Source organism: Streptomyces sp. NPDC048671, assembly GCF_055587045.1.
Genome location: NZ_JBVJHB010000009.1, coordinates 1 through 57,028, shown reverse-complemented (window position 1 = coordinate 57,028; position 57,028 = coordinate 1). Strand labels below are relative to the sequence as shown.

The 57,028-nt window shown below is 72.2% G+C and carries 51 protein-coding genes (1 of these 51 cut by a window edge); 11 read left to right on the top strand and 40 right to left on the bottom strand.

Annotation, left to right across the window (positions count from 1 at the left end):
* The 8 genes from ACZ6S6_RS19170 to ACZ6S6_RS19135 form a co-directional block, all read right to left on the bottom strand.
* Window positions 1-476, bottom strand: partial view of a hypothetical protein gene (locus ACZ6S6_RS19170; protein WP_469706321.1) — the 5' portion only. Its footprint begins 4 nt before the window's first position; the window shows 476 of its 480 coding nt (coding positions 1-476); the start codon lies at window positions 474-476; its stop codon lies off the left edge, out of view.
* A gap of 229 nt (window positions 477-705) precedes the next feature.
* Window positions 706-1,605, bottom strand: coding sequence for a S1 family peptidase (locus ACZ6S6_RS19165; RefSeq protein WP_469706320.1), 900 nt, complete (start codon window positions 1,603-1,605; stop codon window positions 706-708).
* 254 nt (window positions 1,606-1,859) lie between these two features.
* A complete protein-coding gene (locus ACZ6S6_RS19160; RefSeq protein ID WP_362966531.1) occupies window positions 1,860-2,660 on the bottom strand; it encodes a DUF1684 domain-containing protein in 801 nt (266 codons plus the stop codon).
* A gap of 4 nt (window positions 2,661-2,664) precedes the next feature.
* The gene (locus ACZ6S6_RS19155; RefSeq protein WP_469706319.1) at window positions 2,665-3,966 is read right to left on the bottom strand and encodes an NtaA/DmoA family FMN-dependent monooxygenase; all 1,302 of its coding nucleotides are present in this window, start codon (window positions 3,964-3,966) and stop codon (window positions 2,665-2,667) included.
* Window positions 3,963-5,042 (bottom strand): LLM class flavin-dependent oxidoreductase, encoded by a 1,080-nt coding sequence (locus tag ACZ6S6_RS19150; protein WP_469706318.1) that lies wholly within the window; start codon window positions 5,040-5,042, stop codon window positions 3,963-3,965. The genes ACZ6S6_RS19155 and ACZ6S6_RS19150 overlap by 4 nt, the downstream gene beginning before the upstream one ends.
* A 60-nt stretch (window positions 5,043-5,102) precedes the next feature.
* Window positions 5,103-5,855: an amino acid ABC transporter ATP-binding protein gene (locus tag ACZ6S6_RS19145; protein ID WP_469706510.1), complete on the bottom strand. Its 753-nt coding sequence runs from the start codon at window positions 5,853-5,855 to the stop codon at window positions 5,103-5,105.
* 172 nt (window positions 5,856-6,027) lie between these two features.
* Entirely contained in the window at window positions 6,028-7,881 is a 1,854-nt protein-coding gene (locus tag ACZ6S6_RS19140) for an FAD/NAD(P)-binding protein (RefSeq protein ID WP_469706317.1), read from the bottom strand.
* A complete protein-coding gene (locus ACZ6S6_RS19135; RefSeq protein WP_362966539.1) occupies window positions 7,878-8,744 on the bottom strand; it encodes an amino acid ABC transporter permease in 867 nt (288 codons plus the stop codon). Before ACZ6S6_RS19135 ends, ACZ6S6_RS19140 begins: the two co-directional genes overlap by 4 nt.
* 532 nt (window positions 8,745-9,276) lie before the next feature.
* Here ACZ6S6_RS19135 and ACZ6S6_RS19130 point away from each other — a divergent pair.
* Entirely contained in the window at window positions 9,277-10,218 is a 942-nt protein-coding gene (locus ACZ6S6_RS19130; protein ID WP_469706316.1) for an ABC transporter substrate-binding protein, read from the top strand.
* Window positions 10,219-10,225: 7 nt separating this feature from the next.
* On the opposite strand, the gene ACZ6S6_RS19125 is transcribed toward ACZ6S6_RS19130, so the two are convergent.
* The gene (locus ACZ6S6_RS19125; RefSeq protein WP_469706509.1) at window positions 10,226-11,479 is read right to left on the bottom strand and encodes a DUF5685 family protein; all 1,254 of its coding nucleotides are present in this window, start codon (window positions 11,477-11,479) and stop codon (window positions 10,226-10,228) included.
* Window positions 11,480-11,786: 307 nt separating this feature from the next.
* Between ACZ6S6_RS19125 and ACZ6S6_RS19120 the strand changes: the two genes are divergently transcribed.
* Window positions 11,787-12,230 (top strand): cell division protein SepF, encoded by a 444-nt coding sequence (locus ACZ6S6_RS19120; protein ID WP_469706315.1) that lies wholly within the window; start codon window positions 11,787-11,789, stop codon window positions 12,228-12,230.
* Window positions 12,231-12,268: 38 nt separating this feature from the next.
* On the opposite strand, the gene ACZ6S6_RS19115 is transcribed toward ACZ6S6_RS19120, so the two are convergent.
* On the bottom strand, window positions 12,269-13,480 hold the full coding sequence (locus ACZ6S6_RS19115) for an acyl-CoA dehydrogenase family protein (RefSeq protein ID WP_362966545.1): 1,212 nt from the start codon (window positions 13,478-13,480) through the stop codon (window positions 12,269-12,271).
* A 97-nt stretch (window positions 13,481-13,577) separates the two neighbouring features.
* A complete protein-coding gene (locus tag ACZ6S6_RS19110; RefSeq protein WP_469706314.1) occupies window positions 13,578-15,305 on the bottom strand; it encodes an MFS transporter in 1,728 nt (575 codons plus the stop codon).
* A 553-nt stretch (window positions 15,306-15,858) separates the two neighbouring features.
* On the opposite strand from ACZ6S6_RS19110, the gene ACZ6S6_RS19105 reads away from it, so the two are divergent.
* Window positions 15,859-16,947, top strand: a complete 1,089-nt coding sequence (locus tag ACZ6S6_RS19105; protein WP_469706313.1) for a phosphatase PAP2 family protein — start codon at window positions 15,859-15,861, stop codon at window positions 16,945-16,947.
* Between the two features lie 152 nt (window positions 16,948-17,099).
* Here the strand turns inward: ACZ6S6_RS19105 and ACZ6S6_RS19100 are convergent, their stop codons facing one another.
* A complete protein-coding gene (locus tag ACZ6S6_RS19100; protein WP_362965589.1) occupies window positions 17,100-17,315 on the bottom strand; it encodes an I78 family peptidase inhibitor in 216 nt (71 codons plus the stop codon).
* 661 nt (window positions 17,316-17,976) lie between these two features.
* Here ACZ6S6_RS19100 and ACZ6S6_RS19095 point away from each other — a divergent pair.
* Both ACZ6S6_RS19095 and ACZ6S6_RS19090 read left to right on the top strand, forming a co-directional pair.
* On the top strand, window positions 17,977-18,759 hold the full coding sequence (locus ACZ6S6_RS19095; RefSeq protein ID WP_362965587.1) for a hypothetical protein: 783 nt from the start codon (window positions 17,977-17,979) through the stop codon (window positions 18,757-18,759).
* A 137-nt stretch (window positions 18,760-18,896) separates the two neighbouring features.
* Window positions 18,897-19,241 carry a hypothetical protein gene (locus ACZ6S6_RS19090; RefSeq protein WP_469706312.1) on the top strand — a complete coding sequence of 115 codons (345 nt, stop codon included), beginning with the start codon at window positions 18,897-18,899 and terminating at the stop codon, window positions 19,239-19,241.
* A gap of 166 nt (window positions 19,242-19,407) precedes the next feature.
* Here ACZ6S6_RS19090 and der read toward each other — a convergent pair whose 3' ends face one another.
* From der to aroH, 5 genes are all read right to left on the bottom strand, one after another.
* Window positions 19,408-20,877, bottom strand: a complete 1,470-nt coding sequence (gene der, locus ACZ6S6_RS19085; RefSeq protein ID WP_362965583.1) for a ribosome biogenesis GTPase Der — start codon at window positions 20,875-20,877, stop codon at window positions 19,408-19,410.
* Between the two features lie 64 nt (window positions 20,878-20,941).
* A complete protein-coding gene (locus ACZ6S6_RS19080; protein ID WP_362965581.1) occupies window positions 20,942-21,604 on the bottom strand; it encodes a lysophospholipid acyltransferase family protein in 663 nt (220 codons plus the stop codon).
* Complete coding sequence (cmk, locus tag ACZ6S6_RS19075) at window positions 21,601-22,317, bottom strand: (d)CMP kinase (protein WP_362965579.1); 717 nt, start codon at window positions 22,315-22,317, stop codon at window positions 21,601-21,603. Before cmk ends, ACZ6S6_RS19080 begins: the two co-directional genes overlap by 4 nt.
* Before the next feature lie 201 nt (window positions 22,318-22,518).
* Window positions 22,519-23,604, bottom strand: coding sequence for a prephenate dehydrogenase (locus tag ACZ6S6_RS19070; protein WP_362965577.1), 1,086 nt, complete (start codon window positions 23,602-23,604; stop codon window positions 22,519-22,521).
* Window positions 23,601-23,963, bottom strand: a complete 363-nt coding sequence (gene aroH, locus ACZ6S6_RS19065) for a chorismate mutase (protein WP_362965575.1) — start codon at window positions 23,961-23,963, stop codon at window positions 23,601-23,603. The genes ACZ6S6_RS19070 and aroH overlap by 4 nt, the downstream gene beginning before the upstream one ends.
* 149 nt (window positions 23,964-24,112) lie before the next feature.
* Between aroH and ACZ6S6_RS19060 the strand changes: the two genes are divergently transcribed.
* Window positions 24,113-24,835 (top strand): nucleotidyltransferase domain-containing protein, encoded by a 723-nt coding sequence (locus tag ACZ6S6_RS19060; RefSeq protein WP_362965573.1) that lies wholly within the window; start codon window positions 24,113-24,115, stop codon window positions 24,833-24,835.
* Between the two features lie 66 nt (window positions 24,836-24,901).
* Here the strand turns inward: ACZ6S6_RS19060 and ACZ6S6_RS19055 are convergent, their stop codons facing one another.
* The 12 genes from ACZ6S6_RS19055 to ACZ6S6_RS19000 form a co-directional block, all read right to left on the bottom strand.
* The gene (locus ACZ6S6_RS19055; protein ID WP_362965571.1) at window positions 24,902-25,924 is read right to left on the bottom strand and encodes an ADP-ribosylglycohydrolase family protein; all 1,023 of its coding nucleotides are present in this window, start codon (window positions 25,922-25,924) and stop codon (window positions 24,902-24,904) included.
* Window positions 25,921-26,655, bottom strand: coding sequence for an NUDIX hydrolase (locus tag ACZ6S6_RS19050; protein ID WP_362965569.1), 735 nt, complete (start codon window positions 26,653-26,655; stop codon window positions 25,921-25,923). The genes ACZ6S6_RS19055 and ACZ6S6_RS19050 overlap by 4 nt, the downstream gene beginning before the upstream one ends.
* Complete coding sequence (locus tag ACZ6S6_RS19045) at window positions 26,652-27,731, bottom strand: AAA family ATPase (protein ID WP_469706311.1); 1,080 nt, start codon at window positions 27,729-27,731, stop codon at window positions 26,652-26,654. The genes ACZ6S6_RS19050 and ACZ6S6_RS19045 overlap by 4 nt, the downstream gene beginning before the upstream one ends.
* A gap of 134 nt (window positions 27,732-27,865) precedes the next feature.
* Entirely contained in the window at window positions 27,866-29,101 is a 1,236-nt protein-coding gene (locus tag ACZ6S6_RS19040) for a pseudouridine synthase (RefSeq protein WP_469706310.1), read from the bottom strand.
* Complete coding sequence (gene scpB / locus ACZ6S6_RS19035; RefSeq protein ID WP_469706309.1) at window positions 29,101-29,748, bottom strand: SMC-Scp complex subunit ScpB; 648 nt, start codon at window positions 29,746-29,748, stop codon at window positions 29,101-29,103. Before scpB ends, ACZ6S6_RS19040 begins: the two co-directional genes overlap by 1 nt.
* Entirely contained in the window at window positions 29,745-30,812 is a 1,068-nt protein-coding gene (locus tag ACZ6S6_RS19030; protein ID WP_469706308.1) for a segregation and condensation protein A, read from the bottom strand. The genes scpB and ACZ6S6_RS19030 overlap by 4 nt, the downstream gene beginning before the upstream one ends.
* A 77-nt stretch (window positions 30,813-30,889) precedes the next feature.
* Complete coding sequence (locus ACZ6S6_RS19025; protein WP_362965601.1) at window positions 30,890-31,489, bottom strand: hypothetical protein; 600 nt, start codon at window positions 31,487-31,489, stop codon at window positions 30,890-30,892.
* On the bottom strand, window positions 31,486-32,604 hold the full coding sequence (locus tag ACZ6S6_RS19020; RefSeq protein ID WP_362965559.1) for a ParA family protein: 1,119 nt from the start codon (window positions 32,602-32,604) through the stop codon (window positions 31,486-31,488). The genes ACZ6S6_RS19025 and ACZ6S6_RS19020 overlap by 4 nt, the downstream gene beginning before the upstream one ends.
* A gap of 400 nt (window positions 32,605-33,004) precedes the next feature.
* Window positions 33,005-34,120 (bottom strand): alanine dehydrogenase, encoded by a 1,116-nt coding sequence (gene ald, locus ACZ6S6_RS19015; protein ID WP_469706508.1) that lies wholly within the window; start codon window positions 34,118-34,120, stop codon window positions 33,005-33,007.
* A gap of 143 nt (window positions 34,121-34,263) precedes the next feature.
* Window positions 34,264-36,327: a tetratricopeptide repeat protein gene (locus tag ACZ6S6_RS19010; RefSeq protein WP_469706307.1), complete on the bottom strand. Its 2,064-nt coding sequence runs from the start codon at window positions 36,325-36,327 to the stop codon at window positions 34,264-34,266.
* A gap of 235 nt (window positions 36,328-36,562) precedes the next feature.
* On the bottom strand, window positions 36,563-37,189 hold the full coding sequence (locus tag ACZ6S6_RS19005; protein WP_469706306.1) for an NUDIX domain-containing protein: 627 nt from the start codon (window positions 37,187-37,189) through the stop codon (window positions 36,563-36,565).
* A gap of 88 nt (window positions 37,190-37,277) precedes the next feature.
* Window positions 37,278-38,951, bottom strand: a complete 1,674-nt coding sequence (locus ACZ6S6_RS19000; protein ID WP_362965554.1) for a CTP synthase — start codon at window positions 38,949-38,951, stop codon at window positions 37,278-37,280.
* A 408-nt stretch (window positions 38,952-39,359) separates the two neighbouring features.
* Here ACZ6S6_RS19000 and ACZ6S6_RS18995 point away from each other — a divergent pair, with 408 nt between their 5' ends.
* Window positions 39,360-41,162, top strand: a complete 1,803-nt coding sequence (locus tag ACZ6S6_RS18995) for a glycoside hydrolase family 15 protein (RefSeq protein ID WP_362965598.1) — start codon at window positions 39,360-39,362, stop codon at window positions 41,160-41,162.
* Window positions 41,163-41,261: 99 nt separating this feature from the next.
* On the opposite strand, the gene ACZ6S6_RS18990 is transcribed toward ACZ6S6_RS18995, so the two are convergent.
* Window positions 41,262-42,119 carry a sulfurtransferase gene (locus ACZ6S6_RS18990; protein WP_469706305.1) on the bottom strand — a complete coding sequence of 286 codons (858 nt, stop codon included), beginning with the start codon at window positions 42,117-42,119 and terminating at the stop codon, window positions 41,262-41,264.
* A gap of 239 nt (window positions 42,120-42,358) precedes the next feature.
* Between ACZ6S6_RS18990 and ACZ6S6_RS18985 the strand changes: the two genes are divergently transcribed.
* Complete coding sequence (locus ACZ6S6_RS18985) at window positions 42,359-43,984, top strand: PucR family transcriptional regulator (RefSeq protein WP_362965550.1); 1,626 nt, start codon at window positions 42,359-42,361, stop codon at window positions 43,982-43,984.
* An 18-nt stretch (window positions 43,985-44,002) separates the two neighbouring features.
* On the opposite strand, the gene ACZ6S6_RS18980 is transcribed toward ACZ6S6_RS18985, so the two are convergent.
* From ACZ6S6_RS18980 to ACZ6S6_RS18960, 5 genes are all read right to left on the bottom strand, one after another.
* Window positions 44,003-45,100, bottom strand: coding sequence for a glycosyltransferase family 4 protein (locus tag ACZ6S6_RS18980; protein WP_469706304.1), 1,098 nt, complete (start codon window positions 45,098-45,100; stop codon window positions 44,003-44,005).
* A gap of 235 nt (window positions 45,101-45,335) precedes the next feature.
* Complete coding sequence (gene recN, locus ACZ6S6_RS18975; RefSeq protein ID WP_469706303.1) at window positions 45,336-47,081, bottom strand: DNA repair protein RecN; 1,746 nt, start codon at window positions 47,079-47,081, stop codon at window positions 45,336-45,338.
* Window positions 47,082-47,177: 96 nt separating this feature from the next.
* Window positions 47,178-48,083 carry an NAD kinase gene (locus ACZ6S6_RS18970; protein WP_362965543.1) on the bottom strand — a complete coding sequence of 302 codons (906 nt, stop codon included), beginning with the start codon at window positions 48,081-48,083 and terminating at the stop codon, window positions 47,178-47,180.
* Window positions 48,080-48,895 carry a TlyA family RNA methyltransferase gene (locus ACZ6S6_RS18965; protein ID WP_362965541.1) on the bottom strand — a complete coding sequence of 272 codons (816 nt, stop codon included), beginning with the start codon at window positions 48,893-48,895 and terminating at the stop codon, window positions 48,080-48,082. Before ACZ6S6_RS18965 ends, ACZ6S6_RS18970 begins: the two co-directional genes overlap by 4 nt.
* 7 nt (window positions 48,896-48,902) lie before the next feature.
* On the bottom strand, window positions 48,903-49,268 hold the full coding sequence (locus ACZ6S6_RS18960) for a hypothetical protein (protein WP_362965539.1): 366 nt from the start codon (window positions 49,266-49,268) through the stop codon (window positions 48,903-48,905).
* A 43-nt stretch (window positions 49,269-49,311) separates the two neighbouring features.
* Here ACZ6S6_RS18960 and ACZ6S6_RS18955 point away from each other — a divergent pair, with 43 nt between their 5' ends.
* Window positions 49,312-49,659, top strand: coding sequence for an SCP2 sterol-binding domain-containing protein (locus ACZ6S6_RS18955; RefSeq protein ID WP_362965537.1), 348 nt, complete (start codon window positions 49,312-49,314; stop codon window positions 49,657-49,659).
* A gap of 83 nt (window positions 49,660-49,742) precedes the next feature.
* Here the strand turns inward: ACZ6S6_RS18955 and ACZ6S6_RS18950 are convergent, their stop codons facing one another.
* From ACZ6S6_RS18950 to ACZ6S6_RS18940, 3 genes are all read right to left on the bottom strand, one after another.
* Window positions 49,743-50,543: an ABC transporter ATP-binding protein gene (locus tag ACZ6S6_RS18950; protein WP_362965595.1), complete on the bottom strand. Its 801-nt coding sequence runs from the start codon at window positions 50,541-50,543 to the stop codon at window positions 49,743-49,745.
* A gap of 176 nt (window positions 50,544-50,719) precedes the next feature.
* Window positions 50,720-51,811 (bottom strand): FecCD family ABC transporter permease, encoded by a 1,092-nt coding sequence (locus tag ACZ6S6_RS18945; protein WP_469706302.1) that lies wholly within the window; start codon window positions 51,809-51,811, stop codon window positions 50,720-50,722.
* On the bottom strand, window positions 51,808-52,767 hold the full coding sequence (locus ACZ6S6_RS18940; protein ID WP_469706301.1) for a FecCD family ABC transporter permease: 960 nt from the start codon (window positions 52,765-52,767) through the stop codon (window positions 51,808-51,810). The genes ACZ6S6_RS18945 and ACZ6S6_RS18940 overlap by 4 nt, the downstream gene beginning before the upstream one ends.
* A 336-nt stretch (window positions 52,768-53,103) precedes the next feature.
* Between ACZ6S6_RS18940 and ACZ6S6_RS18935 the strand changes: the two genes are divergently transcribed.
* Window positions 53,104-53,244 carry a hypothetical protein gene (locus tag ACZ6S6_RS18935; protein ID WP_362965533.1) on the top strand — a complete coding sequence of 47 codons (141 nt, stop codon included), beginning with the start codon at window positions 53,104-53,106 and terminating at the stop codon, window positions 53,242-53,244.
* Window positions 53,245-53,300: 56 nt separating this feature from the next.
* Here ACZ6S6_RS18935 and ACZ6S6_RS18930 read toward each other — a convergent pair whose 3' ends face one another.
* The gene (locus ACZ6S6_RS18930; RefSeq protein ID WP_469706300.1) at window positions 53,301-54,329 is read right to left on the bottom strand and encodes an HAD-IIA family hydrolase; all 1,029 of its coding nucleotides are present in this window, start codon (window positions 54,327-54,329) and stop codon (window positions 53,301-53,303) included.
* A gap of 72 nt (window positions 54,330-54,401) precedes the next feature.
* On the opposite strand from ACZ6S6_RS18930, the gene ACZ6S6_RS18925 reads away from it, so the two are divergent.
* A complete protein-coding gene (locus ACZ6S6_RS18925; protein WP_469706299.1) occupies window positions 54,402-55,679 on the top strand; it encodes a DUF1015 family protein in 1,278 nt (425 codons plus the stop codon).
* Between the two features lie 65 nt (window positions 55,680-55,744).
* On the opposite strand, the gene ACZ6S6_RS18920 is transcribed toward ACZ6S6_RS18925, so the two are convergent.
* Window positions 55,745-56,530 (bottom strand): tetratricopeptide repeat protein, encoded by a 786-nt coding sequence (locus ACZ6S6_RS18920; RefSeq protein ID WP_469706506.1) that lies wholly within the window; start codon window positions 56,528-56,530, stop codon window positions 55,745-55,747.
* Window positions 56,531-57,028 lie beyond the last annotated feature (498 nt).

Genomic DNA, 57,028 nt, shown 5'->3' with positions numbered 1-57,028 from the left:
GCGCGCACGACCCCGTCCCGCCAGATCACCGTGACCGGGCGGCCGAGCCCGCGGGCGTAGGTCACGATGTCGCCCGTGCCGCCGAGACCGCGGGCGGGCAGTCCGTCCCAGACGGCGAGCAGGCGGTCGCAGTGGTCGGCGATATAGGCACCGGCCGCGTAGTACGCCTCGTCGGTGGAGTGCGCGTAGTCCAGCCGTACCTCCCGTGCGGCGCGGGCCTTGAGGCTGCGGTAGCGGGCCAGTTCGGCGCCGTCTGCGAAGCAGGCCTCGTAGTCGCGGCTGGGGATGACCGCGGTCAGTTCGGCACCGTGGGCGAGCGCGAGGTCGGCGAAGATCTGGTCCGCCCCCACGGCCAGGCTGGACAGCGCCTCCACCGAGCCGTCGAACCCGCAGAGCGCCGCACGCATCGCGGCCAGCACATGGGCGTGCACCTCCTGCGGGATGCTGCGGTGGCCGGTCACTCCGATGCGATTCACGGACCTGGGTCCCCCTGGGGTCTCTGCCGGGGGTTCCCGGAGGGCATCCCTCCAGGAGGCACAGTGTCCGCCCCCGTTGTTCCTGCGCGACCGTCCTGTGCCGCATCCTCTCAAAAGCCGCGGGGTCAGCGGGAGCCCCCGCCCGGAATTCGGGCGGGGGCTCGGCGTGTTCGACTTGCCCTTTCGAGGCAGGGGCCGGTCCCGGGGGACGGGACCGGCCGCCCGGGTGTCAGTAGAGGCTGACGCCGTACGCGCTGAGCGCTTCGGGGACCGGCTGGAAGAACGTCGTACCACCGGAGGAGCAGTTGCCACTGCCGCCCGAGGTGAGGCCGACCGCCTTGGAGCCGGAGTAGAGCGGACCGCCGGAGTCGCCGGGCTCCGCGCACACGTTGGTCTGGATCATGCCGTAGACGACGTCGCCGCCGCCGTAGTTGACCGTGGCGTTGAGCGCGGAGACGGTGCCGCTGTGGATGCCGGTGGTGGAGCCCCGGCGGGTGACGGACATCCCGACCGTGGCATTGGCGGCGCCGGTGATGTCGACGCTGCCCACGGTGCCCTCGTGGCTGACCGCGGCGTTGTCGTAGCGCACCAGACCGTAGTCATTGCCCGGGAAGCTGGAGCCGACCGTCGGGCCGATGTAGGTCGTGTTCGAGGAGTTGGTGTACCAGGGCGGGTTGCCGTCGGTGCAGTGGCCGGCGGTCAGGAAGTAGTACGTGCTGCCGCTGCGGACGTTGAATCCGAGTGAGCAGCGCCAGCCGGGTGCGTAAATGGCGTCACCGCCGGAGAGCAGCTTGCTGAACCTTCCGGCGGTGTGCTCGATGCGCAGCGCGCCCGCGTTGGCGCCCGCGGAGTCCTTGATCTGCTGGATCTCCGCCGCCGAGACCGTGCTGTCGACCGTGACCGTGACCTTCTTGTTCACGGGGTCGACGGTCCAGGCGGTGCCGGCCACGTCGGCGCCGAGGACGGCGTCGCTGGCGGCGGAGAGCTGGTTCGCGCTGTACGTTCCGGTGGAGCTGGCCTGTGCGCTGGGGACGGCGAGCGCGGCGACCGCTACGAGACCTGCGGCAATGGCGATAGCCCTGCTGCGTCTCGCGGTGCCGCTGAGGGGGGTGGTGCGCTTGATCCTCACTTGACAATCCTCCCGAGGGGGGTTGGGGGTCCGCCCGTGGGGTGGCCGGACCCGTGAGGCGCAGTCAGCCGCACGGCAGGCTGTCCGGATTGCGGACCTGCCGTGCTCCTGACAAGCGCTGCTCGGGAGTATTCAAGGCGTCAACTTCTAGCGCAAGAGGGCCTCTTGGCCTGAGCTTCGCGTCGCGCCCATGCGTCCGGCCCCGGCGGACAACGCGCACCGGGGCCGGACGTCGCTGGAACGGAGGCGGTGATTCAGCCGTCGACCCGGTTGCGCTCCCCCGCCTCGACGGCGACGGAGAGGGAGTTGCCGGGCGGCGGGAAGGGGCAGATGAAGTGGTCCGCGAAGGCGCAGGGCGGCAGCAGCGCACGGTTGAGGTCGACCGTCACCGAGCCGTCTGCGGCCGGGGCGGCGGGGCGCAGGAAGCGGAAACGGTAGCTACTGTTCCCGCTGGTGGCGTCGGCGAAGACCGCCCAGAGCGAGCCGTCGTGCTCCACGGCGACCTGGAGCGTGTGCTCAACCCCGTCCAGCTCGAAGGCGATCTCCCCGCCGAGCCCGAGTCCGCGCTCGACCCCGTCGGCGTTCTCGACCCGGACGGTGCGCGAGGTGTCGTACGGGCGGAAGGTGCCGGGCAGCGCCCAGCGCGGGTCGTACGGCGTCGCCTCGATCGCGCGGAAGGCCCGCCGCGCCGCGGATTCCGGGTCGAAATCCCTTACCGCCCAGAGCCCTTCACGGCTCAGTACGAACAGCCGCCGCTCGCCGTGGGCGACCCGGGACCCGCCGATCGGACCGCGGTCGGCGCCGAGCCGGACCTGTCCGGTGAACGGCTTCCCGTCGACGGTCAGCCCGTCCTCGGGGCCGGCGGTGAGCTCCAGTTCGTCGCCGTCCTCCCGCCACTGCCCCGGAACGGCCGGAATTCGGCCTTCCGGGTAGTCGGAGAGCCAGTGGGTGCCGGTGAGGGAGAGAGGTCCGTAGGGCGCCGAGACCGTGGCGGTGCGCTCCTCGTGCCAGTGGTCCCAGTCCCGCGCTGCCTGCTGCTGTGCATCCGTGCTCATGGGCTCAACCTTTCCATACGGGCTCCGCGAGCCCGAGGTGCGACCGGAGGGTGGAACCGGTGTACGCGGAGCGGAAGACCCCGCGCTCCTGGAGGAGCGGGACGACCTCGTCGACGAAGTCGTCGAGTCCGCCCGGGGTGAGATGCGGTACGAGGACGAAGCCGTCGGCGGCTCCGGTGGCGACGAATTCGGCCAGCTCCGCCGCGACGGTCCGCGCGCTGCCGACGAACAGCTGCCGGCCGGTCGCCTCGATGACCGTCTGCCGGATGGAGAGCCCCTTCTCCCGGGACAGCGACCGCCAGCGGGCCGCGACCGCGAGGGGGTCGCCGGTCCGGACCCGGCCCTGGACCAGCGCCGAATCGGGAACCGGGTCGCTCTCGGGCAGCGGCCCGTCCGGATCGTACGAGGAGAGGTCCCGGCCCCAGACCTGCTCCAGGGCCAGCATCGCGTTCTGCGGGGAGATCTGCTGAAGGCGGATCCCGGCCGCCTTCTCCCGCGCCTCGGCGTCGCTGTCGCCGAGCACGAAGCCGACGCCTGGCATGATCTTCAGCTCGTCGGGCTCCCGGCCGTACTTCGCCAGCCGTGCCTTGACGTCCGCGCAGAAGGCGCGGCCCGCCTCCAGGGTGCCGTGCCGGGTGAAGATGATGTCGGCGGCGGACGCGGCGAACTCGCGGCCCTCCGGGGAGTCGCCGGCCTGGATGACGACGGGATGGCCCTGCGGGGGGCGCGGGACGGTGAACTCGCCCTCGACGCAGAAGTGCTCGCCGCGGTGGGCGAAGCGGCGCGGGGTGCCGTCGGGGGTCCAGGAGTCCCACAGCTCGCGGGCGGTGGCGACGCATTCGGCGGCCCGGGTGTATCTGTCGGCCCGGTCGAGGTAGCCGCCGCGGCGGAAGTTCTCACCGGTGAAGGCGTCGGAGGAGGTGACGACGTTCCACGCGGCCCGGCCGGCGCTGAGGTGGTCGAGGGTGGCGAGCCTGCGGGCCAGCTCGAAGGGCTCGTTGAAGGTGGCGTTGACGGTCGCGGCGAGACCGAGCCGGTCGGTGACCGCGGCCAGCGCGCCCAGCACGGTGAGGGAGTCGGGGCGGCCGACCACGTCCAGGTCATGGATCAGCCCGTTGTGCTCACGCAGACGCAGCCCCTCGGCGAGGAAGAAGAAGTCGAACAGGCCGCGTTCGGCCGTGCGCGCGAGATGCTCGAAGGAGGAGAAGTCGATCTGGCTGCGGGACCGGGGGTCCGCCCAGACGGTGGTGTTGCTCACCCCCGGGAAGTGGGCGGCGAGATGCAGCTGTTTCGGGGCGGTCGTCATGCCCGTTCTCCTTGGAGGACACGGCCCGGCGCGTACCGGTTGGCCGGGCGGGCCAGCCCCAGGTGCTCACGGAGGGTTCCGCCGGGGTGGAAGGTGCGGAAGAGGCTGCGGTGCTGGAGCAGGGCCACCGTGCCGTTGACGATCCGTTCGAGATCGCGTCCGGGGGTGATCGGCGTGAGGTGGAAGCCGTCCACGGCCCCGGCGCGGTGCCACTGGGTGATCAGATCCGCGAGGTCGACCGGGCCGCCCCGGTAGTACGTGCCCTGCGCGGCGAGCGGCGGTCCGCTCCCCAGTCCGGGTTCCGGGACGGATTCGGCGTCGCCGAGGTCGACGGTGAGCGCGGCGAGCACCCGGAGGGTGTCGGGGTCGCGCCCGTGGGCCGCGGCGCGGCGGCGCACATCGGCGCTGATCCCGGCGGTCCGCTCGGCTGTGGTGGCCCGTACGAGCACGACGTCGGCGTGGCGGGCGGCGGTCTCCCTGGCCGGGTCCGCCGTGCCGTCGACGACGGTGACCGGGCGGCCCTGCGGGGGCCGGGGCACGATGGCCGGTCCGCGGACGCCGAAGGTGGACCCCTCGAAGTCGACGTGGTGCAGCTTGTCGCGGTCGATGAAGCGCCCGGTGGCGAGGTCCCGGATCTCGGCGTCGTCCTCCCAGCTGTCCCAGAGCCGCGCCCCGACGTCCGCCACCTCGCCGGCCTCGCGCCACAGCTCGGCGGCGGGTGCGGCCGGGCGGCGGCCGAACAGCCGGGCCTCGGCCCCGGTCGTCGACACGTCCACCTGCCAGCCCGCCCGGCCGCGGCTCACCCAGTCCAGGGTGGCCACGGTCGACGACACGTGGAACGGCTCGGTGTGCGTGGTGGTGACCGTCGGCACGAGCCCGATCCGGCGGGTGGCCGGCGCCACCCGGGACAGCACGGAGAGCGCGTCGGGTCCCGGCCGGGCGAACGAGTCGCCGAGGGTGACGAAGTCGAGGGCGCCGCGCTCGGCGAGCCGGGCCAGAGCGGTGTAGTGCCCCGGGTCGTAGCGGGGCGGGCCACCGATCTCGGCGGCCAGGTGGAGGGGGCGGATCGGAGGCATGGCGGGCCCTTTCGGCACGGTTCGAAGGCGGTAGCGGGCACAGGACCTTGGGGTTCCCGGTCACAGGACCTTGGAGAGGAAGGCGCGGGTGCGCTCGTGCCGGGGGCGGTCGAGTACGTCGGCGGGCGGGCCCTGTTCGACGATCCGTCCCTCGTCCATGAAGACGACGGTGTCGGCGGCCTCACGGGCGAACCCGATCTCATGGGTGACGACGATCATGGTGGTGCCCCGGCCCGCCAGGTCCTTGATGACATCGAGGACCTCACCGACCAGTTCGGGGTCGAGCGCGGAGGTGGGTTCGTCGAAGAGCAGCAGCTTCGGTTCGAGGGCGAGCGCCCGAGCGATGGCGACGCGCTGCTGCTGGCCGCCGGAGAGCTGCCGGGGGTACGCCCGCGCCTTGTCGGCGAGGCCGACCCGGCCGAGGAGTTCGTGCGCGGTGGCGGTGGCCTGCGCCCTGGGGCGGCCGAGCGCGGCGACCGGGGCCTCGGTGATGTTCTCCAGGACGGTGAGGTGGGGGAAGAGGTGGAAGTTCTGGAAGACGAAGCCGATCCGGGTGCGGCGGCGCAGGACCTCGCGCTCGGGGAGTTCGTGGAGCTTGTCGCCCTTCCTGCGGTAGCCGACGAAGTCACCGCCGACGGTGATCGAGCCGCGGTCCGGCTTCTCCAGGTGGTTGACGGTGCGCAGCAGGGTGGACTTCCCGGAGCCGGAGGGGCCGAGGATCACGGTCACTTCGCCGGGTCGCACGGACAGGTCGATCCCGCGCAGTACGTGGAGGGAGCCGAAGCTCTTGTGCACGCCGCGGATCCGCACCATGGCGTCGGCGGGAGCCGGGGCGCGGTCGGATGCCGGTTCGCTCTTGGGTGGACGGCTGGTCGTTGTCATGGGGGTTTCCTCGGGCGGTTCGGAGCGGAGGTACGCGGACCGGTCAGCCATCGGCTCGGCCATGGGCTCAGCCATGGGCTCAGCCATCGGCTCAGCCATCGGCTCAGCCATCGGCTCGGCCATCGCTGCCGGCGAGGCCGCGCAGGAAGGTGAGGGCGGCGCGGGCGGTGGCGTCGTTCTGCCGGAAGGCCGGGCCGCCGGTGCGCGGCCGGGTGAAGGCGCCGCCGGCTCGGGCCGCGGTGTGCGGGCCGAGCGCGAAGCGGCGTGGGTGCGGGAGCCCTTCGCGGTCCAGGATCCGGCCGTCGCCGGGGTCGACCGCGAGCAGTCCGGTGGCGGTGGCGGCGGCCCCGTCCTCGTGCAGTGTCCGGAGCAGGGTGCTGCGGGTGCGTTCCGGCGAGGGGTCGGGCAGCCGGGCCTCGACCAGGGCGCGGGCCTCGACCCGTTCCCCGGGAACGGTGGCGCTGCCGGCCCGGAAGACGCCGTGGCGCTCGTCGGCCTCGACCGTCGTCCCGGCGCCGAGGAAGCGGACGACGCCGGCCCGGGAGAGCGCGAGCAACTGCCGCAGCCGGGGGCCGGGCGGGCCGGAGGCGAGGTAGTTGAAGAAGCCGTGCCACCAGCTCCCGATGTCGCCGAAGCGGATCAACTGGCCGTAGGCGGAGAGCAGTCCGAGGAAGACGGCGAGATCCTCGCTGTGCCCGGGGTCGTGCCGGCGGTCGAGGTCGGCGGCGATGTAGTGGCGCGTCGCCTCCTGGAGGGCGTCGTACGAGGAGTGGCGCACCCCGTCCAGCGGGTGGTCGAGCGCCACGATGTCGAGCCGGTCGGCGGGGTCGGGGACGGCCGCGGCGATCAGGGCCCGCAGATCGTCGCTGCCCGGCTCGGCGGCCGCGTACTTCTCCTCGAAGGCGGTCCGGTCCGCGGTGGTGCGCTCGGGGTGGGCGGTGAAGAGCCGGTGGTAGTGGGCATACCCGAGCTCTTTGTCGACATGTGGCCATATGTCGCGGCGGAAGTCGAGCGGCTCCGTCCGGCTGAGCAGCTCCTCCGTACGGTCGGGGCCGAGGAACCGCGGCAGCGCCGGCCGCTCGCCCTGCCAGCCGTATCCGATCTTGGAGTGGTACGGGACCCCGCGCCGCGATCCGACGTGCAGGACGGGCTCCCGGCCCGAGGGCACGTAGTCCCCGTTCTCGTACCGTCCGCCGCGGCCCTCGGTGAGCAGCACCATCAGGTCGATGAAGGCGAGCCCGAAGCCCCGCACTATGACGGGTTCGCCCGCGCGCAGGGCGCTCAGATCGCTGTCGGCGGTGAAGTCGGGCGGCAGATGGACGAGTCCGTGCCGGTCGGCGAAGGCGGACAGCTTCCGCTGCTCGGCGTCCGGTTCGGCGTCCAGGTGGCCGATGGTGAGGACCACGAGGTCGGCGACGAGCGGTTCGGCGCGGCCCTCCAGCCGGACGTGCTGAGGGCCGTCGGGCGGACCGGTGACGCGCAGGGCCCGGCCGCGGTGTTCGTGGACGGTGACCGAGGGCGGGAGGGCGGCCAGGGACTGCTCGTACACCCAGCGCAGATAGGCGCCCTGCAGCCGCCGGCTCGGGAAGTCCTGCCCCCTCAACGCCTCGATCTCGGCGCGCAGTCCCGGCTCGGCCGCGTAGCCGGGCGGCTCGGTCCGGCCCTCGCGCACGTCCGCCGCCCAGGCGTCGAGAGCGGGCCCCGGCCGTACGGGCCCCTCCTGGCGGACGGTGTCGTCGGTGAACATGGTGACGTCCTCGGCCATGGAGTTCATCCACAGCAGCGGCGACTGGTCGTGGCGCCAGATCCGTCCCGCGCCGGGCGGGTACGGGTCGACGAGGTGCAGGTCGAGCGGCCGGTGGCCGTACAGACCGGCGGCGTTGGCGGCGATGCGCTCGACCAGGCCGGTGCCGCGCGGTCCGGCGCCGATGACGGCCAGCGACGGCCGGCGGCTCACCGGGCGTCCGCGGTGCCGCGGGCGTAGTGCCGTTCGACGTAGTGCTGGCCGATGCCGAGCAGCGAGGTCACCACGACGTACCAGAGGGTGGCGACCAGCAGCAGCGGGATGACCTGGTAGGTGCGGTGGTACACGAGCTGGACCGAGTACAGCAGGTCCTGAACGGCGATGATGCTGACGATCGAGGTGCCCTTGAGGGTGCCGATCAGCATGTTCCCGGCGGGCGGCACGATCGAGCGCATCGCCTGGGGCAGCACGATCCGGTACAGCCGCCGCCACGGGCGGAGGCCCAGGGACTGGGCGGCCTCCAGCTGTCCGCGTTCCACCGAGAGGATGCCGCCGCGTACGACCTCCGCCGCGTACGCGGCCTCGTGGAGCGTCAGTCCGATGACGGCGACCGTGACGGGGCCGAGGAGATTCACCGTGCGGACGCCGAGTATCTCCGGGTACAGAGCGCCGATGTTGAACCAGAACAGCAGCTGGACCAGGATCGGGGTGGACCTGAATAGCCATACGTACCCCCAGCCCACGGCCTGGAGAACGCGGTTGGCGGAGAGCCTCAGGACGGCGAGCAGCGTCCCGAGCGCGAAGCCGAGCACCATGACGAGCGCGGTGAGCCAGAGGGTGAGCCAGAGGCCGCGCAGCACCGCGGTGGTCAGGAAGTAGTCGCCGACGACGTCCCACTGGAAGGCGTCGTTGCGGATGACGGAGTTCAGCGCGAGGGCCAGCAGGGCCAGTACGGCGACGGCCGCGGCCCACTGGCCGGTCCGGCGTACCGGGACGATACGCAGCCGGTCGGCGTCGTCGTCCTTGAGGGGCGGGGCCGGGAAAACCGGCGGGAGGGTATCTGTCCGGTCGGACATACGAGGGCTCCGTGGATGCGGCGATCGAACACGGGGCGTGCCCTCGGCACGGAACACGACAGCTTGGAACGCGACAGCTGGGAGAACGAGGCGGACCGGCCCCTCAGCGCGGTCCACTGCCTCCGAGGTAAGCGCTGTTCGCAACGGGATGTCAAGCCTGTCCACACTGTGAGCCGTACACGGGGGGCCAGTTGACGGACCACCGGATGCCTGTTCCACTTGGGCCATGCATTCGCAGAAGTGGCTGGTCAAGCGCTCCCACATCGACTTCGGTCGCGTGTGGTCCTGTTCCTGTTGAGCTGACCCCCTGCGTTTCCCGCTTTTCTCGCGCTTTTTCTGCGCTCTTCCTCGCGCCCGCTGACCGGCGCGGAAGCCTCTCTCCCCGCGTGCCCTCACGTACGCGACAGCGCTTCACCCTCCCCTCGCACTGAGTCCCGCGACGTCGCAGCACGTCTTCCTCCGCCCCGGCCGTGGGCTGCCTCGCGCTGCCCGCGCCCGTCCACGGCCGCCGAAAACTGGAGAACCTTCTCTGATGCCCCGTACCCGGCACACCGCTGCCTTCGCGCTGATCACCGCGGCCATGCTGGCTCTCACCGCGTGCGGTTCCGGCGATCCGGCGGCCGCCCCCTCCGGTGCGGCCGGTCCCGCCGCCAGGAACGCGATCCCCACGGACGACGTCGTGTCGGGGGTGAAGCGGGACGAGGCCGCGGCCGGCCTGCTGCCGGCCTCCGTCCGCTCCTCCGGGACCCTGAACATCGCCTCCAGCGTCGGCACCCCGCCCGGTGCCACCTACCTGGAGGACGGCAAGACCCTGGCCGGTACCGACATCGACGTCGCGGACGCCGTGGCCAGGGTGCTCGGCCTGAGGCCGAAGCGGGAGGTCGCCGCGTTCGAGGCGATCCTGCCCGCGCTCGGCAGTGGGAAGTACGACGTGGGCACCGGAAACTTCGGGGTCACCGACGAGCGCCGCCGGACCATCGACTTCGTCACCTACCTCAATGACGGGCAGGGCTTCGCGGTCCGCGACGACAGCGAGTTGAAGAAGGTCACCGATCTGAGCCAGCTCTGCGGTCTGACGGTGGGCACCGCCGCGGGCACCACGTTCGAGGTGACCCTGGAGGAGAACAGGCACCGGTGCGCCGAGGCCGGCGAGAAGCCGTACGACGTGAAGACGTACTCCGACCTGGCCGCCGTCTGGAGCGCGCTCCAGCAGGGGCGGACCGACGTGGTGATGTCGACCATCAACGGACTGCGGTACGCCGTGAAGCAGCAGGAGGGCGTGCGCTTCCTCAACGAGTTCAAGCGTCTCGACGTCGGCTTCGCGTTCAAGAAGGGCACCCCGCTGGCGCCCGCCTTCCAGGCCGCGGTCAGCAGCCTCAAGGCGGACGGCACCTACGACCGGATCCTGGAGAAGTGGGGCATCAGCGAATCGGCGATCGGGACCTCGCGGATCTCACCGCCCGAGATCAGGTGACGCGGACTCAGCAGCCGCAGTCGCACCCGCAGTCGCAACAGTCACAGCCATCACAGCAATCGCCACAGTTGCTACAGCAGTCGCAGCCATCGCAGCAGTCACCGCAGTCGCACTGACTGCACAGCCCCTCGCGGCGCTGGCGGCTCCACGGATCGTCGAAGGTGCCGCAGCACATCTGGCAGGTGCAGGCGAGACCCGCCCACACCAGGCACCCCACTATGAGCCCGCGCCGGTCGCGCGGGGGTTCCGGCGGCGGCTGCGGCGGGCCGAAGGGGGCCCCGGGTCCCGAGGGTGCGTACGGGTTGCCCGGCGGCGGTCCGAACGCCCCCGTGTGCCGGCCTCCTGACGGATGGCCGGCTCCTCCGGGACCCTCGGTCGGCAGGCCGCCCGACTGATGGGAACAGACGTCCGTGGCGAAGGCCCGGTCCACCGAGCGCCGCAGTTCGTGCGCCAGCAGCACGTGCGCCAGTTCGCCGTCGGTGAATTCCGCGTCGCGCAGCGCCAGCCGTACGCCGCGCAGCGCGTCGTCGCACAGCCGCCGGGCCTCGGTGCGCGAGGTGCCCGTCGCGGTGAGCGGGTTCCAGGCACCCGACGCGGCGTCAGCCTCCTGGTCCTCCACGGCGTCCAGCAGATGCGCGAGTCGTCCGAAGAGGCGTCCCGCCTCGGCCAGCGGCGCGGCGTTCCGCGGCTTGCCCGCGAGTACGGCGGTGTGCGCGAAGGCCGCGGCGGTGGCCGTCTCGGTGGGTTCGGTGACCGTCAGCAGCGGGGTGCCGGGGCCAGCGAGCAGCTCGATACCGGTCTGCCGGTCGACGGCGTCGACGAGCAACGCCGTGTCGAAACCGAGCTGTGCGCCGGTACGCGCCCCGGCGCGGTCCCAGCCCGCCGCCACCCTGCGGGCCGCCGCCGCGACCGGGCGCCGCTTCAACAGCCCGTCCCGGTCGGCGACGTGGTCCCGCACCTTCGCCGACGCCAGCACCAGGGAGACGGCGGCCGCCAGCCTGGCCCCCTCGCCCCGCGCGACCGGCGCGGTCCGCATCGCGCGCAGCGGGCAGGGCCCCGCCGTGCGGCGCTGTGCGGGCGTGCGTTCGGTCTGAGCCTCCGTCAGGACCGAGACGATCAGGCCGTCATAGTTCGTGACGATCCTGGCGAACTGCCCGTGGTCGGACCGAAGTGCCAGACAGAGCCCGCAGAGATGGGCCATCCACTCGGCCTTCAGCCCCTCCGACAGTCGATGGGTGCAGGGCCTGACTATTCCGAACACGACGATCCCCCGGGTGTCGTTCAGCTGTGCGCCACGCTCGGGCGAGTGCGCGCCGTGCATCGTATCGAGCGTCCCGTTCACCCGTACGTCCCCCATGTCACCCATACGGCCCGGAGCATCATATTTTCTTTCGCCAGTGCCCTTTTACAGGAGGAACCTTGACGAATCACCACATCCTCTGCACCAGTACCGTCACGAATGCCCTGCGCGCCGCCAATCCCCTTGGCGCACGATCCGCATGATGGACGACCATAGGGATACGAAAGAGATGCGGAACGCCAAGGAACCGCGGTGAGAGGAGGCGTCCATGGGATCGGTGCGCAAGGCGAGTGCCTGGCTGGGCCTCGTAGAGGACAACGACGAGCGGTACTACGACGACGACGAGTACTCCGAGGGTGCACGGACCGGGACCGGACAGGCCTGGGTGACCGATCCGCGGGTGCGGGTGGCGTCCGAGACGGCCGAGGAGACGGGCCGCCGGATCGCCACCGTGACCCCGGACAGCTTCCGGGACGCCCGGAGCATCGGTGAGCTCTTCCGGGACGGCGTCCCGGTGATCATGAACCTCACCTCCATGGACTCCGCCGACGCCAAGCGCGTGGTGGATTTCGCCGCGGGGCTGATCTTCGGACTGCGCGGGTCGATCGACCGCGTGGCCACCCGGGTCTTCCTGCTGACTCCCGCCGACACCCAGGTCGTCAACGGCGAAGCCGTCGGCCGGCCGGCCGACGGCTTCTTCAACCAGAGCTGAGCGGGGCGCTCACTGATCGGCCCTGCCGCTGTTCCGGCTCACCGGAACGCGTCCAGGCCGGTGAGCGCCTTGCCCAGCACCAGCTGGTGCATCTCCACGGTCCCCTCGTAGGTGAGCACCGACTCCAGATTCGTCGCGTGCCGCATCACCGGGTACTCCAGCGAGATCCCGTTGGCACCGAGGATCGTGCGTGAGGTGCGGCAGATCTCGATGGCCTCCCGCACGTTGTTCAGCTTTCCGAAGCTGACCTGTTCCGGGCGGAGCCTGCCCGCGTCCATCCGGCGGCCCAGGTGGTGGGCGAGCAGGATGCCCTTGTGGAGTTCGACGGCCATGTCGGCGAGCTTGGCCTGGGTGAGCTGGAAGCCGCCGATCGGCTTCCCGAACTGCTCACGCGTCCCCGCGTAGTCCACGGCCGCCTCGAAGCTGGCCCGTGCGGCGCCCATGGCTCCCCAGACGATGCCGTAGCGGGCATGGCTGAGGCAGCTGAGCGGTCCGCGCAGACCGGTGACGCCGGGCAGTACGGCATCGGCCGGCAGCCGCACCTCGTCGAGGATCAGCTCGCTGGTGACGGAGGCGCGCAGGGACCACTTGTGCCTGATCTCGGGTGCGGAGAATCCGGGGGCACCGGTCGGCACGACGAAACCGCGGATACCGGCGCCCGCGGTGCCCTCGTCGGTCTGCGCCCAGACGATGGCGACCCCGGCGACCGAGCCGTTGGTGATCCACATCTTGCGGCCGCTGAGCACCCAGTCCTCGCCGTCGCGCCTGGCGTACGTCCGCATGCCGGCCGGGTCGGAGCCGTGGTCGGGCTCGGTGAGGCCGAAGCAGCCGATGATCTCGCCGGCCGCCATGCCGGGCAGCCACTGCCGCTTCTGCTCCTCGGAGCCGAAGCGGTGGATCGCGTACATGGCGAGGGAGCCCTGCACGGAGACGAGCGAGCGGATCCCGGAGTCGGCCGCTTCGAGCTCCAGACAGGCCAGCCCGTACTGCACGGCGGTGGCGCCCGCGCAGCCGTAGCCCTCCAGGGACATGCCGAGGGCCCCGAGCGCCCCGAGTTCGCGGGCCAGTTCGCGGATGCCGGGCAGCTCGCCGTTCTCGTACCACTCGGCGATGTGCGGCAGGACCCGGTCGGCGGCCCAGGCCCGGACGGTGTCGCGGATCGCGAGATCCTCGGCGCCCAGGAGGTCGTCGATGCCGAGGGGGTCGCGGGGGTCGAAGGGCGGGAGTTTCGAGGACGGAGCGGTGGACATGAGGATGTGCCTCCGGCGGCTCGCACGGTACTGAGGGCGGTACGGGTGACGCCGAAAACTAGCAGTGTTAGTTACGGCGCCGTGCTGACGTTACGACTCAGTGTGCCGTGCGTCCAGAGCCGGTCGCCTCGGCGGGCTGCCGCGCGGCGGGGAGCGGGAGCAGCACCTTGGGCCGGTCCGCCACCGGCGCCTCGCGGCCCCGGCGACCGCGGGAATCCTCGTCCTGCCCGGCCCCGGCGGTCTGGCGGTCGTCCATGGATTCGCGGGGTTCGCAGAGCAGCGGCGGGCACTCCATCACCCTCGGCAGCCGCAGCGCGGCGAGCGCCCCGAGCAGCAGCAGCGCGGCGCTGACCAGCAGGGTGATGTGCAGCCCGCCGATGAAGGCGTGCCGGGCCGTGGAGCGCAGCACCTGACCGAGCGGGCCGCCCAGCTGCGCGGCCACCTGGTACGCCTCGCCGAGCGAGTGGGCGGCGGCGGCGGCGGCCGGGGCGGGGACACCCGCTTCGGGGAGCCGCGCGAGGCCCGGGACGTACGCGGCGTTCATGACACTGCCGAGCAGCGCGATCCCCATGCCGGCGCCCAGCTGGTAGGAGGTCTCGCCGATCGCGGCCGCGCCGCCGGCCCGGTCCGCGGGGGCCTCGCTGAGCATCGACTCGTACGCGCCGAAGAGCGTGGACTGGAGCCCGAAGCCGAGCAGGACGAAGGACGCCGTCAGCAGACCGGGCCGGTCGTGCTGCCCCATCGCGGTCAGCATCAGCACCGCGGCGGCCGTCAGGACGAAGCCCCAGCCGACCATCCGGCGCGGCCCGACCCGGCGCAGGGTGTACGAGCCGGTGGCGCCCGCGGCCATCGCGGCGAAGGTGAGCGGCAGCAGCCGCAGGCCGGTCTCCAGCGGGCTGAGGCCCAGGACGAGCTGGAGGTACTGGACGGCGATCAGCTCCAGGCCGACCAGGGCCAGCATGGCCAGGACGATGCAGCCCACCGCGGTGGAGAAGGCGGGCCTGGCGAACATCCCGATGTCGATCAGCGGGTGCGTCCGCCGCTTCTGGCGGCGGACGAACGCGAAGAGCAGCGCGGCCCCGAGCAGCAGGGGGAGGAGCGTGGCCGGTCCGAGGAGACCCTCGCCGGTGCCCGCCCGCTTCACGCCCAGGACCACCCCGAGCACAGCGGCCGCGGCCATCAGGGCGCCGAGCACGTCCCAGGGGCCGTCGTCGCTGCCCCGGGACTCCGGGAGCAGCAGCCGGCCGAGCGGAAGGATCAGGGCCATCAGCGGGATGTTGATCAGGAAGACCGAGCCCCACCAGAAGTGTTCGACGAGGAAGCCGCCGATGACCGGTCCGGCGGCGGCGCCGACCGCGGCGACCGCGGACCACACGCCGATCGCCATGGCCCGCTCGCGCCGGTCCGGAAAGACCTGGCGGAGGATCGACAGGGTGGCCGGCATGATCATGGCGCCGCCGACGCCGAGCAGGGCCCGCGCCGCGATGAGCACGCCCGCGCTGTCCGCCATGGCGGCGACGGCGGAGGCGACCCCGAAGAGCGCGTAGCCGAGCAGCAGGACGCGCCGCCGCCCGACCCGGTCACCGAGGGTGCCGAAGAGGATCAGCAGCGAGGCGCAGACCAGCGGATACGCGTCCACGATCCACAGCAGCCCGACGGCGCTGGGCCGCAGGTCCTCGGTGACGGCGGGGACGGCGACGTGCAGCACCGTGGCGTCGAGCGCCACGAGCAGCAGACTGAGGCAGAGGACGACCAGGACGACCCATCGATTGGCACCGTCGGCGGCTGCGCGCAGGCGGGTTCGGGCTGTGGTCGTCCCGGACATGCATCTACCTCCCAAGGTCCCTCGCGCTCGGCAGGCCCCCTGGGGATTCAGCGTTCGCTGCCTCTCCGGGCCCGGCATCGACGGGCGAGTGGTCCGCAGCGTACGCGAGTTCGGCAGGGCTACACGTGGCCCATCTCATACCGCCAATGGCCTCCAAGTGTGGTGTACGCCACTGCTTCCAGCCGGGCAGACCCACCAGGAGACCCCACACGACCTGCGGAGACGTCACGTTCGGCGGTGCGTACGACGGCCTCCGGAAGCGTCGCGAATCGCCCGCCGGCCGGCGAGTGAGGGCGTCGAGTAACCGGACCGATACCGTCCGTTCCACTCCCCCGGAGCTCCTGTTGAATACACTTCGGTATCCCGTGCGCTTTTCCGTCAATATCCAAAAACTCTTCCGACGCGGGTGCCAAAGAAATAGAACGGAAGGAATCCAGCATTCTTCGGAGGTTCAGGAAAACCGACCGCGCTGAGACATAGTCCACATCACATCGTCATCACAAAGCGGCCGGATCGACCGAGTCACCCACTCACTCGCTGTAACGTCGATTGGGTGCGTACCGACATCTTTGCCCGCCTGGACCGGGAGCCGGAGCCGCCGAAGATAGAGACACCGCGGATGAGCCGTCACCGCATCGCTCTCTTCGGCGGGACGTTGGCGTTCTATCTCGCCATCGTCATTGCCGTGCTCATGTCGTCCTGGCTGGTGACCCTGGACTGGAAGGTCATGCTCTTCCGGCCGTACCAGCAGTGGCCCGGCATCCATGCCTTCCTCGACTACTACGTCGTACTCGGTCAGCGCGGACCCACGGCCGTGATGGTCGCCTGCTGGCTCGGCTGGCGCTCCTGGCGGCAGCACACCCTGCGCCCCCTGCTGACACTGGGCGTCTCACTGCTGCTGCTCAACGCGACGGTGGGGGCGGTCAAGTACGGCCTCGGCCGGCTCGGACCGCACTACGCGACCCAGGTCGGCTCGGCCGAACTCTTCGCCGGCGGCGATATATTTCCGTCCGGGCACACCGCCAACGCGGTCGTGACCTGGGGAATCCTTGCTTACCTGGCCGCCACGCCGAGGGCCAGGCGCTATCTGTCGGCGATGTCCGCCGTCGTGTCGCTCGGGGTCGGCCTGACGACCGTGTACCTCGGTACGCACTGGCTCAGCGATGTGGTGCTCGGCTGGGCGGCGGGGCTGCTGATCCTGCTCGGCCTGCCGTGGTGCGAGCCGCTGATCACCCGGGCGGAGGACTGGATCTTCGCCGCCCGCGAGCGGCTGAGCGCCCGCAGCAGGCTCGTACCGGCCCCGCCCGTCGCAGCGGGCGACCCCCGGCCGGTTCCGGCCGGACAGCCGGCCGTGGGCGAGACCGCGGCGCAGAGCCCGGCCCGCGAGCCGGTCGCCGCGGGCAGCCGCCAGGCGGCCTCGGTCACGACCACGACCACGACCACAGCTGCGGCCACGACTGCGGCTGCGTCTGCGTCTGCGGGCGGCCGCCCGCGTGCCTACACCGCGCCTCCCGCGCACCAGAGCCACGCGGTGCGCTCGGAACGCACCCCGGTCACTCCGGCCGGCAGCCGCCGCCCGCCGCACGCGGACCGCACCCCGCGCGGCGGTACGGCGCCGGCCCGGCCGGTGGCGGGCGGCTGACCCCTACGAGCGGCGGGGACGGTACGTACAGCCGCTCCCCCGTATGAGTGAGGGCCCCGACTCCGGTCGGGGCCCTCACTCATACGGCCGGGGCGCGGACGCGCCGGTCCGGGGCCTCGCCCGGGGGGCGGGCCGGAGGCCGCAGGGGAGCCTCAGCCGATCCAGCAGCGCTTCACGGCGCCGGCGTCGACCTCGAAGTTGATCCGGCCGCCCTGGAACTCCATGGTGATGACGGTGCCCGGCGGCAGGGCTCTGACCGTGGTCCAGCCATGCTCCCTGGCCCGCCGTTCGGCGGTCTCGGCGGTGAGGCCGACGTACGCGCCGGGAGTGTCGTCGGGCTGGGCGGAAGGAGTCGGTATGGGTGCCATGCCTCTCACCGTAGGCGGCCCCGGACGGCGGCGGAACCCGGGGCGCCGCCCGGTCGCACGGCATCCTCACGTCCCTCACCGGTCACGCTTGTGTCACAGCATCACCACACGTGTTCCCACCGGACCTCCTCACCCGAACGCGCGATTCGCAAGCCGACGCACAGTAATCGCACAGGCCCGGAAACTATCAGCGAAGAAGGCCCGAAAAGCGGTCGAATATCCGCTGCCGGGCGGCATCGATTTCCCTCCGGAATACCCTCCCGAAAGAGAGGGGACCGCCGGGAATTCATCCTTCCTTATCGCACCCTTATCCCATGCTCACAATATCCACACCATCGGACCGGCCCTGCCGTGCTGCCCGTATAACGGACGACCCGAATCACCCGCTTTCCGGCATCGGGCAGCCGCCGCGGGCACCGCCGCCGGCGGGGCGGCACGAGCGCGGTCCCCGCCGGCACGGGCACCGCCTCCTCGACCGGCCCCGGCCCCGGCCGCGCTCTACGCTCTCCACCGTCCGGACTTGTCGGTATATCGCCGAACCGGTCGGCTCCTCGGTTCGATTCCGTTCGCTTTCTCGCGTGACCCCGGCAGCAGCTGACCCGTTGTCTTCTTCATGAGCCGGGAACCGCCCGGCGCACGTACCGAGTCCGAGGAGCCACCCGTGCCGCGCATGCTCGACGTCAGCGAGGACGTACGCGCCGAGATCGGCGACGCCGAAGCCGACCGGCTGCTTGTCGGCGACAACGCCCCCGGCAGTTACGACTGCACCTCCTGCCGCACCCCCGGCGACTCCGAGCAGGAACGCACCAGCACGGTGCTGTTCGTCGGCGACGAGACCGCGGTCCTCGCCTTCGCCCACGCGACCTGCATCCCCTCCCAGGTCGTCCAGGTCGCCGAGGAGCAGTTGCAGGGGGCCGTGCGCAGCATCACCGGAAGCGAGCAGGAGATCCAGGACCGGCTGAACCCCGAGCAGGCCGTGCTGGGGATCACCAGCGGCCTCGTCCTGATCGATGACGAACTCCACCCGGCCCTGGTCGTCGAACCGACCGGGGCGATCGCCCGGCCCGGCACGGACGGCAGCGGCGGCGACGAGTTCCTCCAGCTGCTGCTTGAGCAGGGCTTCCACCCGGTCCAGCGGATGGGCCAGGTCCCCGAGGTGCTGCACGGCTGGTCGATCCTGCTCGCCATGGGACAGTTGCACGCGGTGCTCCAGCCGGGCACCGGCGGCGGCGCCCCGGTGGCCTGGTGGCAGGCGCACGCACCCCTCCAGGTGACCGAGGGGTGGCGGACCGCGGTCAACAAGTCGCAGACCGTGCTCGTCTACGCCGCCCCGGCCGGTGCGATCGGCCAGCAGCCCCGCGAGGACCTGCTGCGCGACGCGCTGGAGAAGGCCTCGGCGGGCGGGATCCTGGTCGCCGCGGCGATGCCGCTGGCCGGTACCTGACCGTGTCCGCGCACTCCGGAGCGCCTCACCGAACAGCTATTTCTCCGGCGGGCCCGCATCCGACGGGCGGTGGGGTCGTTGGCAGATACGTGCACTCATACGACCCCTCCCACCAGCGTCCGAGCCCGATCCCGGCCATGCGTCCCGCGCAGGACCCATCGGGTGGCCCGTCCCGCACCCCGATCTACGACGCGCTGTACTCCGAGTACCGCCGGTCGTTCAGGGCGTTGCCAGGTGACCGGAGCGGGGAGGAGAGCCTCGGGCTTCCGAGTTTCGGCAGTGGGTTCTTCGGCTCCCGCGCCCCGCTGAGCGGCCACTCGGGCCACGGCGGAACAGGTGCGTCCGGTGGGACGGGCGGAGCCACCGGGCACGGCGGCACCAGCCCCGGTACGCACACCGGGAGCCTCGGCTCCTGGCAGCGGGTGGGGCGGCACGCGGGCCGGGTCCAGGCCGCGCTGCCGCCGGGCTCCCGGGGAGCCTGACCGTCGTACGCCGGAGCCTGACCGCGGAGGGCGCCCGACCGTACGGAGGAGCCCCGGACCGCTCGGAGAACGAGTGGTCCGGGGCTCCTCCGTGTCCGGGGCTCCGTGAAGCCCGGGGACGGACGCGGTCCGGGCGCTCACGCACCGGGACCGCGTCATCCGCCGCCTACTTGTTGCGGCCGCGCTTCTCGCGGACCCGTACCGAGATGTGGATCGGGGTGCCCTCGAAGCCGAACTCCTCGCGCAGCCGGCGCTCGACGAAGCGCCGGTAGCCGTGCTCCAGGAAGCCCGAGGCGAAGAGCACGAAGCGCGGCGGCTTGGTGCCCGCCTGGGTGCCGAAGAGGATGCGGGGCTGCTTGCCGCCGCGGATCGGGTGCGGGTGGGAGGCGACGATCTCGCCGAGGAAGGCGTTCAGCCGGCCCGTCGGAACACGGGTCTCCCAGCCGTTCAGCGCGGTCTCGATCGCCGGGACCAGCTTCTCCATGTGGCGGCCGGTGAGGGCCGAGACATTGACCCGCGGGGCCCACGCGACCTGCGCGAGCTCCGTCTCGATCTCGCGCTCCAGGTAGTAGCGGCGCTCTTCGTCGAGGGTGTCCCACTTGTTGAAGGCGACGACGATCGCGCGTCCGGCCTCGACGGCCATGGTCATGATGCGCTGGTCCTGGACGCTGATCGACTCGCTGGAGTCGATCAGGATCACGGCGACCTCGGCCTTCTCCACGGCGGCCGCGGTACGCAGCGAGGCGTAGTAGTCCGCGCCCTCCTGGAGGTGGACCCGGCGCCGGATACCGGCCGTGTCGATGAACTTCCAGGTGATGCCGCCGAGCGTGATCAGCTCGTCGACCGGGTCACGGGTGGTGCCGGCCTGCTCGTTGACGACGACCCGGTCCTCGTTGGCCACCTTGTTCAGCAGCGAGGACTTGCCGACGTTCGGACGGCCGATCAGCGCGATGCGGCGGGGGCCGCCGAGGGCGGTGCCGAACAGCTGCGCGGGGGCCTCGGGGAGCGCCTCCAGGACGGCGTCCAGCATGTCGCCGGTGCCGCGGCCGTGGAGCGAGGAGACCGGGTGCGGCTGGCCGAGGCCGAGCGACCAGAGCGCGGAGGCGTCCGCCTCACCGCTCTGTCCGTCGACCTTGTTCGCACAGAGCACGACGGGCTTGCCGGCCCGGCGCAGCAGCTTGACGACGGCCTCGTCGGTGTCGGTGGCGCCGACCGTGGAGTCGACCACGAAGACGACCGCGTCGGCCGTCTCGATGGCGTACTCGGCCTGAGCGGCGACGGAGGCGTCGAGCCCCAGCACGTCCTGCTCCCAGCCGCCGGTGTCGACGACCTTGAAGCGGCGGCCCGCCCATTCGGCCTCGTAGCTGACGCGGTCACGGGTGACGCCGGGCTTGTCCTGGACGACGGCCTCGCGGCGGCCGATGATCCTGTTCACCAGGGTCGACTTGCCGACGTTGGGGCGGCCGACGACGGCGAGGACCGGAAGCGGTCCGTGACCGGCCTCACCGATCGCGCCCTCGACGTCCTCGGGGTCGAACCCCTCCTGCGCGGCGAGCTCCATGAACTCCGCGTACTCGGCATCGCCAAGCGCTCCGTGCTCGTGGTCCGAGCCGCCGGAGTGAATCTGGTCGTTCATGAAGTCCGTTCCTCTTTACATCATCATCGATGGACCACGCAGCACGCGGTCCACTACTCAAGTCTTACTCAGCACGCCCGGTGAGGCGCCTGGCCTGCTCCAGGTGGCCGGTCAGCCGTCCCTGGATCCGCAACGTCGCCTCGTCCAGCGCCTTGCGCGTCCGCCTGCCGCTGCCGTCGCCCGCCTCGAAGGCCTCCCCGAAGACGACATCGACGCGGCTGCGCAGCGGCGGCAGCGCCGATATCAGCCGTCCGCGCCGCTCGGTGCTCCCCAGGACGGCCACGGGCACGATCGGCGCCCCGCTGCGTACCGCGAAGTACGCGAGCCCGGCGCGCAGCGAGGCGAAGTCTCCTTCGCCCCTGGTGCCCTCGGGGAAGATCCCGAGCACCCCGCCGTCCCCCAGCACACCGAGGGCGTGGGTGATGGCGGTGCGGTCGGCGGTCGTACGGTCCACCTTCAGCTGACCTATTCCGCGCAGGAACGGGTCCAGGGGGCCGACGAACGCCTCTTTCTTGATCAGGAAGTGGACGGGCCGGGGCGCGGTGCCCATCAGCATCGGACCGTCGACGTTGTGCGAGTGGTTCACCGCGAGTATGACGGGTCCCGAGGCGGGGACCCGCCACGCGCCGAGCACACGGGGCCTGAACAGCCCGTACATCAGCCCGATCCCGATGCCGCGCCCGACCGCCGCTCCGCGCAGGGTGGGCGCGAGCGTGGCTGGGCTCACTTCGCCGCCTGCTTCTCCCCGACGAGGGTGACGACACACTCGATGACCTGCTGGAGGGTCAGCTCGGTGGTGTCCACCTCGACGGCGTCGTCCGCCTTGGCGAGCGGTGAGGTCTTGCGGCCGGAGTCCGCGGCGTCGCGCTTGATCAGCGCCTCCTTGGTGGCGGCGAGATCGGAGCCCTTCACCTCTCCGCTGCGGCGGGCGGCGCGTGCCTCCGGCGAAGCGGTCAGGAAGATCTTGATGTCGGCGTCGGGCAGCACGGTCGTGCCGATGTCCCGGCCCTCGACCACGATGCCCTTCTGCGCGCCCTCGGCGATGGTGCGCTGCAGCTCGGTGATCCGGGTGCGCACCTCGGGGACGGCGCTGACGGCGCTGACACTGGAGGTGACCTCCTGCGTGCGGATCGGTCCGGAGGCGTCCTCGCCGTCGACGGTGATCGTCGGGCCGGTGGGGTCGGTGCCGGAGACGATGACGGGCTTGGCTGCCGCGGTGGCCACCTCCATCGCGTCGTGCACGTCGATGCCGTTGTTCAGCATCCACCAGGTGATCGCCCGGTACTGGGCACCGGTGTCCAGATAGCTCAGGCCGAGCTGGGTGGCGACGGCCTTGGACGTGCTGGACTTGCCGGTGCCGGAGGGCCCGTCGATGGCGACGATCACTGCGGCCGGGGCGGTCCGGGCGGCGGCGCTTACGGTTTCCACGGTGGTGGACACCTTCCTGGTACACGGGGTGGGCGGGACGGGACGCGCGAACCCGCCCCGCACAAGGTTACCGAGTGCGGGCGCGGGCCCGACCACCCCTGTGGACAAGTGCCTCCCGGCCGGGTGCCGCAAGGGCCGGGAGCGGCCGCGAGCGTGCGTGCCGGACACCGCGCGGCAGGCGGCAGGCGGCAGGCGGCAGTTCGACGACAGACCCTACGGCCGGATCGACCATCCGCGCTCGCGCAGAGCGGCGCTGAGGGCCGGGGCGGCCTTCGGCTCGACCATGAGCTGCACGAGACCCGCCTGCTGGCCGGTGGCGTGCTCGATCCGGACGTCCTCGACGTTGACCCCGGCCCGGCCCGCGTCCGCGAAGATCCCGGCCAGCTCGCCCGGCCGGTCGCTGATCAGGACTGCGACGACCTCGTACGAGGCGGGGGCCGCCCCGTGCTTGCCCGGCACCCTGACCCGGCCGGCGTTGCCGCGGCGCAGGACGTCCTGGATGCCTTCGGTGCCCTCGCGCCGCTTGTCCTCGTCGGCGGACTGGAGTCCGCGCAGCGCGGTGACGGTCTCCTCCAGATCGGCGGCGACCCCGGCGAGGACGTCGGCGACCGGTCCGGGATTGGCGGAGAGGATCTCCACCCACATCCGGGGATCGGACGCGGCGATCCTGGTGACGTCCCTGATGCCCTGGCCGCAGAGGCGTACGGCGGTCTCGTCGGCCTCCTCCAGCCGGGCGGCGACCATCGACGAGATCAGCTGCGGGGTGTGGGAGACGAGGGCGACGGCCCTGTCGTGGGCGTCGGCGTCCATGACGACCGGGACGGCCCGGCAGAGCGCGACGAGCTCCAGGGCGAGGTTGAGCACCTCGGTGTCGGTGTCGCGGGTCGGGGTGAGGACCCAGGGGCGGCCCTCGAACAGGTCCGCGGTGGCGGCGAGCGGTCCGGAGCGCTCCTTGCCGGCCATGGGGTGCGTACCGATGTACGGGGCGAGGTCGACGCCGAGCGCCTCCAGGTCGCGGCGCGGGCCGCCCTTGACGCTGGCCACGTCGAGGTAGCCGCGGGCGACGCCGGCGCGCATGGCGGTGGCGAGCACGGACGCGGTGTGCGCCGGTGGTACGGCGATGATCGCCAGATCGGCCCGTCCCTCGGGGGCCTCGTCGGTGCCCGCGCCGAGCGCGGCCGCCGTCCGGGCCGACTCCGGGTCCTGGTCGACGAGGTGGACCTTGATGCCACGCCCGGCGAGGGCGAGGGCCGCGGAGGTGCCGACGAGGCCTGTTCCGATGACAACGGCGGTTCTCACTGGGCGATGTCCTTGCGAAGGGCGGCGGTGGCGCCGAGGTAGACGTGGGCGATCTCCGACTTGGGGAGATAGGTCTCGATGTGGGCGAGGATCCGGACCACTCGGGGCATCGCCCCCTCGATGTCCAGCTCCTGGGCGCAGATCAGCGGCACGTCGACGATACCGATCCCGCGCGCGGCGGCGGCCGGGAAGTCGCTGTGCAGGTCGGGGGTGGCCGTGAACCAGATGCTGATCAGGTCGTCCGCGACGAGACTGTTGCGCTCCAGGACGGTGGTGAGCAGGGCGCTGACCTGCTCGTCCATGTGTCCTGCCTCGTCCCGCTCCAGCTGGACGGCTCCGCGGACCGCTCGTACCGCCACGTCGTGCTCCTTGCTTGTCCGTACGCTTCGCGCGCTCGTCCGTACCGCTGCGTGCGCTTGGGTTTCAGCGTAGAGGGGAGGCGCGGCCGGCCGCCGGGGCGCCCTGTCCGTGAGACGGTGGCGAAAACCGTGCGCGTACCCTCCCCCGCATGATCACTCCCTCCGACGAGGCGCTGGTGCGCGACCACACCGTCTACTCCTGCGTGATGGGCTCGCGCGCCTTCGGGCTCGCCACGGACGGCAGCGACACCGACCGGCGCGGGGTCTTCCTCGCGCCGACCCCGCTGTTCTGGCGGTTCGACAAGCCTCCGGCCCATGTCGAGGGACCGGCCGATGAGCAGTTCTCCTGGGAGCTGGAGCGCTTCTGCGAACTGGCACTGCGGGCCAACCCCAATGTGCTGGAGTGCCTGCACTCTCCTCTGGTGGAGCACGCCGACGCGACCGGCCGCGAGCTGCTCTCGCTGCGCGGGGCGTTCCTGTCCCGGCGGGCGCACGGGACCTTCGTCCGCTACGCGCTGGGCCAGCGCCGGAAGCTGGACGCGGACGTACGGCAGTACGGGGCGCCGCGCTGGAAGCACGCCATGCATCTGCTGCGGCTGCTGGCGAGCGGCCGGGATCTGCTGCGGACGGGAGAGCTCACGATCGACGTGGGCGCGGACCGCGAGGAGTTGCTGGCGGTCAGGCGGGGCGAGGTGCCCTGGCCGGAGGTGGAGCGGCGCATGACGAGGCTGGCCGAGGAGAACGACGCGGCCGCCGACGCCTCCCCGCTGCCCGCGGACCCGGACCGGGCCCGGATCGAGGACTTCCTGATCCGCGCCCGGCAGGCGTCGGCGCTTGCCGCGCTGCCGGACGGGGGCGGTTCAGCCGGCTGACGCCGGGTCGAGCCGCACCCGCGCCACCGGTTCGCGCGACGCGTCGAACCCGCCCGTACCCATGGCTCAGGAGTCCCAGAGCGCCCCCAGCGACAGCAGGTCGCTGCGGTACTCGATCCGCTCCGACCACTCCTTGGGCCAGGCCCCCGAGCCCAGGTGCGCCCCGGCCAGTGCGCCGGTCAGGCAGCCGAGCGAGTCCGAGTCGCCCCGCGTGCAGGCGGCACGGCGCAGGGCGGTGACCGGTTCGTCGGGGAAGAGCAGAAAGCAGTGCAGGGCCGTGGCCAGGGCGTCCTCGGCGACCCAGCCGTCGCCGGTCGCCTCGCAGGGATCGGTCTCCGGGGACGGGTTGCGCAGCGCGTCCTGGACGCGTTCCAGCGCGGTGAGGCACTCCTCCCAGCCCCGCTGGATGTAGAGCTCCGGCGAGGAGTCGCCCGCGTAGCGCCAGAGGTCGCCGAGCCAGCGCGTGAGGTAGTGGCTGCTGTTCTCGTACGCGTAGCTGCGCAGCTGCCCGATCAGCCCCACCGGTTCGGCGCCCTGGGCCAGCAGGTACACCGCGCGGGCCATCAGGTCGGACGCGGCGAGCGCGGTCGGGTGTCCGTGAGTGAGGGCCGCCTGCAACTGGGCGGCTCCGGCGCGCTGTTCGTCGCTCAGTCCGGGAACGAGTCCGACGGGTGCGACCCGCATGTTGGCGCCGCAGCCCTTGGAGCCGGTCTGGCTGGCCTCCTGCCAGATCCGGTCGCTGTCGAGCATCCGGCAGGCGGTCATGCAGGTGCGGCCTGGGGCGCGGTTGTTGTCGGGCGAGTGGTACCAGTCGACGAACTCGTCGCGCACCGGGCGCACCAGCCGCAGCGGGGTGAGCAGTCCGCGGTCCATGGCGGCGCGGATGCCGCGCCCCAGGGCCAGGGTCATCTGGGTGTCGTCGCTGACGATGGCCGGCCTCGGCAGCCTCATCTGGCGCCACGGCCCGCACTTGGCGAGGATCGAGGGGACGTTGTTGAACTCGGTCGGGAAGCCGAGGGCGTCGCCGAGCGCGAGCCCGGTCAGCGCGCCGGTGGCGGCCTGTTTGGTGATGGTCCTGGTCACGATCACGTGCTTCTTCCTTCCGGTCGCAGCAGTGGGGGGTGCAGGGCGGTCGCGGCGCCCGCCCGGTAGAGGGCGGCCGGTTTCCCGCGTCCGCCGGTGCGGCGCGGCGATCCCTCCACGGCCTGGACGAAGCCGGGCGTGGTGAGGACCTTGCGCCGGAAATTCGGCCGGTCCAGCTCGACGCCCCAGACCGTCTCGTACACCTGCTGGAGTTCCCCCAGGGTGAATTCGGGCGGGCAGAACGCTGTGGCCAGACAGGTGTACTCGAGTTTGGCGCCGATCCTGATCTGTGCGTCGGCGAGGATGCGGTCGTGGTCGAAGGCGAGCGCGCCGAGCTCTCCGGCGTCCCACCACCCGGCGCTGGCCGCGTCACCGCCGCCGCGCGGTTCGGGCAGATCGGGTACGAGCGCGGCGTAGGCGACGGACACGACGCGCATCCTCGGGTCGCGGTCCGGGTCGCTGTAGGTTCGCAGCTGTTCCAGGTGGAGGGCCGAGACGGTGTCCTCGTTCAGCCCGGTCTCCTCGGCCAGCTCCCGGCGGGCCGCGCTCCCGGCGGACTCGCGGGGCAGGACGAAGCCGCCGGGCAGCGCCCACCGGCCCTTGTACGGGTCCTCGCCCCGCTCGACGAGCAGGACGTGCAGCCGGCTGTCGCGGACCGTGAAGACGGCCAGGTCGACGGTGACCGCGAACGGTTCGAAGGCGTGCGGGTCGTAGCCCTCGGGGGCGGCGCCGCTCATCGCCGCTCCGAAAGGGGCGCGGCGAAGTCCCAGCCCTTGGCGAGCAGGGCGTCGACCGCCTTGACGGCCGCGGCGAGGCGCTCCTGGCGGCTTCCGGTGAGTTCGATGAAGTTCCTTCCGGTACGGGTGAGTTCGGCGCGGAAGCGGTCGGTCGTCCAGGGCCGCAGCTCCTCGCCGTCGCGCAGCCCGTCGTCCTCGAAGACGACGCCCTCGTGGTCGGTGAGCAGCCACAGGTGGTGGGTGACCCGGTCGGCCGCGCGCTCGGCGAGCGGGTTGCGGCCGCCGACGTACCGCTCGTGCCCGACCGCGGTGGCGAAGGAGTCGGTGTCGCAGACCAGCACCGGGGATCCGGTGCGGGCGGCCGCCTCCTCCCGGGCGTTCTGGACCTCGGCCATCAGCGCGAAGTCGTCGGTGGTGAGGACGACGTCCTCCCACTGGGCCCGCGGCCACCGGGCGCGCAGCGCGGCCAGCTTCTGTTCGCCGAACTCGCGCCCGTACTCGGCGACGTACCCGGTGAGCGCCCAGACGCCGCCGCGCCGGCGGTAGTGGGCGGCGAGGGCGCGGGCCAGCGTGGTGGTGCCGGTGGACTCGGCGCCCAGGACGACGACCCGGCGGGTGAGCGCGGCCCGCACCGGCGGTTCGAGGAAGTCCCAGCAGCCCGCCGGGTCCTCGCGCACAGCGGCACCGGAGACCGGGAAGACCGTGCGGCCGGGGTCGACGCGGACGGGCTCGGCCCCCAGGCGGCGGGCGAGTTCGTCCCCGTACGGCTCCGAGGTGAAGACGGCGTCCACGGGCTCGGGCACGGCCGTGGTGAGGACCGCCAGGTGGGCGTCCCGGATCGCCGGGTCGTGGGGATCCGTCCGGATGTCGTCGACGGCGCCCACCACCGACACGTCCGGGTGCACCTCACGCATCCAGGCGACCCGGTCCGCGAGCGGGACCGATTCCGCCGAGGCGGCGCGGACCAGCACGGTCAGCCGCTCGCAGCGGTCCTGGGCGGTGCGGACGAGGTGGTGGTGGCCGGCGTGCGGCGGGTAGAACTTCCCGAACACCAGTCCGTGCGTGAAGCGGTTCACCTGCCCTCCGTCCCTTAATGGTCATTCTGACTATAAAGGTCGAACGCGGGTAGGAAAAGGCCCGCGGCCGGTTTCTGTCCGAAAATCGGAGTGCAGGAACCGGCCGCGGGCCGTGAGCTGTGGGTGCGGGTGGTCTACAGACCGACCTCGCGCATCAGCATGCCCACCTCGGTGTTGGTGAGCCGGCGCAGCCAGCCCGACTTCTGGTCGCCCAGCGGGATCGGCCCGAACCCGGTCCGCACCAGCCGCTCGACCGGGAAGCCGGCCTCGGCCAGCATCCGGCGGACGATGTGCTTGCGGCCCTCGTGGAGGGTCACCTCGACCAGGTAGTTCTTGCCGGTGTTCTCGACGACGCGGAAGTGGTCGGCGCGGGCGTACCCGTCCTCCAGCTGGATGCCGTCCTTGAGCCGCTTGCCCAGGTCGCGCGGGAGCGGTCCCTGGATGGCGGCCAGGTAGGTCTTCTTCACGCCGTACCGGGGGTGGGTGAGACGGTGGGCCAGCTCGCCGTGGTTGGTGAGCATGATGAGGCCCTCGGTCTCGGTGTCGAGCCGGCCGACGTGGAAGAGACGCGTCTCACGGTTGGTGACGTAGTCGCCGAGGCACTGGCGGCCGTCCGGGTCCTCCATGGAGGAGACGACGCCGGCCGGCTTGTTCAGCGCGAAGAAGAGGTACGACTGGGTGGCGACGGTCAGGCCGTCGACCTTGATCTCGTCCCTGTTCACGTCGACGCGCTTGCCCTGCTCGACGACGATCTCGCCGTTCACCTCGACGCGGGACTGGTCGATCAGCTCCTCGCACGAGCGGCGCGAGCCCATTCCCGCACGGGCCAGCACCTTCTGCAGGCGCTCGCCCTCCTCCTCGGCGCCCGGGTTGGTCCTGGGCGTCTTGATCTCGGGCTTGTCCGCGTACCTGTCGCGGTTGCGCTGCTCGATCTTGGCGTCGAGCTCGCGCGGGCGGGCCGGGGCGCCGTACGGGGCACGCCGGCCGGTGCTCCTGGAGCCGCCCGTCGGTGCCTTCGGGCCGCCCTTGGCGCCGCCGCGGGCCGCCGCGCCGCGGCCCTTGCGGGTGCCGCCGTCGCCGCCCGGCTTGTCGTTGCCGACGTCGTAGCGGCGCTCCTCGGGCCTGGGACGGCGGGGGCGCTCGTCCTTGTCCTCGCGACCGGATCCGGAGACCCGGGGATTGGGGTTGCCGCTCCTGCCGCCACCACTCCTGGCGCCGCCGCCACTGCTGCCGCCGGCACCGCTCCCGCCGCCGCCACTGCTGCCCGCGCCGCTCCTGCCGCCGCTGTTGCCGCCGCTCCGGTTGCCGCCGCTGCCGCCGCTCCTGCCGCCGCCGCTGCCGCTTCCGCTGTTCCTGCCACTGCTTCGCATCAAAATTCCGTCTTGTCGTCTGCGTGGGTATCCGGGGTGTCCGGTGCGTCCGGATCGAACGACGGCACACCCTCTAGCGTCTCAGCCTCGATCGCGTCCGCCTCTGGGAGGAAGGGCGCGAGCTCCGGGAGCTCGTCCAGGCCACGCAGGCCCATTCGCTCCAGAAAGTAGTTCGTCGTCCTGTACAGGATCGCACCTGTTTCGGGTTCCGCGCCCGCCTCCTCCACCAGCCCCCTCTGCAACAGGGTCCGCATGACCCCGTCGCAGTTCACGCCGCGCACCGCGGAGACCCGCGAACGGCTCACCGGCTGCCGGTAGGCGACCACCGCGAGGGTCTCCAGCGCCGCCTGGGTGAGACGGGCGTGCTGGCCGTCCAGGACGAAGCCCTCGACCGCCGCCGCGTACCGCGGGCGGGTGTAGAACCGCCAGCCACCCGCGACCAGCCTGAGGTCGAAGCCGCGGCGCTGCGCGGTGTACTCGTCGGCCAGCTCCCGCAGCGCGCCGGCGACGGCCCGCCTGGGCCGCTCCAGCACCTTGGCCAGGTGCTCCTCGGTGGCGGGCTCGTCGACGACCATGAGGACGGCCTCCAGGGCGGGCTTGAGGTCGAGGTCCGCGACGGTGGATCCGGTGACGTCCTGCTCACTCATGCCTTCACACCCTGCTGCTCGTCCCGCACGTGCGGTGTCTCCCGGTCGAACTCGTCCGTCACGATGGGCTCGGCCCCCTGCTCCCCGGACCGGCGCACCATGAGCTCCCCCAGCGCCTCGTCCTGGTCCAGGAAGACGGCCTTCTCCCGGTAGAGCTCCAGCAGCGCGAGGAACCGCGCGACGACGGTGAGGGTGTCCGGAGCGTCCTCGGTCAGCTCCCGGAAGCTGATCTCCCCCGCCTCCCGCACCCGGTCCATCACGATCCCGGCCTGCTCGCGCACGCTGACCAGCGGGGCGTGGATGTGGTCGATGTAGACCTGCGGCCGGGGTCTGGGCTGCATCGCCTTCACGGCCAGCCGGGCGAAGCCCTCGGCCCCGATGCTGATCACGACGTCGGGCAGCAGCTCCGCGTGGTGCGGTTCCAGCCCGACGGTACGGGGGAAGCGGCGGCCCTCCGATTCGAGGCGGGCGCTGAAGATCTCGGCGATGCGCTTGTACGCGCGGTACTGCAGCAGCCGCGCGAAGAGCAGGTCCCTGGCTTCGAGCAGCGCCAGGTCCCCCTCGTCCTCCACCTCGGCGGTGGGCAGCAGCCGGGCGGCCTTGAGGTCCAGGAGGGTCGCCGCGACGACGAGGAACTCGGTGGTCTGGTCCAGGTCCCAGTCCGGCCCCATGGCCCGGATGTGGACCATGAACTCATCGGTGACCTCGGACAGGGCGACCTCGGTCACATCCAGCTTGTGCTTGGAGATGAGCTGGAGCAGCAGATCGAACGGCCCCTCGAAGTTCGACAGCCGAACGGTGAAACGACCGTCGTCGGCCGCGGGGGCGGCGGGGATGGGGGCGGGGACGGTGATCTCGATCGCGGGGGCCGGGGTGTCCAGGGGCTCCGGGGCGTCGTCCGGGGCTTCCGGGAGCGTTTCGCCGGCTTCGGCGGAAAGGGGCGGGGCGGGGAGTTCCGTCTCCGCCCCGTCGCCGTTCCCCGCCCGTCCGGGCACGGGCCCGCCCCCCGGCCCGCGGCCCAGCGGGCGGCGGGAGGTGCGGGCGGGCTCGTCGGGTGAGGGCATGAGGATCCAGGGTGCGGCGGGACACGGGCGACGGACGGCGGCCCGCCCTCCGGGGCAGGCTACCGGCGCCGCGCCCGTCAGCGGCCGCGCAGCCGCCGTACGAGGATGCTCGCGTCGCCCCGCGACTCCAGGTCGGCGAGGACGACGGCGACCGCCTCACGGACGATCCGCCCGCGGTCGATGGCCAGCCCGTGCTCGCCGCGCAGCACCAGCCGCGCGTGTTCGAGATCCATCAGCTCCTCGGCGGAGACGTAGACCGTGATCTTCTCGTCGTGGCGCTCCCGGCCGCTGGGCCGCCGGTTCGCGCCGCGCCCGCCACCGCGTCTGCGCTGCTGCTGGACGACGGGTGCGGGAACCGGCTCCTGCGAGGACGGCGGCTGCGGACGGCGTCCGGCCTGCGCGGCGGCCGCCATACGGTCGCTCTCACCGCCGCGGCTGCGCGAGTCGCCCGCGTCGGCCCTGGCCGCGGAGTGCTCCTCCTGCGTGGCGGGAGCCGTTGCCGCGGGAGCCTCGGAGCCCGTCCCCGGAGCGTCGGCCCCGGAACCGCTCTCGCCTGCGGCCGGTGCGGGCACCCGGGCCTCGCCGTTCGCCTTGCGCCGCCGTTCCGCGGGGGACGAGGACTGCAGCCCCATCCCCCCGGTGGTACGGAACAGTTCGTCGGCCCCCGGCAGACTCACTCGGCGTGACACCGGGCGAGCACCTCCCTGGCGAGCTGGCGATAGGCGGCGGCACCGACCGAGTTGGACGCGTACGTGGTGATGGGCTCGCCGGCGACCGTGGTCTCCGGGAAGCGCACCGTGCGCCCGATGACGGTGTGGTAGACGTGATCGTCGAAGGCCTCGACGACGCGCGCGAGGACCTCGCGGCTGTGCACCGTACGGGAGTCGTACATGGTGGCGAGGATGCCGTCGAGCTCCAGTTCCGGGTTGAGCCGCTCCTGGACCTTCTCGATGGTCTCGGTGAGCAGCGCCACGCCTCGCAGGGCGAAGAACTCGCACTCGAGCGGCACTATCACCTTGTGCGCGGCCGTCAGGGCGTTCACGGTGAGCAGGCCCAGCGAGGGCTGGCAGTCGATCACGATGTAGTCGTAGTCGGCCATCAGCGGCTTCAGGGCGCGCTGCAGGGTGGACTCCCGCGCGACCTCGCTGACCAGCTGGACCTCGGCTGCCGACAGGTCGATGTTGCTCGGCAGCAGGTCCATGTTGGGCACGGCGGTCTTCAGGAGGACCTCGTCGGCCGCCATTCCCCGCTCCATGAGCAGGTTGTAGACGGTGAGGTCGAGCTCCATCGGGTTCACGCCGAGACCGACCGACAGGGCTCCCTGCGGGTCGAAGTCGACGAGCAGGACACGCCGTCCGTACTCCGCGAGCGCGGCACCCAGGTTGATGGTCGACGTGGTCTTGCCGACGCCGCCCTTCTGGTTGCACATCGCGATGATCTTCGCGGGGCCGTGATCGGTCAGCGGGCCCGGGATCGGGAAGTAGGGCAGGGGCCGGCCGGTCGGGCCGACCCGCTCACGGCGCTGCCGGGCGGCGTCGGGCGCGAGAGTGGCCGCGTACTCCGGATCGGGCTCGTACTCGGCGTCGGGGTCGTAGAAGCGCCCCTGGGGCACCTGGTCGAAGTCGGCGAGGTGGGCGGTGTCCCGGCCACTCTCGTTGCCGGCCATGGCGTTCACGTGTAGGCCGTCCATCATCTGGGGGGCTGTCGTCATGTGCTGGTGGGTGGCGAAGGTGCGGACAGCGACGGAGCCGACAGCCTCCAGCCCGATCGGGCTCTGGCCCCGTGCAGGCATCCCTGGATGAACACCCCCGGGAGTAAATGTCGACTCATTCACAAGTCGTCTTACCTCCTTGGACGTGACCAGGAAACTTATCGATAGGTCAGCGTGGCACCATGCCGACGATTGGCGACTCTATGGCGTGTCACCGGTCCGCAGCAACACAATCCGCCGGACCCGGCCCGATGTGTCGGCAATCGAACACCCCTCTGTCAAGGGTGCACAGCCCCCCTGGGGCACTTTTCACGGGTGCACGAATCGGTTAAAGGGTTACGTTCGAGGCGAGTTGCGCGGGTCCCGTGGGAGCGCGGACACACGTCCGGCCGGACCTTGCTCGGCAAGGTCCGGCCGGACGCACGAGGTTGACGGGAAGCGGAGATGAACCCCTCCCGAGCCCGCCTGGAGATGGGTTCCGTCAGCCGAGAAGCGTGCTGAGTTCGACGTGGTCGAGGCCGTGCGCCTCCGCCACCTCGCGGTAAACGACCTGCCCGTCATGGGTGTTGAGCCCCTTGGCCAGTGCGGCGTCACGCCGCAGCGCCTCGGCCCAGCCGCGGTTCGCGAGCTCCACGATGTAGGGCATCGTCGCGTTGGTGAGGGCGTACGTAGAGGTGTTCGGCACCGCGCCCGGCATGTTGGCGACGCAGTAGAAGACCGAGTCGTGAACCATGAAGGTCGGATCGGCGTGCGTCGTCGGGCGGGAGCTCTCGAAGCAACCACCCTGATCAATTGCAATGTCGACAAGTACACTTCCGGGCTTCATCTTGGCGACGAGCTCGTCGGTGACCAGCTTCGGGGCCTTCGCGCCGGGGATCAGCACGGCACCGACGACCAGGTCCGCCTCGATGACGGCCTTCTCCAGTTCGAAAGCGTTGGAGACGACCGTCTGCACCTTGGTGCCGAAGATCCTGTCGGCCTCGCGGAGCTTGTTGATGTCCTTGTCGAGCAGCGTGACGTGGAAGCCGAGACCGACGGCGATCTGCGTGGCGTTCCAGCCGGAGACGCCGCCGCCGATGATGACGGCCCGCCCGGCGGCCGTACCCGGGACGCCGCCGGGCAGCACACCGCGGCCGCCGGCCGAACGCATCAGGTGGTACGCGCCGACCTGCGGGGCCAGCCGGCCGGCGACCTCGGACATCGGGGCGAGCAGCGGCAGCGCGCGGTTCGCGGTCTCGACGGTCTCGTAGGCGATGGCGGTGGTGCCGGACTCCAGCAGCGCGTCCGTGCACGCACGGGAGGCGGCGAGGTGCAGGTACGTGAAGAGGGTCTGGCCCTTGCGGAGCCGGTGGTACTCCTCGGCGACCGGCTCCTTGACCTTCAGCAGCAGGTCGGCGGTGGCCCAGACCTCGTCGGCGGTGGGCACTATCAGCGCCCCGGCGGCGACGTACTCCTCGTCCGTGATGGAGGAGCCGGCCCCGGCGCTCTCCTCGACGACGACCTGGTGGCCGTGACGGACGAGCTCGTGCACACCCGCAGGCGTGATCGCCACGCGGAACTCGTTGTTCTTGACTTCGCGGGGGATGCCGACCTTCACGTCGATCACGGTCCTTGGCTCAGAGGGTTACCCGGGCACAGCGATACATACCCGCATATACGCAGCGTAAATGGAGACACCGCGAACACCCGCGGCAGAGCCAGTCTAATGAAGGGCTTCCCGCTGTCTAGCCTTACAAAGCATTAATTTTTCGTCGACCCACTACGGATTTCGTAGGCTGCGCTCTCCTCGCCCAGCAATCTGTCGGCCGCGCCCCGGTGCAGCCCCGCGGCGGCCGGGTCACCGAGCCGGTCCAGCGTGTCGGCCAGCCGCAGCTCAAGGGCGGCCTGCAGCCGTACGTCCTTGGCCTGCCGCGCCCACTCCACGGCCTCCCGGCAGGTCTGCAGCGACTCCTGCGGACGGCCCGCGTACTCCTGGACCCGGGCGACCTCGCTGAGCGCCCGCGCCTGGGCGGGCAGATCGCCGAGCCTGCGGTAGCCGGCCGCCGCGGCCCGCCAGTTCCGCAGCGCCTCGCCGTACCGCCCGGAGTAGGTGTGGACGGTGCCCAGCCGCCCGTACAGCCGCGCCTCATCGGCCTTCTCGCCCTGGGTGAGCCGCTGGGCGAGCGCCCGGCCGTACCAGTCGGAGGCCCGGTGGAAGTCCCCCAGCTCCGCATAGGCGCCGCCCACGGATTCCATCGCGCGTCCGGTGGCGTACAGATCCTTCGCGGCCCGTCCGGCATCCAGCGCGGCCCGGTAGCGGGCCAGCGCCTCCCGGGTCCGGCCGGTCCCGGCGTCCAGGTCGGCGAGGTTGAGCAGGGCCGCCGCACGTTCGCGCGGCAGCTCGCGCCGTTCGGCGACCGCCAGCACCAGTCCGTGCAGTCCGTACAGCTCGGGTGCGGCCGCCTCGGTGCCTTCGTGCACCGCCAGCGCCCGTACCAGTGCGGCCACCAACCGTCTTGCCAGCGTGTCGAGTTCACCGTCCTGCACGGCGATCCGGGCGGAGGCGAGCAGTGCGGGGCGGCGGATCCGCAGCCATTCGGCGGCGGCATCGGGGCCGGGGAAGCGCAGGGAGCGCGGCAGCCCGGCTAGTCTGCGCCGGGCCGGGGAGCCCTCGGGTTCGGTGACCGCCCGGCAGGACTGGAGCCGGCGCACCGTCCGCTCCAGCATCCTCGCCTGGGCGAGCTGGATCTCGGCCGGCCGGTCCCGGTCCTCCAGGAGCACCCGCAGCAGCGGGGCCAGACAGCCGGGCACCTCGTACTGCGGCCGGCCGGCCCCGTCACCGCGCAGCACCCCGAGCCGCACGAAGTCGTCGAGCGTGGTCTGGGCGGCCGAGACGGAGCAGCCGGCCAGGGCGGACGCGGTGTGGGCGTCGGCGAGTCCGGCGGGGGCGAGGGAGAGCAGTCGCAGTATCCGGGCGGCGGTCGGCGGCAGTGAGTCGTGGATCAGCCGGAAGGCGCGGGCCAGCGGGCGGGCGCCGGTGGACTGCTCGGCGTCGTCCGGCAGTTCCCGCAGCCGCTTGGTGACGTCGGCCACCGAGGCCGTCGGGTGCGCGGCCAGCCAGCCCCCGACCATGACGAGTGCGGCGGGCTGTCCCCCGCACTCCTCGGCCAGCGTCTCGGCGGTCCGCGGATCGACGGTGATGCGGACCTGTCCGATGGTGCGGGCGAGCAGCTGGACCGCCGGGCCCGCCTCCAGTCCGCCGAGGGTGCAGGGCCGGACGCCGGGGATGCCGGTCAGCGGGCCCCGCGCGGTGGCGACGACCAGGCAGTCCGGGTTGTCAGGGAGCAGCGGATCGACCTGTTCGGCGTCCGGCGCGTCGTCGATCAGCAGCAGGGACCGGCGTACGGCGAGGGCCTCGCGCACCATCTCGGACAGTTCGTCCTGGTCCGCGCCGGGCGGGCCCACCACGTCCAGCTGGCCCAGCAGGTCCCGGGCGGCGCGTTCGGTGGGGACCGGGGCGCCGCCCGGTTCGGTGAGGCGGACGCGGAGCAGGCCGTCGGGGTAGTCGCCGGTGGCGAGCAGCCGCCGGGTGAGTTCACCGGCCAGCGCGGTGCGGCCGGAACCGGGGCGTCCGGCGATCAGCAGGACTCGGGCCCGGCCGCTCTTGCGCCCGGCGATGGTGTCCAGTCCGGCCCGTTCGATGTCGGCCCGGAGCTCCTTCAACTCGCGCTCGCGCCCGAAGAATTGAGGCGGTTCGACGGCATCCGGCTCCTCGGTCCCCGCTGCCTCGGCCGGGCCGCTGGTGTCCACCGCCTGATCCGTCACGGGCCACGCTCCACTTCGCTGCACGCGTCGCCCGCCGGGACTCCGGTCAGGGCATTCCGAGCGTAGTTCAGGCGGGTGGGCGAATCCGGTGGAGCGCGGCGGGTACGTCCCCCGATCGGATCAGCATCTTTTCCGATCGGGGGTGATCCGGGACGGTCCGAGGGGGTCCGGGGCGGTTCGAGGGGCGGCCGTGCGGCGGCGGCTCCCCCGGTCCTCCCGGAACCCCGACGGCCCGTCAGGCCTCGAACGGGCGGGCGGGCCAGGGCGCCTCGGCGGGCCGCAGCGATTCGGCCCCGTCGCCCGCGAGCACGGCGGCGAGCGACAGCACGCCCACCACCAGGCAGTTGTTGTGCAGGTCCCCGGCGAGCACCCCGCGTACGAGCTCCTGGAGCGGCACCCGGGCCAGCTCCATGTCGGCCTCCTCCTCGGAGACCTCGAAACGTTCGCCGTCCGCCTCGGAGATGTTCCGGGCGAGGAAGATCCGTACGGCTTCGTCGCAGCCGCCCGGCGTGGTGTAGACGTCGGTCAGCACCCGCCAGTCCTCGGCCTTGACGTACGCCTCCTCGTAGAGCTCGCGCTGCGCGGCGTGCAGCGGGTTCTCACCGGGGATGTCGAGCAGTCCGGCCGGGATCTCCCACAGCTTGTGGCGCACCGGGTGGCGGTACTGGCGCAGCACCAGGACGCGGCCCTCGTCGTCCAGTGCGAGCACGGCGACCGAGCCGGGGTGGACCTGGTAGTCGCGGCGCACGACCGTGCCGTCCGGCATGGCGACGTCATCGGTGCGGACGCTGGTCTTGTTGCCCCGGAAAGGAGTCTCGGTCGCGGTGACCGGCCACTCCTCGGGCATGTCCTGGAAACGCATCTACGTCCTCCCACAAAAAACAGTGACCGGGGTACCCGTCCTCGAAGGACGTGTACCCCGGTCAACCGTAACGCCTGTGGGGGCGCCGTTACTTGCCCGGCGTGCCCTCGGCCGCGGCGCCCGTCCTGCGCGCGACGGCCGCCTTCACCAGGCCCGCGAACAGGGGGTGCGGGCGGGTCGGGCGGGAGCGCAGCTCCGGGTGAGCCTGGGTGGCGACCAGATAGGGGTGGACCTCGCGCGGGTACTCGACGTACTCGACGAGCTTGTTGTCCGGGGAGGTGCCGGAGAAGACCAGACCGGCCTTCTTCTCCAGCTCGGCGCGGTAGGTGTTGTTGACCTCGTAGCGGTGGCGGTGGCGCTCCTCCACGTACGGCTGGCCGTCGTAAGCCTCACGGACCAGCGAGCCCTCCGCGAGCTTCGCCGGGTAGAGGCCGAGCCGCATGGTGCCGCCCAGGTCGCCCGCGCCTTCGACGTACGCGAGCTGCTCCTCCATCGTCGAGATGACGGGGTGGGCGGTGGCCGCGTCGAACTCGGTGGAATTGGCGTCGGGGATCTCGGCGAGGTTGCGCGCCGCCTCGATCACGATGCACTGGAGACCGAGGCAGAGGCCGAGCAGCGGCACCTTGTTCTCACGGGCGTACTGGATGGCGCCGACCTTGCCGATCACACCGCGCTCTCCGAAGCCGCCCGGGATGCAGACGGCGTCGACGTCACCGAGCTGCTTCTTGGCGCCCGCCGGAGTCTTGCAGTCGTCGGAGGCGACCCACTTGACCTTGACGCGGGCCTTGTTGGCGAAGCCGCCGGCCCGGATGGCCTCGGTGACCGAGAGATAGGCGTCGGGCAGGTCGATGTACTTGCCGACCAGGGCGACGGTGACCTCGTGGTCGGGGTTGTGGACGCGGTCCAGCAGATCGCCCCAGATCGTCCAGTCGACGTCCCGGAACGGCAGGTCGAGCTTGCGCACCACATAGGCGTCCAGGCCCTCGGAGTGCAGCACCTTCGGGATGTCGTAGATCGACTTGGCGTCCGGGCAGGCCACCACGGCGGCCTCGTCGACGTCGCACATCAGCGAGATCTTGCGCTTGATCGCGGTCGGCACCTCGCGGTCGGCGCGCAGCACGATCGCGTCCGGCTGGATACCGATGTTGCGCAGCGCCGCCACGGAGTGCTGGGTCGGCTTGGTCTTGAGCTCACCGGACGGGCCGATGTAGGGCAGCAGCGAGATGTGCACGACGAAGACGTTGTCCCGGCCCACCTCGTGGCGGACCTGACGGACGGTCTCCAGGAACGGCAGCGACTCGATGTCGCCGACCGTGCCGCCGACCTCGGTGATGACGACGTCGACGTCGTCGGTGGCCATGCGGCGGATGCGGTGCTTGATCTCGTTGGTGATGTGCGGGATGACCTGCACGGTGTCGCCGAGGTACTCGCCGCGCCGCTCCTTGGCGATGACCTGCGAGTACACCTGGCCGGTGGTGACGTTGGCGGAACCGTCGAGGTCCACGTCGAGGAAGCGCTCGTAGTGGCCGATGTCCAGGTCGGTCTCGGCGCCGTCGTTGGTGACGAACACCTCGCCGTGCTGGAAGGGGTTCATCGTGCCCGGGTCGACGTTCAGATAGGGGTCGAGCTTCTGCATGGTGACCCGAAGGCCGCGCGCCTTGAGCAGGGCGCCGAGGCTGGAGGCAGTCAGACCCTTGCCGAGGGAAGAGGCGACACCCCCGGTGACGAAGATGTGCTTGGTCGTCGTGGATGTGGGCTGCATAGCCAAAGGGGGCTCCCGTGGTCGCGATCGTGAGGTGCGTTCCGGCGTTGCCGTCCGGAGATTTCCGGAGGCGCCGTCGCTGCGGTTCGGGGGCCTCGTCTGCTGTCGCCAGACGACCACCGGTCCACGGGCTACCAGGGTATCAGCGACGAGGGGAGCCTGCTTCCGGCCACACCCGGCACAGTCGCCACACACGATCACCGCAGGTCTTTCACGCCACACCCGTTCGGCTCATCTCTCTTCCCAAGACCGTCGCGCGGATCACCCAGGTGCGTCGTATCCTGCTCGGACACTCGCCCAGGGCGAGGTATGAGCTTGCAGATTCCCCCACTTCAACCCCTAGCAACGACCTCTTGACCCGCAGTAAGCGCCCTACGGGGCGACATGGCCGTTCGACTGGAGATGCACGTGGCCGGGCGCATCGAGGATTACGCACTCATCGGAGACATGCAGACCGCAGCCCTGGTCTGCCGGGACGGTACAGCCGACTGGCTGTGCCTGCCCCGCTTCGATTCACACGCCGTGTTCGCGGGACTTCTGGGTACCGAGGAACATGGCTTCTGGCGCCTGGGACCGGCCCGCGCCGAGGGCGCGGAACCGCCCTCCGCCGACCGCCGCCGGTACCGCGGTGACTCACTGATCCTGGAATCGGAGTGGGACACACCGCGCGGCACGGTCAGGGTGACCGATTTCATGCCGCCGCGTGACGGCGCACCGCAGCTGATCCGGATCGTGGAGGGAGTCAGCGGCCGGGTGCCGATGCGCTCCGAGCTGCGCATGCGGTTCAGCTACGGACGGGTCACCCCGTGGGTGCACAAGGTGGACGGCCGTACGGTCGCCGTCGCGGGCCCCGACTCGGTCTGGCTGGACACCACGGCCGAGACCTTCGGCGAAAACCTGACGACGTACTCGGACTTCACCGTCGCCCCCGGTGACCGGATCGCGTTCACCATCAGCTGGCAGCCCTCGCACCACGAACCGCCCGCGCTGCCGGACCCGGAGGGTTCGCTGGAGGCGACCGCGGACTTCTGGCGCGAGTGGGTCGCCCAGTGCACGTACCACGGGCCCTACCGCGAGGCCGTGGTCCGCTCGCTGATCACCCTGAAGGCCCTGACGTACGCGCCGACCGGGGGCATCGTCGCCGCGCCCACCACCTCCCTGCCCGAGGACATCGGCGGCTCCCGCAACTGGGACTACCGCTACACCTGGCTGCGCGACGCCGCGATCACGCTCTCCTCGCTGCTGCGCACCGGCTACCGCGACGAGGCCCGTGCCTGGCGCGAGTGGCTGCTGCGGGCGGTCGCGGGCGACCCCGAGAACCTGCAGATCATGTACGGGATCGCGGGCGAGCGGGAGCTGGGCGAGGCCGAGCTGGAGTGGCTGCCGGGTTACGAGGGCTCCGGCCCGGTCCGGGTCGGCAACGGCGCGGCGGGCCAGCTCCAGCTGGATGTGTACGGCGAGGTCACCGAGGCGCTGCACCTCGCGCACATGACGGGGCTGGCCCGTAACGACTACGCCACCGGCCTCCAGCTCAAGCTGATCGAGTACCTGGAGAAGCACTGGGAGGAGCCGGACGAGGGCATCTGGGAGGTGCGCGGGCCGCGCCGGCACTTCGTGCACTCCAAGGTGATGGCCTGGGTGGCGGTCGACCGGACGATCAAGCTGATCGAGGCCGGGGACGCGGAAGGGCCGCTGGAGAAGTGGCGCGAGCTGCGCGACGACATCCACCGTGACGTCTGCGACCGCGGGTACGACAAGGAGCGCAACACCTTCACCCAGTCCTACGGGTCCAAGGAGCTGGACGCCTCCCTCCTGCTGATCCCCCAGATGGGTTTCCTGCCGCCCGACGACAAGCGGGTCATCGGCACGATCGAGGCGATCCAGCGGGAGCTGTCCACCGAGGACGGCTTCGTGCTCCGCTACCCCACCACCGGGGAGAACGCCGGTGTGGACGGTCTGGAGGGCGACGAGGGCGCGTTCCTGGCGTGCTCGTTCTGGCTGGCGGACGACCTGGCGATGATCGGCCGGGTCGACGAGGCCCGCCAGCTCTTCGAACGGCTGCTGTCCCTGCGCAACGACCTGGGCCTGCTGGCCGAGGAGTGGGACTCGCGGCTCCAGCGCCAGGTGGGGAACTTCCCGCAGGCGTTCAGCCATGTGCCGCTGATCGACACGGCACTGCGGCTGACGGCGAGCGGGGCGTACGTGGGGTGATGTGACGGCGACGCCGCGGTGTGCCGGAGGGCGCACCGCGGCGGGCCGGGTACGGGGTGCCGGTGAGCCGCACACGGACCGGCCGGCCGCTCCCCGCTGTCAGGCGCTCTCCCTCTCCGGTCCCGTCACGACGGGGCGCGGCTCCGAGGGCAGTCCCCACTCGCTCCAGGAACCGTCGTACACCGCCGTGTCGCGGTATCCGGCCAGCTCCGCCCCCAGCGCCAGGACGCAGGCGGTGACGCCCGATCCGCAGCTGAAGAACAGGCGCTCGCGGTCGCCCGCCGGGGCGGCGAACGCGGCGCGCAGTTCGGCCGCCGGGCGCATCCGGCCCTCGCACTGGATCTCGCCGAACGGCAGGCTGACCGCCCCCGGCATATGGCCGCCGCGCAGCCCCGCACGCGGTTCGGGGGCCGTACCGAGAAACCGTTCCCGGGACCTGGCGTCGAACACGGCGGCCGCCGGGTCGGCCAGCGCCCGCGCCACCTCGCCGGCGCCGACGACCAGGCCCGCGCGCGGCGCGGCCGTGAAGTCACCGCGCTCCGCGGCGGCCACCGGCGCACCGCTCTCCAGCGGCAGGCCCGCGCCTGCCCAGCCGGGCAGACCGCCGTCGAGCACGGCCACCCGGTCGAAGCCCATCGCGCGGAGCATCCACCAGGCGCGGGGGCTGGAGTAGACGCCCGCCCCGTCGTAGACGACGACGGTGTCACCGGTGCGCAGGCCCAGGGAGCGGAGCTCCTCGGTGAACCGGGCGGGCTCAGGCATCGCGTGGGGCAGCGGGACCGTGTGGTCGGAGAGCGCACCGTCGATGTCGAACGGCCGCGCGCCCGGAATCCGCTGCCCGGCGTCCCGGTGCGCGCCGACCGAGGCGTCGAGCACCAGCAGACCGGGCGTGCCCAGCCGCTCGGCGAGCCAGTCGGTGCCGACCAGCGGGCCCGGAAGCCGTACGTTCTCGTCCACTGTTCCCCCATCTCCCCCGGACGGGCCGAAGCGCCCGTCGCCCCACAGGATTTTCAAGATCGCAGCGGCCCCGGCCGCTGTCAACAGTGGCCCGTCGCCGCTGTCACCAGCCGTCCGTCCGGTCGGCACGGCCGTACGCGGGCCGCGCCGCCCCGGCGCCGCCGACGGCGCCCGGGGCCGGTACCTTCCTGATCAGGGCGTCCGCCCGATCCGACCCGACCGAAGCGCGAGGCCAGCCAGTGGAGACCCAAGGCGGCATCACCGTTCAGCGGGCCCTCGAACTGCCGGGGCTGCGCAGCGGACTCCCCGAGGTGGTGTCCGGCGCCGACCGGCTCAGCCGTACGGTGCGCTGGGTCCACGCGGGCGAGGTCCCCAACATCGCCTCGCTGCTCAAGGGCGGCGAGCTGCTCCTCACCACCGGTATGGGGCTCGGCAGCCGCCCCGCCGAGCAGCGCGCGTTCGTCCGCAGGCTCGCCGACCGCGGCATCGCCGCCCTGGTGGTGGAGCTCGGTCCGCGTTTCAGCAGGCTGCCCGCCTCGATAGTGGACGCCGCGCGCGCCGCCGGGCTGCCGCTGGTCCAGCTGCACCGCGAGGTGCCGTTCGTGACGGTGACCGAGGAGATCCACACCGAGATCGTCAACGGTCACTACGCGCTCCTCCAGCAGGCCGAGGAGGTCCACCGGCGCTGCACCCAGGCGCTGCTCGGCGGTGGCGGGGTACCCCAGGTGCTGGGCATCCTGGCGGACTTCACGGCCAATCCGGTGTTCCTGGAGACGGCCGACGGCCAGCTGCTGTACGCGGCGGGCACCGAGTCCGGGCCGGTCTCCGCCGATCCGCTCCAGGTCTGGGACGGGATGCGCGGCGGCCGGGCGGCCCGCGAGTCGCCGCCCGTCGGCGCGGTGCTGGCGGATGTGCCGGGCGGCGGTCCGGGGTCCGGTTCGGTACGGGCCCGGCTGGTCCTGCTGGCCGTGGACGGCCCGCTGGTGACGGTGCACCGGATGGCGGCGGAGCGCGCGGCGGGCCTGCTCGCCGTGGTGCTGATGCAGGCCCGCCAGGAGGAGGAACTCGCGGCGCGCGGCCGCGGTGACTTCCTGACGGATCTGGCGGAGGGCCGGATCGCGCCCGAGGACGCACCGGCCCAGGCCCGGGTGCTGGGCTTCAAACCGGGCGAGACGCCGCTGCTGCCCGTGGTGATGCGGCTGGCCCCCGAGCTGTCCCCGTCCGGCAACTGGGCGCTGCTGGCCCGCGCGGTCCTGGAGGAGCTGTCATCGGTGGGCGTGCCGGTGCTGCTCGGGGTGCGGCCGGTGGAGGGCCGGGTGCCGCTGCTGCTGGCGCTGCGGACCGAGACGGAGCGCACGGCGGTGGCCGACCGGGTCGCCGCGGCGCTGCGGGCCGGGGTGGAGCGGGCCGGTCTGGAACGGGCGGGCTCCCATCCCCCGGTCGTCGTGGTCGGGGTGGCGGGCAGCTGGCCGACGGCCGGTGCGGGGCTCCGGCACGCGGCGGAGACGGCCACGGCGGCCCAGGGGCTCAGCGACCGTCCCTGGTACGACGCCCGGCGCCTCGATATCGATCTGCTGCTCTGGCGGCTGCGGGACCAACCGGACCTGGCGGCGTTCGTCGAGCGGGCGATCGGCCCGCTGCGCGATCACGACCGCACCTCGCGCCCGCCGCTGCTGCCCACGCTGGAGACCTACCTCGCGCATGCGGGCCGCAAGGCGGAGACGGCGCGCGAGCTGCATCTGAACCGTCAGACGCTGTACAACCGGCTCGCCCGTATCGGTGAACTTCTCGGCACCGATCTGGACGACCCGCAGGCGGTGCTGGCCCTGAGCCTGGCCCTGCGCGCCCGCCGCCACGCGTCGTAGCGGCGGTCCGCATCCGGCTCAGCGGTTCCGGGCCACCGCCAACGGCTGCGCCAACTCGTCGTACACGCTCAGCACTTGGGCGATCGTGTCGTCCTCGGTCGGCCAACTCGCCGCCTGGGCGAGACCCGCGGCGGCCAGCCGGTCCCTCCCGGCCGGATCGCCGAGCAGCCGGGCCACGGCGCGGGCGAGCGCCTCCGCGTTCCCGTACGGCACGAGTTCCGCGGCGTCACCCACGAGTTCGGGCACCCCGCCGACCGCGGTGGCGACCAGCGGCACGCCGATCCGCAGCGCGTCCTGGGCCACCATCGAGCGGGCCTCCCAGCGGCTGGGCAGCACGACCAGATCGGCGGCGGCCAGCAGCTCGGTGACATCGGTCCGGCTGCCGATCAGCGCGACGGGCAGGTCCTCCGCCTTGATCCGGCGCTGCAGAGCCGCCCGTTCACGCCCCTCCCCCGCGATGACCAGCAGGGGTACGGTGTCGAGCCGTCGCCACGCCCGCGCCGCGTCGAGCAGCGCGCCGAACCCGTGCTGCGGCACCAGGCTGCCGACCGCCATGATCAACGGCCGCTCCACCGCGCCGAGTTCGGCCCGCACCTTGCCGTCGAGCAGCCCGGCGGGGAGCCGCGGCGGCGGAGTGGCGACGGGCGCGAGCCGGGCGTCGCGCGCCCCGCGCCGCCGGGCCCGGTCGACCAGGTCCGACGAGGCACCGAGCACAACGGCCGCCGCGCGGGCGGCCCTGCGCTCCAGCAGATGCAGCAGCCGGCGGCGCGCGCCCTCGGCATGGGACCGGGTGTGCCAGGTGACGACCAGCGGGACGCGGCGTCCGCCGAGCGCCAGTGCGGCCCGTACGGCGGCGTGCGGTCCGTGCGCATGGACCACGTCGGCGCCGGCGCAGGCAGCGCGCAGCGCGGCGACGGCGGCGGGATCGGTGCGCCTCGGTACGGGCGCGAAGTGCGCCCCCGTCGCGGAGTAATCGTAGGTGCGGTCCAGTCCGGCGGGCGCGCAGACCGTGACCTGCACGCCTCTCGCGACCAGTCCGGCGGCCAGCGAGCCGACATGGGCGCTGCTTCCCGCACTGCCTCCGCCCAGCACTTGGACCGTACGCAGCTGTGACACGTTGAATGGCTCCCGGTGCTGCCGAGTCGGCGGTGTGTACACCGCCAAGGATGCCAGCCCGTACGCACGTTCCGGCACGGCCGGACCGTAACTCCGGTGCGCACCGCGACAAACCGGGCGTGGCGCACCACTCGCACGGGTGAAGATCACGGGGCCGCGGCGGCGCCGCCCCGCGGGATCAGCGCCCCCGGAGCGCTCCGCCGGGCCGGACGCGACGACACATTCCGGACACGCCCTAGCCGTCCGCCCGTGCCGTGGCGAGCAGTTCCTCCGCGTGGGCGCGGGCCGTCTCGGAGTCCTCCTGGCCCGCGAGCATCCGGGACAGCTCCCGTACCCGCTCCTCGCCCTCCAGGACGGTGACACCGCTCCTGGTCACCGAGCCGTCCACGGTCTTCTCGACCAGCAGCTGACGGTCGGCGAACGCGGCGACCTGGGGCAGGTGGGTGACGACCACGACCTGGGCGGACTTCGCGAGCTTCGCCAGCCGCCGCCCGACCTCGACGGCGGCCTTGCCGCCGACGCCCGCGTCGACCTCGTCGAAGAGGTAGGTGGGTACGGGGTCGGAGCCGGCGAAGACCACCTCGACGGCGAGCATCACCCGCGACAGCTCACCGCCCGACGCGCCCTTGGCGATCGGGCGGGGCTGGGCGCCTGGGTGCGGGGCCAGCAGCAGTTCGACCTCGTCGGCGCCGGACGGCCCGTAGACCACGCTGCGTCCGCCGATGTCGATGCCGGACGCCTCGTCGGCCGCCTCGGTCTGCCGGATGTCGAAGGAGACCCGGGCGTGCGGCATGGCGAGGGAGGCGAGTTCCGCGGTGACCGCCTCGGCGAAGAGCGCCGCCGCCGCCGTACGGGCGTCGGTCAGCGCCTGTCCGAGTCCGGAGAGTTCGGTGCGCAGCGCGTCCCGTTCCGCGGTCAGTTCGCCGATCCGGTCGTCGTCGCTCTCCAGCTCCGTGAGGCGCGCGGCCCCCTCCTCCGCCCAGGCCAGCACGGCGCCGATGTCGTCGCCGTACTTGCGGGTGAGTCCGGTGAGCGCGGCGCGCCGCTCCTCGACCGCGGCGAGCCGCAGCGGGTCGGAGTCCAGCTGGTCGGCGTAGCCCGCGAGTTCGCCCGCGACGTCGGAGAGCAGGATGGAGATCTCGCCGACCCGGTCCGCCAGCGCGGCGAGCGCCGGATCGTGGGACCGGACCCCTTCCAGCGCCTGCCCGGCCGCCGCCACGACGGTCGTCGCGTCGACCGCCTCCTGGTCCTCGGGATTGCCGGCCAGCGCGGTGTGCGCGAGGGAGGCGGCGGAGGCGAGGGCGTCGGCGTGGCCGAGGCGCTGGGCCTCGGCGGCGAGCTCGGTGTCCTCGCCGGGCAGCGGTTCGACCGCGGCGACCTCGTTCAGCCCGAAGCGCAGCAGATCGGCTTCCTGGGCGCGTTCGCGGGCGCGCGTCGTCAGTTCGTCGAGTTCGCCCGCGACGTCGCGCAGCCGCCGGTAGGCCGCCGCGTACGTGGTGTGCGGTCCGGCGACGCCGTCGCCCGCGTACCGGTCCAGGGCCTGCCGCTGCCGGGCCGGCTTGAGCAGCCCCTGCTGGTCGGTCTGGCCGTGCACCGCGACGAGTTCGTCGGCGAGTTCGGCCAGCACGCCCACCGGCACGGATCTGCCGCCCAGATGTGCGCGGGAGCGCCCCTCCGCCGAAACGGTACGGCTGATCAGCAGCGCACCGTCCTCGATCTCCGCCCCGGCCTCCTCGGCCCGCAGCGCCGCCGCGTCACCCTCGGACACCGTGATCCGGCCCTCGACGACCGCGGCCTTCGCACCGATCCGCACGAGGGCGGGGTCGGCGCGTCCGCCGAGCAGCAGCCCCAGGCTGGTGACGACCATGGTCTTGCCCGCGCCGGTCTCACCGGTCACCGCGGTGAAACCGGGTGACAGCTCCACCACCGCGTCGTCGATGACTCCGAGCGACCGTATCCGCATCTCCTCCAACACGGACATGACCATACGAGGTTTCGTGGCCCGCGCGCACACGGGCCGCGGCCGGGGCACCGGATCGGGTGGGTGCGAAGGACTCCCCGGGCGCCCCGGCCGGGGTCAGTTCGGCGCGCCCCGCCACCCCGACACCGGCAGCGCGAACTTGGCCACCAGCCGGTCCGTGAAGGAGGCCTGGTGCAGCCGGGCCAGCCGAACGGGCACCGCGCCGCGCCGCACCTCGACCCGCGCTCCGGCGGGCAGCTCGACGGTCCTGCGCCCGTCGCACCACAGCACCCCGTGCGGGGTGTGCGGCTGGACCTCGACGGCGAGCACCGACGTGGGTGAGGTCACCAGCGGCTTGGCGAAGAGCGCGTGGGCGCTGATGGGGACCATCAACAGCGCCTCGACCTCGGGCCAGACGACGGGTCCGCCGGCCGAGAAGGCGTACGCGGTCGAGCCGGTGGGCGTCGCGCACACGATGCCGTCGCAGCCGAACCCGGTCACCGGCCGGCCGTCGATCTCCAGCACGACCTCCAGCATCCGCTCGGGCGACACCTTCTGCACGGCCGCCTCGTTGAGCGCCCAGTCGGTGTGGACGACGTTGCCGTTGCTGTGCACGACGACGTCGATCGTCATGCGTTCCTCAACGGTGTACGCCCGGGTGACGACCCGGTTGACGACCCTGTCCAGGTCGTCGCGCTCCGCCTCGGCGAGGAAGCCCACCCGGCCCAGGTTGACGCCGAGCATCGGCACTCCGGAGGCGCGCGAGAGCTCCGCACCGCGCAGCAGCGTCCCGTCCCCGCCGAGCACGATCAGCAGCTCGCAGCCGTTCACCACCTCGGGGGTGGCATCGGTGACCGTCTCGACGGACGGTGGCAGCGGCAGGTCGGCCGCCTCGGTCGCCAGCACCCGTACGCCCAGACCGCTGCGCAGCAGGCCCTGGACCACGAGCTCGGCGCTGCGGATCGCGGCCGGCCGGCCGGTATGTGCCAGAAGAAAGACTGTTCGTGCTGTATTCGTCGTCAACGAGGCCCCTCCGCCACTGCTCGGTCGACATCCGCGGGATCCAGCTCCGGTGCTCCGGCCCGCAGCCAAAGAAAGTACTCGACATTTCCCGAGGGTCCGGGCAACGGGCTCGCCGTCACGCCCCGGACCCCCAGACCGAGCGCACGGGCCCGGCGCGCCACCTCGCGTACGGCTTCGGCCCGCAGCTCGGGACTGCGCACCACCCCGCCGCTGCCGAGCCGCTCCTTGCCCACCTCGAACTGCGGCTTGACCATGAGGACCAGGTCCGCGTCGGGGGCGGCGCAGCGCGCCAGCGCGGGCAGCACGAGCCCCAGCGGGATGAACGACAGATCGCCCACCACCAGATCGACCGCCTCGCCGTCGATCGCCTCCGGCGTCAGTTCCCGTACGTTGGTGCGGTCCTTGACGGTGACGCGGTCATCGGACTGGAGCGACCAGGCGAGCTGCCCGTAGCCGACGTCCACGGCGACGACATGTGCCGCTCCGGCCCGCAGCAGCACATCGGTGAATCCACCGGTGGACGCCCCGGCGTCCAGCGCCCGCCGCCCCTCCACCCTCAGCCCCAGGGGTACGAAGGCGGCGAGGGCGCCCGCCAGCTTGTGGCCGCCCCGTGAGACGTACTCCGGGTCGCTGTCGTCCTTGGTGACGACGACCGCGGCACTCGTCTCGACCTGGGTGGCCGGTTTGGTCGCGGTGCCGCCGCCGACTGTCACCCGTCCTGCGGCGATCAGCTGGCTGGCATGCTCGCGTGAGCGGGCGAGCTTTCGGCGTACCAGCTCCGCGTCGAGACGGCGACGGGCCACTCCTGCCACGTTCGGTTCAGCTCCTGTTGTTGTACGAGTTGTCGTGCGAGGCGTTGTACGAGTTGTCGTGCGAGTTGTTGTTCGGGGGCATCGGTGCGGGTGCGGGCCCGGCGTCCAGCCCGGTCAGCGCGTCGCGCAGTGCGCGGTGTACATCCTCGTACACCTCGATGTGGCCGCCCGCCGGGAGGTGGTCGGCGTCGGACAGACGCTCCAGCCCCGCGTCCACCCCGGCGTTGCCGGTGGGCGTGCGGACGACACCGAGGGGTGCCGGGGCCGCCGGGTCGTGCGCGGCCGCCCGGGTCGGCTCCTGCGGCGCGTCCTGCCGGATCTCCCCGGGCGCGGTTCCGGCGGCCGTCCCCGGCCCCGGCATCGAGTCGCTCATGCGGGAAACGCTACCCCGAGGGGCTGCGGTACCGTCGATCACGATGGCGACCATGGCGGAGTGCCGCAGCGCACTCGACAGACTTTCGGACAACCTCGCGGGGGCCGACGGCGACGTGCGCAGCGCGGCGTCCCTCGACCGTTCGCTGAGCTGCCACATCAAGGACCTCGACATCACGTTCACCGGCCGGCTGGCCGGCGGCCGGATCCAGGTCCTGGACACGGTCGAGGGGCCGCCTCCGCAGAAGGCGGAGATACGTCTCGCGATGACCGGGGACGATCTGGTGGCCCTGGTGAACGGCGAGCTGAACTTCGCCAAGGCGTGGGGCTCGGGCCGGGTACGCCTGGAGGCCGGCTTCCGCGACCTCCTGAAGCTCAGATCCCTCCTGTAGTCCACAACAAGCCCGTCCGGCGATTGAGGACGAAGCGTGGCCGCAGGTCACGCACCCGACCACGCTCCGCACAGGGCCCCCTCTTACGCCGACGCGACCCGCGCAACCCGCGCGGCCGGCACCACCAGCGGCGTCCCCGTCTCCGGATCGGAGATCACCTGGCACCGCAGCCCGAACACCCGCTCCACCAGTTCCGCGGTGACGATCTCCCCGGGCGGGCCCTCCGCGACGATCTCGCCCTCCCGCATCGCGACGAGATGCGTGGCGTACCGCGCGGCGTGGTTCAGATCGTGCAGCACGGCCACCAGCGTGCGCCCCTGCGTCTCGTGCAGTTCCGCGCACAGGTCGAGCACATCGATCTGATGCTGGATGTCCAGGTAGGTCGTCGGCTCGTCCAGGAGCAGCAGCGGCGTCTGCTGCGCGAGCGCCATCGCGATCCAGACCCGCTGACGCTGGCCGCCGGACAATTCGTCGACATAGCGATCACCGAGTTCACCGACGCCGGTCGACGCCATCGATTCCTCGACAATGCGTTCGTCCTCGGGCGACCACTGCCGCAGCAGCCCCTGGTGCGGATAGCGCCCTCTGGCCACCAGATCCGCCACGGTGATGCCGTCCGGCGCGATCGAGGACTGGGGCAGCAGCCCCAGCGTCCTGGCGACCTTCTTCGCGGGCATCCGGTGAATCGCCTGCCCGTCCAGCAGCACCTGGCCCCGGCTCGGCTTGAGCATCCGGGAGAGCGCCCGCAGCAATGTCGACTTGCCGCAGGCGTTGGGGCCGACGATCACGGTGAACGAGTGGTCGGGTATCTCGACCGAGAGGTTCTCCGCGATGACCCGCTGGTCGTAGCCGAGGGTCACCGAGTCCGCGGTGAGGCGCTGCATGGTCGTACTCCGTGAGTCGGTCGGGGGGCTGGTGAGGGGCTGAGCGGCGGGCGAGGACTTCACGCGGCAGGTGGCGACATCCATGGCACCGGTGGCACTGGCAGCACCGGCGGCATCGGCGGCACCGGCGGCATCGGTGGCACTGGCAGCACCGGCGGCGTCGACGGATACGTTCTTCATATGCGACCCGCCTTCCGCTCGGACACCAGCAGCCACAGCAGATAGCAGCCGCCGAGCACTCCGGTCACCACGCCGACGGGCAGTTGCCGGTCGCCGAAGGCGTCGAGCGCGACCCAGTCGGCGACGAGCAGCAGGGCGGCACCCATGAAGGTCGCGGCCACCAGGTTGGGGCCGGTCGAGCGGGTCAGCCGGCGGGCCAGCTGCGGGGCGCTGAGCGAGACGAACGCGATCGGCCCGGCGGCGGCCGTTCCGACGGCGACGAGCAGCACCGCGGAGCCCATGAGGACGAGCCGGGTACGTTCGACCCGTACACCGAGCGCGTACGCGGCGTCGTCGCCCATCTCCATCACCCGCAGGGCCGGTCCGTGCGCGAACACCAGCGGCAGCAGGACACCGCAGACCGCGAGCAGCGGCCAGACCTGCGCCCAGTCCCGCCCGTCGAGCGAGCCGGTCATCCAGACGACGGCCCGGGTGGCGTCCACGAGGTTGGCCTTGGTGATCAGGTACTGGGTCACGGCGGTCAGCATGGCGGCGGCGCCGATCCCGACCAGGACGAGCCGGAAGCCGTGCACCCCGCGCTTCCACGCCAGCAGATAGACGGCGACCCCGGTCAGCAGCCCGCCGGCCACCGCACCCCCCGCGACCGCCGTCGCCCCGCCCTGGAACAGCACGATCACGGTCAGCGCACCCACCGCCGCACCCTGGCCGAAGCCCAGCACATCGGGGCTGCCGAGCGGGTTGCGCGAGATGGTCTGGAAGACGGCGCCGCCGGCGCCGAACGCCGCACCCACGAGGAGCCCGACCAGTACCCGCGGCAGCCGCAGGTCCGTGACGATGAACTCCTGCTGGAAGGTGCCGTGTCCGAAGAGCGTGGTGACGACCTCGCGCGGGGTCATGGCGAAGTCGCCGCTGCCGATGAGGACGACTCCGGCCCCCGCCACCACGGCGGCGAGCAGCAGGATCACCAGGGACGCCCGGACGTTCATCCGGAACGAGTACCCGCCGGCCGTCCGCACGGCCCGCACCGACCGGGCCGTCCCGGTCCTCCCCGACGCCTGCGCCGACTCCTTCGTGTGCGTGGCCGTCACAGCTGGGCCATCCTCTTGCGTCGTACGAGATGGATGAAGACCGGCCCGCCGATCAGCGCGGTGACGATACCGACCTGGAGTTCGGACGGGCGGGCGATGATCCGGCCCACCACGTCCGCGCCGAGCAGCAGCACCGGGGAGAGCACCGCCGCGTACGGCAGGATCCACCGCATGTCGGGACCCGTGATCACCCGCACCAGGTGCGGGATCATCAGCCCGATGAAGACGATCGGTCCGCACGCGGCGGTCGCCGCCCCGCACAGCAGGGTGACGGCGAGCATGGCGAGGACCCGCGTTCTGGTCAGACGGGCGCCGAGCGCCCGCGCCGTGTCGTCGCCCATCTCCAGGGCGTTGAGCGGACGGGCGATGAGCAGGGCCAGTACGACGCCGACCGCGATGAACGGCCACACCTTGCCGACCGTCTCCGTGTTCGCGGAGGCCAGCGAGCCGACAGTCCAGAACCGCAGCCGGTCCAGCGCCGCCGAATCCAGCAGCTGTACGGCGTTGACGTACCCGTACAGCGCCGCGGTGACCGCGGTACCGGCGAGCGCGAGCCGTACCGGAGTGGCGGACCGGCTGCCCCCGAGCAGGTACACGGCCACCGACACGATCGCGGCGCCGGCGAAGGCGAACCAGACGTACCCGGTCAGTGAGGTGACACCGAAGAAGCTGATGGCGGAGACGACGGCCGCGGATGCCCCCGCGTTGACGCCCAGCAGTCCGGGCTCGGCCAAGGGGTTACGGGTGAGCGCCTGCATCACGGCCCCGGCGAGGCCGAGCGCGCTGCCGACGATCAGCCCGAGAACGGTCCGGGGAATCCGCACCTTCCGTACGAGGACGTCGTCGCTGCTCCCCGCGTAGTGGAACAGCCCGTGCCAGACGTCGGCGAGGGGCAGTGCCTTGGCTCCGATCCCGATACTCGCCAGACACACCAGCACCAGGAGCGCCAGGGCCACCAGGAGCCCTGCTGCTCGTACCGCATGGCGCCTGGGGGGCGCGGGTCTGTCCGGCGCGGCTGTCGGGCCTGCACTCGGTTCCGGGGGACTCTCAACGAACACGCCGGTTAGGTTAGCCTACCCTGCTGTGACCTCGATCCGGCCGCCCGGACCGTGCTCCGAACCCCCGCTCCGGCAGTCCGCCGGCTCCCCGCCGGGCGTCGCCTCGATCACCTCCGCCCGCGCCGCGGCCAGCGAGCTCGCGGCGCGCGAGCCGTCGCGGAGGGGACGGCCGCCCTGGCGCACCGGTCACGACCGGCCGAACCGGCGCTGGTCAACGGCACGGTGGGAGTTCTCGTGGCCCCGAGCGGCCGCCTGCCGTTCGCGCTCACCTTCGCCATCGAGGACGAAAGGATCACCGAGTACGACGTGATCGCCGACCCCGCACGCCTCCGGCGGCTCGACCCCGCCGTCCTCAGCCGACGCCCGACCGGATAACAGGCCGGATGCCCGACCGGACCACCGACCGCACAACGCCGGCGGGGTCACGGCCGCTACAGCCCGAGCCTGGCCACGGCCTTCCCCGCGTCCAGCCCGCACGACCCTTCTCCGGCCCGGGACCACGCCGCCCCGCACAGCGCCCGCAGACCGTCGAGCGCCTCCCCCTCGCCCTCCAGCACGAGCTGTTCGCCCCGGACGGACGCCGTCCAGCCGCCGCAGCCGAAGCCTTCGCCCACCTCCGTCACCTCGGGCTGCCCGGTCAGCAGTCCCCGCAGATCGGCGTCCACATAGGTCGGCCGGTGCTCCGGCTTCGCCGCCAACAGTTGCGCCGCGTCCGTCACCCCGGTCAGCACCAGCAGCGAGTCGACACCGCCGTTGAACGCCCCCTCGATGTCCGTGTCGAGCCGGTCCCCGACCACCAACGGCCGCTGCGCGCCGGTCCGCAGCACCGTCTCCCTGTGCATCGGCGGCAGCGGTTTCCCGGCCACCTGCGGCTCGGCCCCGGTCGCGATCCGTACGACCTCCACGGCAGCCCCGTTGCCGGGCGCGATTCCCCGGGCGCTCGGAATGGTCAGATCCGTGTTGGACGCGAACCACGGCAACCCGCGATTGACCGCGTAGGCGGCCTCGGCGAAGCGGCCCCACGCCATGTCGGGCCCGCCGTATCCCTGCGCGACCGCCACCGGTTCGTCGTCCGCCGACTCCACCGGCCGCAGCCCGCGTTCACGCAGCGCCATCCGCAGCCCCTCGCCCCCGACCACCAGCACCCGGGCCCCGGCCGGGAACTGATCGGCGATCAGCCGGGCCACGGCCTGCGCCGAAGTGATCACGTCGGCGGGCTCGGCCGGCACCCCGAGCTCGGTCAGATGCTCCGCCACCGCATCCGGCGTCCGCAGCGCGTTGTTGGTCACGTACGCCAGGTGCATTCCGCCGTCCCGCGCCGTGCCGAGCGCCTCGACCGCATGGCCGATCGCCTGCCCGCCCGCGTACACCACCCCGTCGAGATCGAGCAGAGCCGTGTCGTACGCCTCATTCAACGCGGTGCTGATCCCGCTCGGCCTGGTCCTGCTCGCCTGACTCATATCCCGCGCTCCTCATTGCCTGCGTCTCCCCCCGATCATCGCGCATCCCCGAACCGCACATACGATGCAGCAATGAACTCACGAGGCCCCGGAGACCAGGGACTGCACCTGATTCCGTTCCGTGGACTGCGCTACGTTCCCGAGCTGGTCGGCAGCCTCGCCGCGGTGACCTCGCCCCCGTACGACGTCGTCGTACGGCCGGACGGGCTGCTCCACCTGGAATCGGCGGATCCGCACAACATCGTGCGCTTGATCCTCCCGCAGGCCGACACCGCGTCCGCCCGCCACGAGCAGGCTGCCGCCACGCTCAACCGCTGGCTCGCCGAAGGGATCCTCGCCCCCGATCCCGAGCCCGCGCTCTACGTGTACGAGCAGCGCAACGACGAGATCCTCCAGCGCGGCGTCATCGGCACGCTGGCCCTCTCCGCCCCCGCCGACGGCATCGTGCTCCCGCACGAGGACGTGATGGCCGATGTCGTGGAGGACCGCGCCGACCTGATGCGGACGACCGAGGCCCACCTCGAACCGCTGCTGCTGACCTACCGCAGCGACGGCGACGCCACCGGGGCGACCGCCGTCATCGAGCGGACGATCCAACGCCCGCCGCTGCTCGCCACCACCACCGAGGACGGCTTCAGCCACCGGCTCTGGGCGATAACCGACGCCGCCGAACGGTCGGTGGTGGAGACGGACCTGGCCCGTCACCAGGCCCTGATCGCCGACGGCCACCACCGCTGGGCCACCTATCTCAGGCTTCAGCGGGAACACTCCGTCCCCGGTCCCTGGGACTTCGGTCTGGTCCTCCTGGTCGACACGGCCCGGTACCCGCTCCGGGTCCGGTCCATCCACCGGCTGCTGCACGGACTGCCCGTCGCCGACGCGCTGGCCGCGCTGGCCGGCCTCTTCCGCATCCGCGACGTCGAGGGGCCGCTGCCCCGGGCCATGGACGCCCTGGCCGGGGCAGCCGCCGAGGGCAACGCCTTCCTGCTCGCGGGCGACGGCGGTTTCCATCTGGTCGACCGCCCCGACGAGGCCCTGCTGACCCGCACCGTCCCGGCCGACCGGCCGGCCGCCTGGCGCACCCTCGACGCCACGGTCCTGCATTCGGCGCTGCTCGACCATGTCTGGGAGATCCCGGACGATCCGGCGCACATCGCGTACATCCACGACACCGCGGCAGCCGTCGAACAGGCCGAGCGCCACAACGCCACGGCGGTGCTGATGCATCCCGTACGCGAGGAAGTCGTCCGGGACCTGGCCCGACAGGGCGTCACCATGCCGCGCAAGTCGACCTCCTTCGGCCCCAAACCGGCGACGGGCCTGGTCCTGCGGAGCCTGTCCCTCGGCTGATCCCGCCCCCGGACACACAGAAGGAGGGCGGCACCCCGAGTGGGGTGCCGCCCTCCTTCTGTGCGTTACGCCTTGACCGGACCGTCCTCGTCGTCGTCCTCGTCGTCCTCGTCATCGTCGAGGTCGTCGTCATCGAGGTCGTCCGCGGCGGCTACCACCGGCGCCTCGACGTCATCGGCCTCGTCCGCGGGGGCGGCGGGGGCGGAAACGGGGGCGCCGTCTTCGTCATCGTCGCCGAGAACATCGACGAACTCGACACCGTCCAGCTCGGCGAGCCGGTCCGACGCGTCCGTGGAGCCGTCCTTGTCGGCCTCCAGGGCCTTCCCGAACCACTCACGCGCCTCGTCCTCGCGCCCCGCGGCCAGCAGCGCGTCCGCGTACGCGTAGCGCAGTCGCGGCGTCCACGGGTGGACGGCGCTGGAGGCCAGCTCGGAACTCTGCAGCGTCACGATGGCGGCGTCGATCTGCCCCATGTCCCGGCGGGCTCCGGCAGCGACCAGACGCATCTCGACCTGTCCGGCCTTGTCCAGCTTCTGCACCTCGGGCTCACCGGCCATGGCCATCGCCCGCTCGGGCCGGCCGAGTCCGCGCTCGCAGTCGGCCATGACCGGCCACAGCTCCACGGAACCGGTCATCCGACGGGACGCCCGGAACTCCGCCAGCGCTTCCGCGTACTTCTGCGTCGCGTAGGCGGCGAAGCCCGCCGCCTCACGCACGGCGGCGACCCGCGAGGCCAGTCGCAGGGCGATGCGCGCGTACGCGTACGCCTGCTCGGGGTCCTCGTCGAGCAGCCGGGCCACCATGACCAGGTTCCTGGCGACATCCTCGGCGAGGGTCTTGGGCAGGCTCATCAGCTCCTGCCGGACGTCCTTGTCGATCTCGTGACCGGTGACCTCGTCGGGGATGGGAAGCCGCTTGATCGGCTCGCGCTCACGCTCGTCCCGACGCTCGTACCCGCCACGGTCACCGCGGTCGTCGCGGCCGCGGTAGCCACCCCTGTCACCGCCGTCGTCCCGCCGACCGCGGAAACCACCGGAGGCGCCGCCCCGGCTGTCGTCACGCCGAGGCGCACGATCCCGGTCACCCCGGTTGTCGTCACGGCGGAAGCCACCGCCACCACTGCTGGGCCGGTTGTCGTCGCGGCGGAAACCGCCGCCGGACGAGCCGGAGCCACCCCGGTTGTCGTCCCGGCGGAAGCCACCGCCGGAGGAGCCTGAGCCGCCACGGTTGTCGTCGCGGCGGAAACCGCCGCCCGTGCTGCCACCGCGGTTGTCGTCGTCGCGACGCGGGCCACGCGGCCGGTCGTCACGCCGCTCGAACCCACCACCGGAACGCCCACCACGGTCATC

Bases quoted from the DNA above. Each gene is read 5' to 3' on its own strand.
- ACZ6S6_RS19160 (WP_362966531.1), bottom strand. From the start codon at position 2,660: ATGAGCACGGATGCACAGCAGCAGGCAGCGCGGGACTGGGACCACTGG.
- ACZ6S6_RS19155 (WP_469706319.1), bottom strand. From the start codon at position 3,966: ATGACGACCGCCCCGAAACAGCTGCATCTCGCCGCCCACTTCCCGGGG.
- ACZ6S6_RS19150 (WP_469706318.1), bottom strand. From the start codon at position 5,042: ATGCCTCCGATCCGCCCCCTCCACCTGGCCGCCGAGATCGGTGGCCCG.
- ACZ6S6_RS19145 (WP_469706510.1), bottom strand. From the start codon at position 5,855: ATGGTGCGGATCCGCGGCGTGCACAAGAGCTTCGGCTCCCTCCACGTA.
- ACZ6S6_RS19135 (WP_362966539.1), bottom strand. From the start codon at position 8,744: ATGTCCGACCGGACAGATACCCTCCCGCCGGTTTTCCCGGCCCCGCCC.
- ACZ6S6_RS19130 (WP_469706316.1), top strand. From the start codon at position 9,277: ATGCCCCGTACCCGGCACACCGCTGCCTTCGCGCTGATCACCGCGGCC.
- ACZ6S6_RS19120 (WP_469706315.1), top strand. From the start codon at position 11,787: ATGGGATCGGTGCGCAAGGCGAGTGCCTGGCTGGGCCTCGTAGAGGAC.
- ACZ6S6_RS19115 (WP_362966545.1), bottom strand. From the start codon at position 13,480: ATGTCCACCGCTCCGTCCTCGAAACTCCCGCCCTTCGACCCCCGCGAC.
- ACZ6S6_RS19110 (WP_469706314.1), bottom strand. From the start codon at position 15,305: ATGTCCGGGACGACCACAGCCCGAACCCGCCTGCGCGCAGCCGCCGAC.
- ACZ6S6_RS19100 (WP_362965589.1), bottom strand. From the start codon at position 17,315: ATGGCACCCATACCGACTCCTTCCGCCCAGCCCGACGACACTCCCGGC.
- ACZ6S6_RS19090 (WP_469706312.1), top strand. From the start codon at position 18,897: ATGCGTCCCGCGCAGGACCCATCGGGTGGCCCGTCCCGCACCCCGATC.
- der (WP_362965583.1), bottom strand. From the start codon at position 20,877: ATGAACGACCAGATTCACTCCGGCGGCTCGGACCACGAGCACGGAGCG.
- ACZ6S6_RS19060 (WP_362965573.1), top strand. From the start codon at position 24,113: ATGATCACTCCCTCCGACGAGGCGCTGGTGCGCGACCACACCGTCTAC.
- ACZ6S6_RS19050 (WP_362965569.1), bottom strand. From the start codon at position 26,655: ATGAGCGGCGCCGCCCCCGAGGGCTACGACCCGCACGCCTTCGAACCG.
- ACZ6S6_RS19040 (WP_469706310.1), bottom strand. From the start codon at position 29,101: ATGCGAAGCAGTGGCAGGAACAGCGGAAGCGGCAGCGGCGGCGGCAGG.
- scpB (WP_469706309.1), bottom strand. From the start codon at position 29,748: ATGAGTGAGCAGGACGTCACCGGATCCACCGTCGCGGACCTCGACCTC.
- ACZ6S6_RS19030 (WP_469706308.1), bottom strand. From the start codon at position 30,812: ATGCCCTCACCCGACGAGCCCGCCCGCACCTCCCGCCGCCCGCTGGGC.
- ACZ6S6_RS19020 (WP_362965559.1), bottom strand. From the start codon at position 32,604: ATGCCTGCACGGGGCCAGAGCCCGATCGGGCTGGAGGCTGTCGGCTCC.
- ACZ6S6_RS19005 (WP_469706306.1), bottom strand. From the start codon at position 37,189: ATGCGTTTCCAGGACATGCCCGAGGAGTGGCCGGTCACCGCGACCGAG.
- ACZ6S6_RS19000 (WP_362965554.1), bottom strand. From the start codon at position 38,951: ATGCAGCCCACATCCACGACGACCAAGCACATCTTCGTCACCGGGGGT.
- recN (WP_469706303.1), bottom strand. From the start codon at position 47,081: ATGTCCGTGTTGGAGGAGATGCGGATACGGTCGCTCGGAGTCATCGAC.
- ACZ6S6_RS18960 (WP_362965539.1), bottom strand. From the start codon at position 49,268: ATGAGCGACTCGATGCCGGGGCCGGGGACGGCCGCCGGAACCGCGCCC.
- ACZ6S6_RS18955 (WP_362965537.1), top strand. From the start codon at position 49,312: ATGGCGACCATGGCGGAGTGCCGCAGCGCACTCGACAGACTTTCGGAC.
- ACZ6S6_RS18950 (WP_362965595.1), bottom strand. From the start codon at position 50,543: ATGCAGCGCCTCACCGCGGACTCGGTGACCCTCGGCTACGACCAGCGG.
- ACZ6S6_RS18930 (WP_469706300.1), bottom strand. From the start codon at position 54,329: ATGAGTCAGGCGAGCAGGACCAGGCCGAGCGGGATCAGCACCGCGTTG.
- ACZ6S6_RS18925 (WP_469706299.1), top strand. From the start codon at position 54,402: ATGAACTCACGAGGCCCCGGAGACCAGGGACTGCACCTGATTCCGTTC.
- ACZ6S6_RS18920 (WP_469706506.1), bottom strand. From the start codon at position 56,530: ATGAGCCTGCCCAAGACCCTCGCCGAGGATGTCGCCAGGAACCTGGTC.